We start from the raw sequence: 55,203 nt of genomic DNA, 5'->3' as shown, positions 1-55,203 counted from the left end.
GAGCGCCAAACCATCCTCAAACCGGCGCATAACCGCGAGGATCAAACCACGATGCGGCGTGAGTGGGCCAGCGGTATCGCAAACAGCCGCAAGGTATTTCAATCGATCGGGGCGACGTGAGGGAAAGCGGCCACGTATTCCTGCATAAGCTTCATGCTTTGAAGCCCGTATAGCCAACTCGGTGAGGATGGTCTCCACCGTCCCCATCGCAGCCACATAAGCGCCCCGGAGCTGCATCACTTCCGTCAACGTGTGGTCCAGCGTCCACGGGTTTACCTCTACCCGCAATGGTGAGCTTCGGTTCAACATCGCTTTCGCCCCTTGTGTTAGTTCGCATGCATTTTCCGCAACGTAGAACAACACAAACGTTCTGGCATAGCTCCCCTGCCACCGCACGAATCACCGGCGGGGGAGACACGACACACATGGGGAACACCGACAACGCCGCGACCATCACAGCGGCGGACGTGCTTGCACTGAACGCGATCGGCGATGCGATCTTCGCCGAATGGTATCCGAACCATCGCCCCGGCGATCCGGTGCCGGCGATGCCGCCCCTTCACATCATGCAGGAAGCCCGCGAACTGGCATTGCGACACCGCATGGTAGCTGCCCGCCGGCGGGGGCGGCAAGCGGCCTAGCGCAGCACCTTCCCGGCCCTACGGGGCCGGGAAGCAATCAGGTTACCTCCGCCGCAAAGCCGCGGTTCCTTCGGCGGTAGCCCAGGTCACTTTGCAAGTGACGCCTAATCCGATCGTATGAGACGACTTGCAAACGGTCGGACAAAGACTCGTTTACGTTTCCACGCATTGACGTCTGCCCCGGTGTTTCCTGCCGTGAATCACCGATCAGCAGCAGCACGCTCTTTGGTCGCACAATCTCTTTGACGCCTGTCATCGACCGAACTGTATCGACGTAGCGATCGAACTGGTTCAGGTAGCTCGTGCACTGCACAAGCGCCTTGTTAGCGGTTGGGCTGAAAGCGTCCGCCTTCATATTTGCAAACTGAACGTCGGCGCGTTTTAGCTCAATTATCCACCATGTATATCCATCCGAGTTCGCAGCAACTGCGAGAAAGTCGGGTATCTTTCCGGGCGATCCATTCGGCTGGTGCAACGCGATTTGCTGCTTTGGAAACAGCCAAATGCCGTGGTGCCCGGTGCTCGGGGTTATATACTGTGCAAGGTAAGGGCGCTGTTCGATGCAGCGCTGAATGGCCTCCTCATCTTTCGCGGCCAACGCCGCATCAAAGGCATCAAGCCAATCCAGGCGGATATGGCTTGGACTGCCGTAGAGGGCACCGGGAAACCGCTGCGCTTCTTTGGCCTCGTATTTGTCGAAGTCGGCGTCAGTCATTATCTTGAGAACGGGCACGGATTACTCCCGGCGTGATCTGATACTGAGTTGTGGTCTAACCCGGAGCGCGCAGCAAATCCGAAGCGATGGGGGCGCGGGCCGATTTGACACGATAATTGAGGTCCGCCCCTTGACACGGTTTCGCGCTAGCCGAGTCGTTCGCGGTTTCGATGTTGTGTGATTCGGCACAAGCCAACGCCGAACGCCATGAGCACGCCGCGCCCCGAAGCTCGCCGGGATCGCAGCGACGCCGTGGCAAGCTGGCGCGCATCAACGGATCGACGCGGGCGCGGCCCGCGCGACTTCCGCGCTGTTGGTGGATCGGATCGCCAGCCTCATGATAACGGGCACTGTGCGTGCGCTCCGGGGCTTACTGGTGTGCGGCGGCACCGAAACGGCTGATTACCTCGCCCGCCACCTGTCGGCGTTGTGTGAGGCTACGGGGACCGTTTCCGACGATATGATCGGCGTTCGTGCGCTCAATCGCCAAACGATCAGCCGATAAATCAAACTCAAAAGACTTGTATTCCTTGACGCTGATACCCCCCCCGGAGGGGGTGGGGTAGGTAGGGGGTGCCCCTATGCCGCGCAGTAGCGCGCTACTGTAGCCTTGCTGATACCGAAGTGCTCCATCGTCTGCCGCACCGTGGCAGCATTGTCCTTGCGCCATGCTGCCACGGTGGAGGCGTCATGCGCCTTCGGGCGCCCCATGCTCACCTTGCCACGGTGCGTGCGGCCTGTAGCTGCCAGCGCTGCCCGCGCTGCATCACGCCCCGCGTCACAGCGTTCCCGGATGCGCTGGCGCTCCATGTCTGCCATCTGTGCCAGCACAGCCACAATCAGCTCACCGACGCCGCGCCCGATCGGCCCCAGCCCGCGCACATCCAGCGTGACGCCGCGATCGAGCAAGCGCCGCACGGTTGCTTGAACGTCCAGCGCATCGCGCCCCAGCCGGTCCAGCGCATAGACATAGAGTGTATCGCCTTCCCGGACATAGGATAGCAGCGCGCCGAAGCCGGGGCGATCAGCGGCAGCGGTGGCACCGCTCACGCCTTCGTCGGAGAACTCGCGATCAAAGCCACCGCCAAGCGCGTGCCGCTGTGCGTCGATCGTCTGGTCGCCGGTGCTTACACGATAGTATGCGATGCGGCTCATTGCCCTGCCTCCGAGTCTCAAAAGATACCCTTGACTAACGCGACCGCATCACAAGTCAATATGGTATCTTTTGAGGCGCTATCTGACGGGTATTTGCCCCCTCTCGGAAGGTGTAACTTTTGAGACGGTGCGGCGGACCCGGTGAGGATGGGTGCGAGCTGGTGGGGCGGATTGCGGTGCGGCAGCGACCGGCAGCGCGTTTGCGTGGTGCAGCGATAGCCCACCGGGAACTCCGGGGGCGGTGTGGAGCGGCGGGCTATAGGTGGCGTGGTTGTATTCCGCTGCCTACACAGGAACCATGTTGACCAGCGTTTGCGCCTGTCCAGCGTTCACCGAGTCCACATAGCCGATTACGCCTTCAACCTGTGGCTCCGATCCCGTGAGCACAGCTTCCTCGAACTCCGCAAACCGCTTGTCGCTTACGCGCATTGTGTGGCTGCCGAAGACGATGTTGAACCCCTCTATCTCTGGCGCTGGACCTTGCTGCTTGGCTTCATTGAAGTGAAAGCCCGCTAGGTCCGCGCCGGAGTGCAACGTGTCCAGCGCAGAACGAACGTCTGCTTCATTGTCTGCCGATACGGTGATGTCATCGACATACACCGTCACCTCTACACCAACCTTTCTAAGCGATCGGATAGCGGCACCAAGGGCAGATTGCTCGATCGCTACGGACGCGAGCAAGGGCGATTGAACAAACCCGAAAGGCAGGGAGAACCGACGCGATCCCACGTCTTCCTCAACCGTGCTGTCGCTTGCCATTGTGAACGCTTCACCCTGATCGAAGCCAATGCGCCTCAATGCCCGGTGAACTCGGGTCCGTGTGACCTGATTGAAGAACCGGGCCAGGTCTACACTAGCAAGCCACGGCTTCGCATGATGAACTCGGACAGCGGCGACGTGACCACCCGATTGCAAGTGGTAGAAGAACGCCGGTGGTCGCCAGCGCTTTGCAACCTGCTTGACTATATCGTTGCCGATCGCAACGCCGTTGTCGGTAGGAACGAAGACTTGGGTGCCCTTAGGCAGCTTGAACTTGCTTGCGTAAAGGTTTCGCATAGTTGGCGGCCTCGATCCAAAGTTTGAAGGCATAATACGCGAACTTAATCGCGTCAGCTCCCCACTTTAGACCGAGGCCGAGGTAATCAGCTGCATTGCGCTTCTTCATACCGCGGGTCCTTTCACATACCCTCAGCTGCCTTGCACCTAAGTGCGAGCCACCAACCAAAGGACAGCTAAACAGTGTAAAACCGAAAAGCTGCCTCCATGCTACTCTATCAAGGTGTTAACCCGATAAGTCGCTGTGAAAGTCCCTTCCGCCGAGGGATCACCTTTATAGGTGCCCGGTGCGAGCCGATCAAGTCGGGCGATGCGCGTTCACCTCGATCAGCGCCGCGCCAAAATCATCCATGCCGGCGCTATCCCGCTTGGACACGTCGCGGCTCTTTTTCGCCAGCCCCAGCTTGATGAGGTTCGCGCCTAGCAGCGTCACGTTGCGGCGGTAGTTTTCTTGATCGACCGGCTTGCCTTCCAGTAGGTCGGCGGTTGCCTGTTCGCACAGCATCGCCAGCGTGGCAGCGTTCATGAGCAACAGGCGCTCCGATGGGGTCGGGTTGCGGCCTAGCTGGTCGGCGAGTTCAAGCCCGATCGACCGGAACCGCTTGGCTTCCATCGTGCGCCCGTCGATCTTGCGACCGGCGATGTTCATGTCGAACGCGATTGGCTCAGTGGACATTGTGGCGGTAACCTGTGGCTTCGATCGCGGCGAGCACGCGCACGCGGGTTCCCGGCGTGACGTTCGGGCGATCGTGGATGACGTTCGACACGGTGGTCGGCGACACGCCGGCATGGCGAGCAACATCGGGGATCGACACGTCGCGGTGGCGCGGGGGCATATTGGTCCGCTTTACCTTCACCAGCGCGGCGGGGTCGTGCTCCACGCGATCGACATAGGCGAGCACCCGCTTACGCACCTCGCCGGCTTCCAGCCCTGCCAGCTCGCATACGGTGCGGAAGTCGTCACCACCGTTGCTGAACCATGCGCGGGCGGACTCCTTAATGGTGCGGCGCTCATCGCCAATGCGGGGCACGCCAGCGGCTTCCTGTGCAGCGTTGACGATCACGCCGACGAATAGCCGCTGTTCGGGGCTGATGACGTTGGCGTTCATGCCGCGCGCCCCAGCGTTGCCTTGCACCGGCATCCGGCTTCCAGCGGTGGCGTGAAGCATGGCCCAAGCGGCGTTGCGAACGGCTGATTGAGGGGCACGCCGTTCCGGTTCATTCCCGGCACCTGTGCATGCGCGAGCCGCACCCGTTCGTCACGAGCGGTGCGCCAAAAGCGGCGTTGGTCGGCGGGCAGCGCGCCGAAGCGCTGTGCGATCTGCCAGCCGGTGAGCTTGGCGGTTTCGGCGATCTGGTGCGCGGCGTTGCCGGCGACAGCCTTGGTGCGAGCTTGCCGGAGTGCTTTGGCGTGGCGGTCCAGTAGCTTTTCGGCTTGCTCCGGGCTGGTGCCGACGCGGATCGCCTTGGCGAGCATCTGGCGCTGTGCGGCGGTGATGCTGCCCCGTGCGGCGACAAGAATGGACTCGGCACCGCGTGCAGGTTCGGCGGCATGGGCGATCAGGGCTTCGCGGATCGCGTGGAGTGACCGGGCTTGTGCGACCGACAGGCCAATAGCGCGGCGGATCTGGGCGGCGCGGCTGTCGGCGCTCCCGCGTGCGGTAAGCATGCGTTCGGCGGTGTCGCGGAGCGCCTTGGCGCTTTCGTGTAGGTAGGCGGCGCGGAATGAGCGGATCGCGTTGTCGCGGGCGGTCACGGCATCGGCAGCGTTCGTGTTCGCGACGTGGCGGGCCTGTGCGGCAGCAAGCGCCGCGACAGCCGCGAAGAACGATGCGAGGGCAGCTAGGCCGCTGGCAGCGTCCAGCGCGTCGGCGAGCTGCCCTTGTTCGGGATCGTCGGTGCTGGTGAGCGTGGCGAGCTGGTCGGCGTAGTGGTCGCGGGCTTCGGGGCCTTCATCATCGGCGTTCGCCATGAGCGCGGCGACAGCAAGCACGTCGAACAGCGCGATTGCGTCATCAAGCGCCGCGTCGATCGTCTCTTTCAGGTCCGCTTCCTGCCGCGCGGTGAGCTGGTCGATTAGGTCGATCACAGCGCCACCTCCGCGACGTTGGCGGACGATGCGAGCAAGTGCGGCTCGATTAGCCGGCGGACGTGCTTCGGCAGCTCATCGGCGATCGTCGGAAAATACATGGTCATGCTGTCGCCGAGCATCCGCTGCATAACGGGAGCGCTGGAAGGCGCGCCCTGTGTCAGCAGGTGGATGGCCAGCTCGACGCATGCCGTCACGATCGCGGGCGGCGTGGCAGCGGCAAGCGGATAGCCGTGCGGGCAGCGATCGGGCACGCGCGGCCATGCCAGCGGCTGTGTCGGTGCGAGGGCGCGGCCTTGCCAGCGCATGCGGTCCAGCAACGCCGTGGCGGTGATGAGGGCTTGCGATTGCGTCTGTTCGGTTGCGCCGTTCCATGCGGCAGCGAACAGGCGGGTTGCCGCGATGCCTTGCGCATCGGCGAGGCTGGCATAGGAGTTCACGCCGGCACGGATCGTCCAGGCGGGCACGGAATCGGTCACGTCAGATAAACCTTGTGGAGCACGCCACCGGGCAGCTTGCGGCGCTCAAGCCGCGCCACCTTGAGGGCAGCGGCGTCGGGCAGCTCGAAAGTGTCGCCGATGGCGATGGGGTGCGGGTGGTCGATCAGCCACACGGTTGCGGTGGCATCGGGCATGGCTTCGCGGGATGCTTGCCCCAGCGCCTTGCCGGGGCTGTAGGTCACACGCGCGCGGTGTTCGGTGCTGGTGCCTTCCTGAACCTTGCCGAACAGGTCACGCTTGCCCGCGTGAAGCTGGCGCACGGTATCGGTCATGAGGGGCAGTAGGTCGGCGAGCATCGGGCACCTTGGAATGAGGGTGCCAGCCGCGCGACCGGAGTAAGGGTCGCCGCTGGCAGTCGGGGTTTTGCATGCGCGGGCACTCGCCGACTTATCCCGCGCCGGGTGGTGGCACCCGGCTCCCTTCCCACTCCGATGCGCGCGGCGGGCAACCTTTCCAGCGCATCGGATTGTGTGGGTGGCTTCGATCGCCCGCCGGGGTGAGCTTATGCGGCCTTGATGCCCTTGAGGCGGGCAGCGGCCTTCGGGTGCTTGATGACGAAGCCCGAATACCATTCGGTGCGCGTGCGGAGCGCGGGCTTGTCGTCCACCTCGCCGAGGTCGCGCGCCTCGATCGGCTTCGTCTGGATGCCGTGGAGCGTGTCAGCGCCGAAGCGGACGGCGTAGATGCTGGTGGTCGCGTTCGCGGTGCCCTGCGTCTCATCGAACGCCAGAATGTCCGCGCCGGTCTCGTCTTCCTCGACCAGCCCGAACGGCACGCCGGCATAGCCTTCCAGCTCGCGGCCGAGCTGGTCGGTGGTGATGGTGAGCGCGTTCACGCTACGGGCCATCTGGCGGACGGTGCGGCGCATGGTCTTGTTCATGAGCAACAGCGAGGGCGTGCCGCGCACAGCGTCGACCAGCTCGTCCAGCATCTTGAACTCAAGCGCGCCGCCATTGGTGCCGGCGGTCAGCACCTGCTCGCCGGTGAGGCGGCGGTTCAAGCCGTCGAACTCCTTGGGGTTCTTGGACGTGTCACCATCGAAAAAAGTGCGCAGCCACGTCAGGGTCGCGGCCTTCGCCTTCATGCCATCGTGAATGGCGCGGGTGTCGTTGTCGCCGGTCTGCATGGCGATCTGCGCAACGTCGAAGTCGCTGTCGCCGCCAAGGATGGTCAGCGTTTCCGTCAGCGGGTTCACGACGCCGGTGGACTCCACGTAGCCTTCATTGAAGCCACGGAACGCCACGCCGGGAAGCGACTGCTCGCGGTTATAGGTGTAGGCGTTGCCGGCGATGTTGATGAACGGCAGCGCGGCGAGCACCGGGTTCTCGGTCGCGAAAATCTCGACAATGCCGGACGTAAGCCGATCGGGGTTCAGCTTCGCCCATTCCGAAATGGTCAGCACTTACAGGTTTCCTCTCTTGTTCTGTTACTTGCGATAGCCACCCGCCATCCGCGCGAAGACGGGCAGCGAAGCGGGGTCGGGGGTGGTCGGCGTGATTGCGGGCTTGCCGCTGTCAGTGGCGGGCACCACCGGCTTGCCGTCGAACACGCCGGTTGCCTTGGCGGTGTGAAACCATGCGAGCTGGTCGGCGGGCGACAGGCTGGCGGGGATCAGGCCGCGCAAATGCTCCGGCACGCCGGCAAGCACGGTAGTGGCGGTGTCGGCGAGCTGTGCCTTGAGGGCAGCAAGCTCCGCGACGGCGGGATCGGGCGTCGGGTTCTCGTTTTCCATGTCGGTTCCTACAGGGGCAGCGCGAGCGCGGCGGACTCGTCGCGGCGGGATTGGAGTTCGCGCATCGCGGCAGCGCGATCGGGGAAACCATCGGGGTTCAGCGCCATAAGGGCGTCAGCTGGCGACCAAAGCCCCAGGTCGATCTTGTCGCGGGTGTTGGCGAGCTGTTCGGCTTCGGTGAGGCTGTCTTGCAGCTCCGCGAAGTCCACGGCGATCGTCGCGTCGTCGGGGATGGTGCCGGGGCGATGCGTGTTCACGACAGCCTTGAGCACCGCGAACAAGCGGGCTTCGGCGATCCGCCATTGCGCGATGTCGTCTAGCCGTTCCTCACGAAGCTCGATGCGCCCCGCGTGCTTGGCGCTGCCGGACTCCGCTACCTTGGACAGGTCGAATACATCGCTACCAACGCCGTGCGTGGCGGCAGTCTGGCGCAACACGAACTCGATCGCCGACAGGATCGACGCAATCGGGGAGTTGGGGCTGGCGAAGCCGAACTGCCCGCCTTGGGGCAGCGCGATTGCGCGGTCAGGGCCGAACTGTAGCACCTCGTTGGCGCTAATGCCGGTCGCCCATGCCTGCCCGTGTGCCTGTGTCTCCACCGAGCGCCACAAGTTCGCCAGCGCGACATTCACGGCGTCTTGCGCCTCGATCAGGTCGTTACCGCCGGGAAGGAAAAACTGGTCGTCCGGGAGTCGGTCGAACAACGGCACGAACGGAAGCACGCCATAGGGATTGGCGTTGCCGGGGTTGCCGTCGATCCGGCGGGGCACACCGCGATAGTTCAGGTGCCGGAAGCTGGTGGCCGACCAATCGGAATAGGTCACGTCTTCGGCGCGGGCCGCGCCGTGCGTGATGATAACACGTTCCGGGTTTTCCGGGTCGCTATAGAGCACGTCCAGCACGTTCGGCGTGATGACGTTGAGCGTCGGCGTGCCGGTCGCGTCGTTGAAGCCGACTTGCAGCAGCCCCGTCTTGCACAGCTTCACATAGCGCGAAGCCTTCTTGAGCACGGCGTCGGCGTTCATCGCACGATAAAGCGCGTCCATCGTCGCTTGATCGACGCCGGTGAACACGCGCCGGGGCTGGATGCGGTAGGTGTTGGCGCGGCGGTTGGTGATCGCGCGCACGACATTGATGCTGAAAAGCCGGAACTGTTCAGGGCGCGACCAGCGACGGGCGATGAGCTTGAGCGTCTCTTGCGACTGCTCATCCCAATAATAGCGAAGACGACGCGCACAATCGTCCTTGCGGTCGCGCGACGCAGATGCTATCCGAACAGTGTCAGTTGCGAACAACACTTGACGCACTAAGCTCCAAACAGACGAAAGTGATAGCAGTATAGCTTAATACTGCTTGCGAGTCACGATCTTTATTCATCGTGGCACCGTATGTGCGCCAACATTTTTCAGCTTCGTTGTCGCGAAGACTTCAAAGCCAATCGGCTGGACAGGCTTGCGAGCACAGTAGGCGTCGAACAGGCGTGAGGCTTCGCGCATCGACCGGCACTCACGCGCGCACGGGGGCGTCATGCTGCCCCCGTTCAACACACACGCCGCGATGGCAGGACCGCGCCCGTGGCAATGGATGCCCTCAAGCTCATACGGGTTCAGGGAGACGTGCCGAAGCGAGTGCGCAGCCCATGCCAGCGCATGCACAAAGTCATCGTGTGCGCCGCGCGGGTGCGTGAACTTGGGAACGGCGGCTTCGCCATCGGTCGCCTTGCCGTCTGCATGCACCTCGAACACGGCGAGTTCGGCGAGTAGGTCTTTGAAGGCAGGGTGAATATGGAGGCGCTGTTCGGCGGCAGCTTGATACAGCCCCATGAAGGCCTGATACTTCGACTTGCGCGATGGGTGGATCACCTCAACGCCGGAGCTGTAGGGTTGGGTCGCGGCCCAATCCGCCACGTCCTGTGCGCCATAGGACTCCAGCGTAGCGCGGCTCATGCCGTAACCCCGATGGTAACCGTCCAGCCGGCTCTTGATGCCGCCAAGCCGGCCAAGGAACACGCTGTCGGCGTCCAGCACGAACAGGTGTTCCTCATCGTCCAGCACGATCTTTGCGACACAGGCGGTCACCGTGCGGTCGCCGTGGCGCGATCCACCGAACGCGCGGTCCAAACCCCCGCCGACGATGTAGGCGGACCCGGCGGCGAGCGCCTTCACGTCCAGTGGATATTCGTGCGTGCATGCTGCCAGCACATCGGCGGGGAACAAGGCGCTGGTCGCATCGCCCCAGCGGTTCAGGTGATACAGCGCGAACTCATGCGGGAGCATCTGGCGCGACAGCGACCGGAGCTTGCTTTCGCTAATCCAAGGCGGCGCGTTGCGGCATGCGTCGTCAAGGTCGGCGTAGGCGATGTGGCTGAACGCGATTGACGTGTCGGGGTCGGTCGGATGGTTCGCGGCCTGATACAGCTCAAAGAGCTTGTTCGACTTAGGGGAGACGGTGCTGTCGATCAGCATGAGGGAGCCGGCGGTGTCCAGTAGCGAACCGGCGAGCGCCGCGAACACCTCATCGCCGCGCGGCGCGGCGTGAAGCTCCGATACCTGGGCGCACGACAGCTTCTTGCCCCAAAGTGCAGCCGGGTTGGCGCTGAACGCCTGAATGGTGGAGCCGGCGGTCGGGAACTCGATGCGGTCGCCAAGCACGTTGATGGTGCCCGCCGCGACCAAACGCTTGAGCAAAGGGGTTTGCTCGAAAGCCTCACGGATCGACCGGAACGCCGTATCGACCACCTGCTTTTCGCTGTTCGCAACAACCGCGACGGTTTCGGTCTGACGAGTGAGGAACCGCCAAACGATAATCATGGCGGATGTGACGGACTTGCCGTGTCGGCGGGGCCAGCAGAACGCCGCGACAGACACGTCCTTGCCGTCCAGCGCCTTGGCGATCTCCGCGCTTTCGCGGGGGCCGGGAACGAACGAGGTGAACCCGCCGGTGCTCGACCGAACGCGCGGCTGCACGTCATCAAGAAACTGGAAAAAGCCCGCGCTGCCGGAACGCCATGAGGCGATCGACGCGGCGAGGCTGGACGTGGCAGACGTGGTGGACAAGCGGACGGACTCGGGAGCTGATTTGAACGCCGCGTGGTTCGCGGGATCAGCCAAACGACGCTCGGCTTGAGCGGCCCTTGTCCGGGCGTGGACCGCACGCGGTCCGATCGGGTTTGTGGTGCCTTGTGCCGCTTCGCGGCTAGTGGCTCGCCGTGTTCACCGTGAGCGCGCTAACGTGTTCGCCTCAAACGCCGTGAGATTGAGGCACCCCGGAAGCCAGTGGATATGACCCGATCCTCTAGCGGGGTTCTCGGGATCGCCGTGAACTCGGTGAGTATATCAAACCCGGAAGAAAAAGAGAACAGGAAAGTTGCTTGCACGCCGATCCCTGTTCATCCCCAAAGCTAAAGGAAAACAAGCGAGCCGTCACGGAGTGACGGCGAAGCTGGTCACCCGACCGAAGGGAGGGTGAACGTCTCATCCCTCACCTTGATCTTTAGAACGTCTGTCGTCCCGCCTTCGGCGTGACGACAAGCTGCGCCTCCGCTTCGCTTCGGCTTGCTTGGTTTCCTCGCTTCGCTCGGTGTTCAAAACACACGGTATGTGTCGTCAAAAGTTTCTAGCTAAAATCAGACGACACGTTTTTGAACGGGGTGGAAATGGCGGTTTTCCGTGGTTCCGTTTTTCAGGCATCCTCCAAAACCACCGATTCCACCCCGTTCAAAAATTGTCCGGGTGAACGGGGTGGATTGTGGCTTTCGGCACGATCAAACGCAGCCCACACCGGCGCGTCTGCCGGCTCACACTCAAGCCGGCCAATGCGCGCGATAGCCTCATTCACCCGCACACGAAGCGATGGTTCAGGAAACCCATGATCGCGGCCAAGCGCCAGCATGGCGCGCGCTACATCGCCACCAGTAACCTCGCCGGCATGTCGGCGCTCAATCGCTACCAGCACCTGCCAAACGTCACAGGTGAACGCGATCGTTCGATCGGGTAGGTTTCGCAGCCAGGTCGGTGCGCCCGCTGCCCGCGCTTGGCTCACAAGTGCTTCGTGGCGCTGGTCGCGCTCATCGTCCAGTGCTGCCAGCGCTGCCGGCGTGGCTGTCTTCGCCCGTTTGGCCTTCCGCTTGTCTTCGGCGCGCCCCTGCCGCTTGCGCTTCGCTTCTTCGGCACGCTGCGCAGACAGGTCGTCCTCATTGTCCGAGGTCCAGCCACGTTCATCACAGGCTGTCGCGAACTCGGTAAACGTGGCGTGCTCATATCGGGCCGTGCCCTCAAGGCCCTGTGTAGCGGCTTCCCACGCCAATCGCTTTGCGGCGATCCCCGCATCCATCTCAATACGCTGTTCGGCAAACTTGTTGCACGCGGGCTGCGATGGACAGCCCTTGCAGCCGCGCGGCGGTCCCTGCTCACCTTTGAATGTCGGGCGTGTATCGAACTCGCCGCGAAGATACTCAACGGGGTTCGCGAAACAGGCGAGCTTGCCGATAGGCTTGTGCTTGATATGGCCGTTGGCGTCGATTGAAACGTCACGTATAAACAGGCGCTCCTGCCGATTGCGGTAACGTTGAACGCGCGGAACATGCTTGCCGTCACGGCTGACATAAGCTATATTATTCGCGATCATTGGTTTTCTTCATCTAGTGATCTTTCCTAAAGGCTTACTCGCCCGCCGGTTTGTCCGGCGGGCTTTTTTCTGTCCTTTAGAATACGTCAGAATCACTCAAAAATCAACGACGCGGTTTTGAACGGGGTGGATTAGCTCGCCGACGTGATCGCCCCGAACTCCACGCCATCAAAGCGCACCTGCTCCATCACCGGCGCGAGGAACCGCACCGTGCCCTGTCGCACAGCGCCATAGCCGGCGGTGGTGCTTTTCTGGTCATGCCCCAGCGCGACGGCGATCTGGTCATCGACAAGTCCGACCTCCACCCGAAGCCGGTCTGCCAGCTCATGCCGGAAGCTATGCGCCCCCAAACCATCGGCCCCCGCCTTCACGCCGATGCGGGTGAGGTAGTCGCGCCAGAACGCCGAAGGCTCCGCGCCTAGCTGGTCACGATCGTTCGCCACCAACTCCGGGAACAGGCGGCTATCGCCACCAGCCGCGCGGCGTTCCTCCACGAACGCGACAAATCCAAGCTCCACCAGCTTGGCATGCGCGACCGATGCCCGCGACTGCCCTGCTTTCGTGGTCTGCCCCTTCTCCGGCGCGTGCTGAATGTCGATGATCCAAGCACCGCCTTCGTGCTGTGACACGTCTTCGGCGCGGAGTTGTGCCGCCTCGCCGACGCGCATGCCGGTGAACAGGCACAACAACGGAATCCAATACCGCCAATCGTTCGCACGAACCTTGCCGGGGCGGTGCTCCTTGCCGTCCGCCTCAAACCCGGTGAACAGGGGCGATGCTAGAACCTTGTTCAAGCGATCCGTGCCAAGCGGCGGACGCGGGTTCTTGCCACGCACCTTGTCGTGAAACAGGCCGGCGCACGGGTTCGACAAGTCCCACCGTTCCTTGATGAGCCACGCGAACAGCGGCGATATGGTGGAGAGGTGCTTGTTCACCGTCGTGAGCGCCGTGCGGGGCATATCGGCATCGCGGGCCTTCGCTGCCGCTTCTCGCATCGACAGGCCGCGCATATCGGCCCTGTCGCGCCATTTGGGCGGTAGCTGGCGCAAGGTGTCGCGGTATTCGCGGACGTGCTCCGGCTTGATCGACGCGACAGCGCGATCGACGCCGACGAACGCCGCGAACTGCTCGATGACCTTGCGGTCCTGCTTGAGCGTGTCGTCGCGCTTGCGGCCTTCGGCAAGGCGCTGTTCGGCGTAGCGGTCGAACAGGTCCAGCAACGCCTCACCGGGCTTGGCTTTGTCTTGCTCACGCTGGCGCACACGGGCTACCAGTGGGCTTGCGACAGAAGCCTCCAGGTCGCCACGGGCGCGGGCATGGCTGGTTTTCAGCGCCGCCATGCGAGCGGCGTTCAGGTCGGCGAGGAACTGCCGGTAAGCCGGTGTGTCGGGCTCAAGGTCTAGCCCCATGCCTTCGATAATCTCGCCCGCTATGCCCTCTACTAGCGAGTGATCGCCTGTCGCTGCCAGCGGCGTGAAGGCATCTAGCGCGGCTTCCGTGCGGTGCATGTGCCGACGCCAGCCACCGGGTTGCTGTCGGCGCATGTCGCTCTGCGCCAGCGCCTCGTCGTGCCCGAACTCGACTGCCAGCGCCTCTAACTCCGCTTGCGTTGGCTTCCGGCGTGCTGGCGCTGCCACGGGCATCGTCACGAACGTATCACCCCGAGCGATCGCCCATTCCCGCTTCCATTCGTCTAGCACCGCCAAGGCACGATCGGACGCGATCCGGCGATCGGTCGTGCGCATCGACATCGTTCGCTCTTTGGGTTTGCCGGGGCTGTGTAGTGCGCGCGGGATCGGCACGCGAAGCTGCCAAATGCCGCGATTACCGCGCTGAACAAGGTAGGTGGCGAGAGACATGGAAGACGGGTTCCCAGTGCAAGTGCTGTAGCAACTTGTAGCACGGGTGCTGTAGCAAGTAGAGTCCAAAAGCCGCAGAAAACCACGACTCGCGGTCAGTCCTGTGTCAAGACAGACCGTACATTCCCATCCTGTCTCCCCGACCAACTCACGCCGGCGCCGTTGCGATCGCGATCGAGGCGTATTCAGCCGTACTGACGGAGCCGCCCACCGAAGCCTATTCCTTGTCCGACGTGCCGGCCTCCAGGATCGACACGATCGAAAACAGGGTAAAGCAGACGGCGCCAAGCCCCGCCAGAACGCGCGCCGGGACGAAGAAGCCCGGGTTCGCGGTGGCCGCTTCTGCAAGGAAGGCGGAAAAGAACAGGCAGGCGAGGCAGGTCAGGACCGGAAGCAGCGGAATCCGGTTCGCCAGTGCGCATTCGCGCCGCCAGGTCAGCGCCAGCAACCACACCTTTGACACGATGCTGAAGCACACCATGCCCAGCCCGAGCAGGACGCACCCGGGGGCGATCCGATCTACCCGGTCATCTCCGAACAGGACGATCACTCCCCAACCAAATGCCGCTGCTCCCATCAACAGGACCCACAGCGTCCACGCCCATCTTTCTCCCTCGCCAAATTCGTTGCGCACCTGCCGCACCACCGTCGACACCAACGAGATAAGGCTTGCGCAAATGGCCGTGATGCCGAGCAGGACGTGGCCGGCGACATAATCAGGCGTCTCGGCGGCACGCGCCAGCAACATCGCCGCCCACAACGCACCAGCGACGGTAGCTATGACAGGCACGGCAATCAGCGCCGCGCCGGTCGCGCGGCTGTACGCCTCGGCGGGCGGACCGTCCTGCGCGCGGCCATGCGCATTTCTGGGGATCAGCGTGAAGGCACTTGATGCCGTCGCGACGGTGCTGACACACGCAGCAATCAACCCCACGCCGGCTATCACATGGCCGGCAACGAAGCTGGGCACGCTCCCCTGTTGAATGATCGCGAAGCCCCAGATCACGGTCGCACCCGCGGCGGAATAGCCGATCACGGGGAGGATGACCTTCCATGCCGGACTGAACGTGTGCGTTAGTTGCCGGATGATCATCGCGGCGGTCGTGAACAGGGCGATGCAGATGGCGGTCAGCGACACCAGAATGTGTCCGGCGACGAAATCATTGGCATCCGTGCCGTCCCGCAACACATACAGGCCAAGGCCGAGGCACACTGCCCCCATCGCCAGGGGAATGATCCGGAATAGGATGCTGATCCAATAGTTCACGGGCATCCTCCTGCTCGGCGGGGCAAGGGGCTGTACGCTCCGTCCGCCCCTGCGAACACGCCACGCCATCACATGGCCGGCCGCTGGGGCAGGATCCAATAGGCAAAGATACGATCGCGCCGGGATGCCGCCGGCGTTGGTTCGGCGTGTTTACCCTGCCGCTCAGGCTGCGTAGCTTGCCCGCCCGGCCACCCGCTCGTGCCAGGCGCGAACGTGGTCGCGCTCTGCCAGCGGCTCCATGCCGATCAGCTGGCCGAAATCGATGATCGTCACCGCCGCGATATCGGCCATCGAATAGTCATCTCCCGTGATGAACGCCCGCGCGTCCGACAGCTCGCGGTCGAACCAGCGCATGGCGCGATGCAGCAGGTCGCGGTTCGATGCGCCATAATCCGTGTACTGCGTCAGCAGCGCCGCCGTCGCCGGATGCGCATGGCGCCAGAACATCTTCACCGGCTCGCCGATCTGAAGCTCGACCCGGCGGATCCACATGTCGACCAGCGCCTGCTCGGTCGGCGTCTGCCCGAACAGCGACGGCGCGTCGGCCACGCTGTCGAGATAGCGGCAGATCGACACCGTCTCGGAAATCATCGTTCCGTCATCAAGCTCAAGCACCGGCACCTGGCCAAGCGGATTGCGTGCCAGATGGTCCGGCGCCTTGTGCTCTCCCCGCCGGAGATCGAGCATGACCTCCTCCAGCGTGATGTCCTTCTCGGCGGCGGCCATGCGGACGCGGCGGGGGTTCGGGGCCGGCGACGGCGCGCTGTACAATTTCATGCCGCCATCCTGACCCAGCCGCGCCCAAAACAAAAGCTGGCGCCGCAGCAGCACGGACCGCCCGACGCCAACGCGTAATTTGCCGCCTCCCCACGGAGATAAAGCCACGTTCGCGCATTTCCGGTAAGCCCATGACACTGCCCCAGAGCCTCTCCATCGCAACGCTCCTGGGGATGATGGCGCTCTTCATCTGGGGGCGGTTCCGCTATGACGTCACCGCGATCATCGCGCTGCTCGCCGCGTTGCTGCTCGGCATCGTGAAGCCGGAGGACGCGTTTCGCGGCTTTTCCGACGATATCGTCGTGATCGTCGGCTCCGCGCTGGTGATCTCGGGGGCGGTGCAACGCTCGGGCGTGCTCGAACGCGCGCTGCGCAAGGTGAGCCGCCACGTCACCCGGGTCCGCTCGCAACTGCTGGTGCTCACCGGGACGGTCGGGGTCGCGAGTGCGCTGGTGAAGAACATCGGCGCGCTTGCCATGCTGATGCCGGCCTCGTTCCAGATGGCGAAGCGCAACGATACCAGCCCGTCGGTCTTCCTGATGCCGATGTCCTTTGCCGCATTGCTCGGTGGGCTGATGACGCTCGTCGGCACCTCGCCGAACATCATCGTCAGCCGCGTGCGCGAACAGATGACGGGGCACCCGTTCGGCATGTTCGACTACACACCGGTCGGCCTCGGGCTGTTCGTCATCGGCCTGGTCTATCTGCGGTTCGCCTATCGCCTCGTCCCGCGCGACCGCCGCGCCGCCGCGACGATGGGTGAGGCACTGGATATCACCGGCTATGTCACCGAAGTAGTGCTTCCCGCCGGGTCGCCGGCAGTCGGGGAGACGGTGCAGGCGTTCCTTGATCGGCACGAGGGCGAGATCGTCCTCACCCAGATGCTGCGCGCCGGGCTGCGCAGCGCGCCCGGCATGGCGATGACGCTGGAGGAAGGTGACACGCTGATCCTCAGCGGCGCGCCCGACGCGTTGGAGCGGGCGATCGCCACCGATCGGCTCGCCTATGAGGGCGAGGGGCGCGAAGCGGCGCAGGAACAGCGCGACAAGGACAAGGGCAGCAGCACGGGCGAGATCGGCGTGATTGAGGCGGTGGTCAACATGGGCGGCATGCTGGAGGGGCAGACCGCCGGCCGCCTCAACCTCCAGCGGATGTTCGGCGTCAACCTGGTCGCGATCTCGCGCCGCGGCGAGCGGCTGTCCCGCCGCCTCGCCAACACGGTGCTGCGCGCCGGCGATGTCGTCGTGCTGCAAGGCCCGCTTGATACGATGCCCGAAAGATTGCGGCAGCTCGACTGCCTGCCGCTGGCGGAACGCGACCTGCGGTTGGGCTCGCGCCGCACCACCTGGTTGCCGATCCTTGTCCTAGGGGGCGCCATGTTCCTGACCGCAATGGGCTGGGTGCCGGTGGCCGTCGCCTTCTTCGCCGCGGCGGGCCTTGTCATGGCGACGGGCGCGATCAGCCCGCGGGAGGCCTATGACCATGTCGAATGGCCGATCCTCATCATGCTCGGCGCATTGATCCCGGTGTCGGATACGCTGCGAACGACGGGCGCGTCGGAGGTGATCGCGACCGGCCTTGCCCATGTCGCCACCACCCTGCCCGCCTGGGGCGCGGTCGCGCTGATCCTCGCCGCGACAATGGCGGTGACGCCGTTCCTGAACAACGCCGCGACAGTGCTGGTGATGGCGCCGATCGCCGCGCAATTCGCCGGCGATCTCGGCTATCGGCCGGAGGCGTTCCTGATGGCGACCGCGGTCGGCGCGGGGTGTGATTTCCTCACCCCGATCGGGCATCAGTGCAATACCCTGGTGATGGGCCCGGGCGGATACCGTTTTGCGGATTATGCGCGGCTGGGCGCGCCGCTCTCACTGTTGGTGCTGGTGCTGGGCACCCCGCTCATCCTGTTCTTCTGGCCGCTCGCCTGACCGCGGCTACAGATTGGCCTGCTCCTCCTCGGGCAGGTCGGCATCGGGCCCATAATAAAGCTCGGCACATTCCGCCGCGAGGCAGCCGCCCTCGATCTCGATATCGTCGCGATACGCGTCGGCAATGAACGCCAGCGTGTCGACATGCTTCGCCTCGAAATACATCGGGTGAACGTCATCACGCCCCGCGCCGAACACGACCCGCCCGACCTTCGACCAGATCGACGCCATGGTGCACATCCCGCACGGCTGCAGGGTGGAATAAAGCGTCGCGCCGCGCAGTTCGAGCTCACCGATCCCCTCGCACGCGCGGCGGATCGCCATCATCTCGGCATGGGCGGTCGCGTCGGGCAATTCGTGCGTCTGGTTGCGCTCCGCGGCAATGACCTTGCCGTCCAGGACGATCACGCATCCGAGCGGCGATGTCGAGGGATGCGACCCCTTCGACCGCGCCACCTCCAGCGCCAATCGCATCCACCGTTCATCATCGTCCTTGCGCATCAGCCAGCCCTTTCCCCCGCCCCAACGCGTCAGGCACCAATTGGCCGCGCTGGTTCTGGGTCAGTCCGCGTTCCCCCGCCGCGCGGCGGCGACCGCCTCGCGCAGCGTCGGCAGCTCGACCGCGCCGGGCAGCAGGTAGCGCCCGATCACCAGCGCCGGCGTGCCGGCCAGGCCGATCGCACGGGCGTAGCGGTGGGTACGTGCCAACGCCGCGTCGATCGCCTCGTCATGCTTGACGAGATCAGCCTGCAGCCGCGCCCAATCCAAGCCGGCCCGGTCCGCGGCGATACGGATCGACTGGCTGGTGATCCTGCCCTGCGTCTGCATCAGCGCATTGTTGAACGCCGCGTGCCGCCCCTGGTAATTGGCCGCGATCGCCGTCCGCGCCGCCTCGCGAGAGACCGCGCCGAACACCGGCCAGTCGCGATACACCACGCGCAGCTTCGGGTCCTCGCGCCGCAATTGCTCCAGCGCCGGGTGGACCTTGCGGCAATAGGGGCATTGATAATCGGAAAACACCACCATCGTCACATCCGCACCCGCCGGCGCGACTGTCGGGGCGACGCTGTCATTCTGGATCTGGCGATGCAGCGACGCGGCGTTGGAGGTGATGTTCTGCGCCGTCACCGCCGGTGAAACGGTCAGGGCCACAGCAAGCGCGGCCAGCGCCTGCACCATAAGAAAACGGCCAGTGACCATCAGCTTCCTTCCAGTTCGTCGATCGCGGCCATCAGGCTGGCGCGCGAGATTTCGCCCGTGTGGCGGCGGGTGATCCGGCCCGCCGCGTCGACGAACACGGTGGTGGGATAGCCCCCCGCCCGCGTGGCCGCAGCGACATGGCTCGTGGGATCGAGCACCACGGCGTCCCCCGCCAGCCGCTCCGCCGCCAGGAAGCGCCGCACGGCGGCCTCGCTCTCGCGCTGGTTGATCAGCAGCACCGGCGTGTCGGACGCTCGCGCCACATCGATGATCATCGGCATTTCGCGGCGGCACGGTCCGCACCAGGTGGCCCACAGGTTCAGCACGAACGGCTTGCCGCGCAGCGCATCGATCGCGACTGGCTTTCCGTCCAGATCATGCAGCGTCAGTCCGCGTGGCAGTGGCTGGGGCGCCGGGGCGAGGACCGCGCTCAGCGCCGCGTGGCCGAGTGACAGCACGGCCAGCACCGCGATCATCCACGCCGTCGCCCCGCGCCGTCCCAGCGCCAGCAGCAGGGTGAGCGCCGCCGCCATCACGCCGATCCACGGGGCAAAACCGCCCTGCCAGATGGCGATGACCGACCATGGCTCGACGCGAAACGCGTCCAGATGCTGCACGACGAAGCCAAGCCGCGCCGCCACGATCCCGACGACCAGCGCCACGCCCGCGGCGCGCTCGGCCGCCGCGCCCGTGCGCCGCGCCACCATCATGCCGGCCGCGAGGAACAGCCACATCGCCGCGATCGCCAGCGCACGATCGGCCGCGATCATCACTGGCCCGATCGTCCATATGCCGTCCATATCCGGTCGCCTCGTCGTCGTCAGGCGCGCCAGGGCACCGGTCATCGATGCGGCCGCGTGCCGCCCGCCGGTCACTATGGCGCGGGGCAGAACAGATCAACCGAGCCCGCACCCGCCCCCATGGTGTCGCACCCCCGCCGATCAAGCCACCTTTCAGCACCTTATTCTTTATTGTGCACTGCAACATCTTGGGTTGAGGCTGTGGCGCTTTCGCTGCATGGCAGCATTTCGTCACATGTGAGCAACAAAGCTTGGAACCAAAGCTTTGTTGGTTCGGTCCGCCGATAGATGCCCGCCACCGCCACCACGCCCTATGAATTCAAGCCGCACGAGCGGCCCTTCCTGCCCGGATCGCCGGCGACGCCCGACCATCCGATGGGGCGGCGGATCGCCTATGCCGCGATCGGCGTGCTGCTGGGCCTGACGGGTGGGCTCAGCAACGGCCTGCTGCTCGCCAATCTGCCGCAGATCCAGGGCTCGCTGGGGCTCAGCCCGGTGGAAGGCGGCTGGCTCAGCGCGATCTATTCGATGACCAGCGTGTGCATGAGCATGTTGCTCATCAAATTCCGCCAGCAATTCGGGCTGCAGCGCTTCAATCGCGTGTTCCTGACCGGCTTCCTCGCGGTCACCGTCCTGCAGGTGTTCGTCCACAGCTATGGCGTCGAACTGCTGACGCGCGCGGCGGCGGGGATCGTCGGCAGCGGCCTCTCCACGCTATGCTTCTTTTACATCATGCAGGCGATGCCTGCCCCGGCGCGCCTGTCGGGCATGATCATCGGCTTTGGCCTCGCACAACTTGGCCTGCCCCTCGCCCGGGTCATCTCCCCCTTCCTGCTCGCGGATGGCGACATCCAGAACCTGTTCGTGTTCGAACTCGGCCTGACGCTGCTGTGCCTCGGCTCGGTCGCGCTGCTGCGGCTGCCACCAAGCGAGCGGTTCCAGGCGTTCGAGAAGCTCGATTTCCTCACTTTCGCATTGTTCGCGCCGGGCATGGCGCTCCTGTGCGGGGTGCTGGTGCAGGGACGCATCGTCTGGTGGAGCACGGCCTGGCTCGGCTATGCGACCGCCGCCGCGATCATCCTGATCGGCGCGGCGATGCTGATCGAGCACAATCGCGCCAATCCGCTGCTCAACACGCGCTGGATGCGCACGCGCAACGTGCTGCGCTTCATCATCATCGTCGCCGCGATCCGGGTGCTCCTGTCCGAACAGACCTATGGCTCGACCGGGCTGCTGACCGCGCTGGGGATGGGCAATGACCAGCTCGTCACGCTGAACGTCATCATCCTCCTGGGCTCGATCGCCGGGATTGCCGCCGGGGTGCTGCTGCTGAATCCCAAGGATCTGCTGTGGCAGGTGGTCGCGTCGGCGATGATCATCGCCGTGGTGGCCTTCATGGATTCGGATGCGACCAACCTCACCCGCCCGGGCAATTTCTATCTCAGCCAGGGGCTGCTCGCCTTTGCCGCCCTGTTCTGGATGGGCCCCGTCACGATGGTCGGCATCCTGCGCGCCATTTCAAAGGGGCCAAGCCACATCGTCAGCTTCTCGGCCGTATTCGGCATTGCGCAGACGGTGGGCGGGCTCGCAGGCACGGCGTTCCTGGGCACCGTGCAGATCGTGCGAGAGCGGCTCCATTCGCAGGAGATCGTCCACGGCCTCGTCGCCGGCGACCCGCTCGTCACGCAGCGGCTTCAGCAGCTTGGCGGCGCCTATGCCCGCGTCGAGGGCGATCCGATGCTACGTCAGGCGGAGGGCGCCGTCCTCTTCGGCCAGCAAGTCACGCGAGAGGCGAACATCCTCGCCTTCAACGACGTATTCACCGGCGTCGGCATCCTCGCCGTGCTGGTGGTGCTGTGGCTTGGCGGGCGGTGGGTCTGGCTGAAGATACACGGGATCAATCCGTTGGCGGAGGAACTCGCGGCGATGCAGAAGATGCGGGAGAATGCGGCACAATGAATGACGCGACATCGCGCCGGGACCAGGCGGTGGCCGAGGAGCGGCTGGAGGATCCGGTCGAAACCACCGCGCCCGAGCCTGATCGTGGCCGCGGCTGGGCGCCGCCGCGCGGCGGCCTGCTCTCGACATTGTTCTTCGTCGGGCTGCTGATCGCCGGCGCGCTGATCGCGCTGTGGGCGTGGGACCTGCCGCCGTTCCGCCGTAGCCTGCAGACGACTGACAATGCCTATGTCCGCGGGCAGACGACGATCATCGCGCCGCAGGTGAACGGCTATGTCACCAGCGTGGAGGTGCGCGATTTCGAGACGGTGAAGGCGGGGCAGGTGCTCGCCCGGATCGATGATCGCATCTACCGCCAGCGGGTCGAACAGGCGCGCGCCGCGCTGGATACGCAGCGCGCGAATCTCGCCAACTCGCAACAAAGCGAACGCTCGCGCCGTGCCGCCGTGGGTGGGCAGGACGCCGCGATCGCCAGCGCCCGCGCGCAACTTGCCCGCGCTCAGGCGGACATGCGCCGCGTCGACGATCTGGTGGCGCAGGGGTCGGTATCGCTGCGGGAGCAGGATCAGACCCGCGCCGCGCTGGCGCAGGCGCAGGCGGCGGTCCGCCAGGCGGAGGCGCAGCGCACCATCGGCGAGCAGGAGGTCCGCTCCGTCACCGTCGGGCGCGGCGGCCTGGAGGCAGCGGTGGCGAACGCGCGCGCCGCGCTGCGCCTTGCCGAGATCGACCTTGCCAACACCATCATCCGCGCGCCCCAGGCGGGGAAGCTCGGCGAAGTCACCGTCCGCCTTGGCCAATATGTCACCGCTGGCACGCAATTGATGTTCCTCGTCCCGCCGACCGTCTGGGTCTCGGCCAACTTCAAGGAAGCGCAGACCGCGCGCATCTTCCCGGGCCAGCCCGCGGTGCTGCACGTCGATGCGCTGGGCGGCGCCGAGATCCGCGGCCGGGTCGAGCGGCTGTCGCCGGCGGCGGGCAGCGAATTCTCCGTCATCCGCCCGGACAATGCGACCGGCAATTTCGTGAAGGTGCCGCAGCGGCTCACCGTGCGCATCGCGCTGGATCAGCGTAGCCCGCTGTATCCACGGCTCAGCCCCGGCATGTCGGTCGAGGCGGCGGTCGATACTAGCGGCGCGCCCGCCCCGGCGACGAGGTAGGCGCCAGACGATGAGGACACGCTCTTCGCTCGCGCTCCTGCTTGCGCTTGCCGGCTGCGCCGCGCCCAACCCGCCCCGGCCCGAGGCGGCCGGCATCACCGCGCCACTGCAATGGCGCACCACCCTGCCCGCCGGCGCCGCGCTCGACGGCGACTGGTGGCGCCGCTTCGGCGATCCGGTGCTCGACACGCTGGTGGAACAAGCGCGCGCCAACAACCCCGACGTCGCGATCGCTGCGGCGCGTGTGCAGGAGGCGCGCGCCAACGAACGGCTCGCCCGCGCGCAGCTCTTCCCCTCACTCGACGCCGGGGTCGGCGTGACGGAGGCGCGCGCGCTCAACCCCTTGGGGGTCGCGGCCGAGAATACCGGTGTGCAGCCGCTGTTCCAGGCCGCCTATGAGGTCGATCTGTTCGGCCGCATCGGCAATCAGGTGGAGGCCGCGCGCCAGTCCACCGCCGCCACCGCCGCCGCGCGCGACGCGGCGCTCCTGTCGGTCACCGCCGCCACCGCCAGCGGCTACATCACGCTGCGCGCGCTCGACGCCCGCCGCGCCGTGGTAGAGGCGACGATCACCTCGCGTGCGGAGGCACTACGCTTTGCCAAGTCGCGCGCCGACGTCGGCTACACCTCGCAGCTCGAATTGCGCCAGGCGGAGGCGGAATATCGCGCCACGACGCAGATCCTGCCGCAGGTGCAACTGGCGATCACGCGGCAGGAGAACGCACTGAGCACCCTCACCGGCGTCACCCCGCGCGCGATCCCGCGCGGGCGGCCGCTGTCGGCGCTGGCCCCGCCCGGCGTGCCCGCCGGCCTGCCATCCGATCTGCTGCGCCGCCGGCCCGATATCGCCCAGGCCGAATACAGCCTTGCCGCGACCGACGCCTCGCTCGCCGCCGCTCGCGCGCAATTCCTCCCCTCGCTTCGGCTGACCGGATCGGCTGGCCTCACCTTGTCGACCGCGCTTGCCGATCCGGTGTCGATCTGGTCGATCGGCGCCAGCATCCTTGCGCCCTTGTTTCAGGGCGGGCGGCTCACCGCCAATGTAGAGGGGGCGGCGGCACGGCGCGACCAGGCGGCCTTCACCTATCAGCGCACCGCCCTCACCGCCTTCCGCGAGGTGGAGGATAATCTGGCCGCGGTCGACCGCCTCGCCGCGCAGCGGCGGGAGCTTGAGGCGCAGCGCACCGCCACGGCGGAGGCCCTGCGCCACGCCATTAACCGCTATCGTGCGGGCTATGCGACCTATCTGGAACAGCTCGATGCGCAGCGCACCTTGCTCAACGTCGATCTGACCCTGGTTCAGCTGCGCGCCGACCAGATCAACAGCGTGGTCGCGCTTTATCAGGCGATGGGCGGCGGCTGGTCGGCGGATCAACCCGCCGGCTGATCGTGCTGATCGCGCGCACCCGAAAACCCGCGGCCCGTCCCGCCCCCTGAGAGCCACCGTCGCTGCGCCGCAAGGGAGTACAACGCAGCCGGCAATACGGCCTCAGAGAGCGAGGGCCCAGGGAGGAGCGGCGCGTCGGGGGGGGAGGTAGGCGCGCACCGCTCAGGGAACTGGTCTCAGCTGGCGGACTGGGTGGCCGCCAGCTTGTCGAGATCGGCGATCAACGCGGCGCGATCCGCATCGGCCGCCTTGGCGAGGTAAGCGCGCGTGTCGCCGACCTTCTTTGCCACGTCCTGCTGGATCGCGCTGCGGCTGGCGTTGCACCAGCCCGGACGGCTGCCGTTCGCGACATTGTTCTCGACGAAGCTGCGCGAGGCCATCATGCCGCCAGCGCCGGTCGCGGTGCGGTTCACCTCCATATTGGCGGTCCATACGCAGCGCAGCGAGGACGGGCGGCCCGGCGGGGCGACTGCCCCCACCTGCTTCTGCTGGATCTTGATGTCACCGCGATAATCGGCCTGCACGGCGCCGGACGCATGTTCGACCGACAGGCTGTGGGTCGCCGCAGGGGCACCGGTCGCCGCGGCGGCGGCAGCTGCAAAAATGGCAAGAAAGGTCATGATCGTTCCTGAAAGGTAAAGGCGAGCGGCCGCCGACCGGGTCGGCGCGCGAACCGCATCGCGCGGCGTCGTCGCCGCCGCTCGTCAGTGGGAAAATTGGCGGATCAGGCCGCCTGTGGTTGCCAGGCCATGGCGTGAAGTCGGTCCTTCACCTGCAGCCGCAGCCACTTCAGACGCAGCAGGCGGAAGGCGTCCGGTGCGCGTCGCGTCAATTCGGTGCGGATCTGCTCATCCAGCCGCGCATGCAACTGGGTCAATTTATAACGAAGGAAACTCAACGCCTCTCTCCAATCAAAGATTGAACGATCGGGTCAGCGATGATGTTAAGAGGCAGACTCAGGCCTACATCGAGCTAACCCGATGCGGTCCGACATCACGTTCGTCCTGAGACGAGCGCCAGAGGGGCCCGGTCCGCACGGTTGAAATTAATTCCTGGGGCCAAAATATCAAGCGCCGGTAACATTACATTTTGTTGCACAAACCTCAGGACTTTGGTGCATTTGCGCGCACTTCGGGCCCATCCGACGGCGCCGTCCCGGCGGCGCCCTGCCCCTCGCCCAGCGAGCGCAGATATTCCTCATGATCGGCCGCCGTCCCGACGAAGCGCTTCATCCGCGCCAGCCGCTCGGCCGGGACGGACAATTCCGCCTTGGCCAGCTCATCGGCGATATAGGTCGCGTTGAAATCGGGTACGCCGGCGCGCTTCAGGTTGCTGGCATTGCGCATCGAATCACCGCTGCACAGCAGCAGCTGCCAGCCATAGTCGCCCATTTCGAACAGCGCCCGGCCGCCAAAGTCACCCTGTGTCCAATCGGCCAGCGCATGGTTGCCGCTCACCACAATCGGCCCGACGTCGATCGGTGCCAGCGGGCTGCCGAAATGCGCCTCTGTCGCCTCACGCACCCGGCGCTCCTCGACCACGGGGTTGGTGATCCCGCAGCCGGCGAGCAGCAGCGCCAGCGCCGGAAACACCCACCTAAGCACGGATCAGCTTTCGCAGCCGATCGAGCGCCCGGTCCTCAGGCTCGGCGGCATCCATCGTGGTGGCGAACTCGCCGTTGCGATCGAACAGCAGGATGCGCGCAGTATGATCGATCGTGTAATCGCCATTGGGCAGCGGCACGCGCTCGACATAGATCTTGTACGCTTCCTCCATCCGCTTCAGCTCGGCCGGCTCCCCGGTCAGGCCGATGACCGGCGCGTCGAACATCGACAGGAAGCCCGCGATATCCTCGCTCTTGTCATGCTCGGGATCGACCGAGACGAAGACGATGTTCATCTTGTCCCCGTCCGCGCCCAGTTTCTGGTGAAGCAACGCCATGCGGTTCATCGACGTGGGGCAAATGTCGGGGCAGCGCGTGAAGCCGAAGAAGATCGCGTAGGGCTTCCCCTTCAACGTCTGCTCGGTGACGGTCTTGCCGCTGGTATCCACCAGGCGAAAGGCGCCGCCCGGCGCGTTCTGCGCTGCCGCCTCGTCAGCCTTGACGGGCGCCGGCGACGAACAGGCCGCCGTCCCCAGCGCGAGCGCCGCGGCCAGCAACGCCGTGACATGCGTGGTGCGGATGCGAGGGCGGGTCATTGATGGCCTCCATGCGGATGCGCCGGCGCGGCGGCACCAGCGGCGCGGACGGTGAAGACCACCTTCACCTCTCCCGCCTTGGCAAAGCGCAGCGTCGCGGGCACGCGCTCACCCTGCTTCAGCGGCGCGGTCAGGCCCATGAACATGATGTGGTTACCGCCGGGCGCCAGCGCGATCGTCGCGCCGGGCGCCAGCGCAATGCCGCCGCTCAGCGGTCGCATCCGCATGATGCCATTCTCGGTCGTCATGCTGTGCAGTTCGACGCGCGCGGCCCGCGGCGTTGACACGCTGATCAGCCGGTCGGCCGTCTTTCCGCCATTGCGGATCTGGGCATAGCCTGCGCCGACGGTGGCGCGCGGCGCCGTGGCGCGCGACCATGGCTGGGAAATGGTGATGTCACCCTTGCGCACATCCTGCGCCGCCGCCGGCAGCGACAGGCTGGCGAAGGCCATGATCAGGGGCAGCGCAAATCGATGGGTCATTGCAACTCCTCGCGTCGGCGCGGCCGAGAGTGCCGGTGGCAGGGGTCCTGCCGTCCGCGGGCATGGCGTCGCCGATCCTTGTCACCCGGCTGCTAGCGACCCTGCCCGCCCCGGTCACTTGGACATTCTGTCCCAGACCGGCGATGCTGCCCGCGTGGTGCCGCATCGTCCGCCGCCGCGATCAGCTCGGTCAGGCTGACCGGCCGCACCTCCATCTGCTCCAGCAACGCGAGCATGTCGTCCCACCAGCCGTGGAAACGCGCCAGCCCTGCCGCGTCGCGCACATAGGGCGTGTTCCCCGGCACCAGGCTTGGCGAATGGAAGGAAAAGGTGAGCAGTCTTTCGCCGGCCGCCACCGCCTCGCGCACCGCGGCCGCTGCCTCGCCGAACGACACGCCCTCGGGCGACAGCGGCACGCGCGACAACAGCCCCGTTCGCGCCATCACGCCGCGGCCACGCGGTATTCTGCCTGCCAACCGGTGCAATGCTCCCCCGCCCCGGCGCAGCGCGCCGATATAGCGCGTCGTCAGCGGCACCTCGATCAACCCCTCGGGCGCCAGGCGAAAGGCAGCGCTGCCGATGGCGCTGAAATCCGGCCCGCCGGCGGCGCTATAGTCATGCAGCGCGCGCATCGATGTCTCGACGCGATAGCCGCGCGCCGCCAGCAGCGCGGGCATGCCGGGCCCCAGGCCGTAGCGCCCGGTGCGAAACGCCAGCGGCTGCGCCCCGAACGCGGCCGTTATCGCGGCGGTCAGTTGGTCGACCTTCGCCGCGACCAGCGCGGGATCGAGGTTGCCCGCAAAGGACGCCCAGCCGCTCGGCGCCTCGTCATGCGGCGGATTGACCCAGGGATGCAGCTGCGCGCCGATCGTGCTGCGCCCATCGGCGATCAGGCCGCGCAGCGTATCGATCGCCGCCGCGCTGGTCGCCACCGGATAATCGCACAGATAGCAGGGCGCGACCCCGTGGTCGGCAAGGCGACGGTGCATGTCGGGCAACGCCGTGATCGCCTCGACCGCAATGGCGTCGCGCCTGAACGGCGCCGACCAGTCGAATTCCTCCTCGGTATCGACGAACACCATGAACCGGCGGCCGAATGACGGGGGCCATGCAATGTAATCGGCTGGCGGCGGCGGCGGTACGCGCCAGCCTTTCGCGGCGCCGCTGCTCACCCCTTGTGGGTCGCCGCCTGCCCCAGCGTGCCGGCCGCCGCTGCGGGCAGCGACACCACCATCCGGTCGGCCGTGATCATCATCTGCCCGCCCAGGCTCGCCGCCAGATTGCGCACCAGCCGCAGCGCAAAGCCGGTGCCCAGCAGCGGCGCGCCGGGCAGTTCCGCCTCACGCTCCGCATCCAGCGTCAGCAGTTCGTCCTCGGACAGGTCGGCCAGCGCGCGGGGCAGCGTCACCGACACCAGGGAGGTATGAAGCCCCGAGGCGCCTGCCGTCACGGTGATCGCCTCGTCCGGCTGCGCCGCCGACACGATGGTCCCGATTAAGCGGCCCAGCAGCCGCTCCGTGGCGCGATCGTCGCATGCCACGGCGATCGCGGCGTCCATCGGCGCGATCGTCAGCGTGCAGCCGCGCATCGTCGCCAGCGATTGCAGGTCTGCCGCAATCCGTTCCAGCACCGGGGCAAGCACCACCGCCGCCGGGCGCAGCTGCAACGCATCGCCCTCGATTCGCGCGGCGAGATCCAGGTCCTCGATCGCCGCGATCAGGTCCGCCGCGAGGCTGCGGATCGCCGCCGCCCGCTCACGATACACCGGCGCGACCGGCCCCAGCAGCTGCGATTCGATCAGCTCGGAGAAACCGGCAATGGCATTGGTCGGGGTGCGCAGTTCGTGCACCAGCCGGCGCAGCCCCTCGACATTGCCTTCACCCTTGGATGGCGGCGCGCGCTCGTCCAGCCGCGGGCGACGCGCGCTGCCGCGATAGCCGGCAAAGCGACCCGTGCCGTGGTCGAATAGCGGCGTCGCCGACAATCGCCACTCACCCGCCAGCGCCGCCCCGCCCTCCAGCGACAACCGCGCATCGGTGAAACTGGTGCGCGCCCGGATCGCGCTGCTCACCACGCCATCGACCTGCGCCGTGCCGCTGCCCGGCAGCATCAACGACAGGCCGACCAGCGCGCCGCGCGGCATCGCGTCGGTCCAGCTGATGACCCCATCGGGCCCGGTTTCGAAGCGGAACGTGTCCACCACGCGCAGCCGCGGCGCCGGCTTCACCGGCCCGCGCGCGCGCTGGAAACTGGCGATCCGGTCAACGAGCTCGGAAATCTCGAAACCGCCGGTGTCGCGCGGCTCGGGCGGCGGGGGCAGATCCAGCACGACCTCGTTCAGCTCGGCCACCTCAGCGGCCCCGGCCGGCAAGGCCGCAACCGTCTCGTCCGCCGGGATCGCCGCGCCATCATATCCAAGCGAGAAATCGGTCGATCCGAATGCCTCCAGCGCGCGGACCACGCTCGCCGGCAGATCGTCGCGCCGGCGCAGCGCCGCCCGACCCACCGGCCCCAGCTGCGGGATCATCGCCAGCCATCCCTCGGCCGGCAACTGCGCCGCGCGCAGCGCCGCCGATGCAATCTCGGGCGCGTCGTCGGCAAAGAAGGCGACCAGTTCGGCCGGTGGCTGGCCCAGCGCAAGGCTGCGGGCCGCGGCCGCGCGCACGGCGGCCGGAACCAGGCCGCGCAATGCCCGCAAGCGGCCGATCGTCTCCGCTTCGGGCTGCACCCTGCCCCGGGCGATCAGGTCGGCAAGCTGGCGGAACGTCGCCTGCGCGCCGAACGCGGTGGAGGAATCCGCAGCCAACACAGTCTTGAGACTATCGTCGAACCGCACACACTTCCCCGTCTCGTCGCAGCGACCAACCGCCGCGTCACTTGCCTCCTACCCTACACGGTGATGATCGCAAGCAACAGAATCACACACTTGTCATACGGTGAGACAATTGCGTTCTCACGCAACTAAACTATAGGACCGGGCATGTTCTTGATAGAAAAGCTGCGTGCGGAAAGCGCGCATGGTGCTTGACCGGATCGATCGGCGGATCCTCGCACTGCTCCAGGAAGATGGCCGGATGACCAACGTTGACCTGGCGGAGAAGGTCGGGCTGACCGCCCCGCCATGCCTTCGTCGGGTGCGATCGCTGGAACAGGCGGGGGTGATCCGCGGCTATCACGCCAATTGCGAACCCGCGTTGCTCGGCTTCCCGATCACCGTCTTCGCGATGGTCAGTTTGCGCAGCCAGGCCGAACACGACCTGGCAGCCTTCGAACGGCACGTGGCGGGCATTCCCGAGGTACGCGAATGCCACATGCTGAACGGGGAGATCGACTTCATCCTGAAGATCGTCGCCTCGGACCTGGAATCCTTCCAGCGCATCCTGACGACGCATCTCACCGCGGCCCCCAACGTCGCCAGCGTGAAATCCTCGCTCACGATCCGCACGGCAAAGGCGCAGCCGGGCGTACCGATCGTGATCGAGGATGAGGTGGAGTAGCGCCCGACGCCAGCGAACCCACGCTTTCACCGGACCACACACGCAACAAAAAAGGGGCGGCCTCGGCCGCCCCTTTCCATATGGTCAATCCGCGCGGATCAGGCCGTCGGCGGGTTGTCCAGGTAGACCGACCACAGCGACGCAATGTCGGTGCGCGGCGCGGTCTTCACCTCGGCGAAGGCGGCCTTGGCGCCAGCCTTGTCGCCCGAGTTGGCGAGCGCGATGCCGATGTGGGTGTTCACCACGTCCGCGTCGACGCCACCCTTCTGCAGCGCGACGCGATACAGTTCGATCGCCTTGGCATAGTTGCCCATGCCCAGGTACGCGTCACCCGTGTTCAGCGCGATGCGGCCGTTGGCGCCCGCCTTGGCCTTTGCTTCGACCGGCGCGAGCGACCCTTCGCTGGCGATCGCCTGGTTGGCGACTCGCATCAGGTCGTTGGCCGACTGGCTGTTCGCCGGGATCTTGCCCGATGCCTTGCCTTCGTCGAGCACTGCCTTGGTCTCGTGCGGCAGGCCCAGGTCATAGGTCCACTGCGCATAGGTCTCATAGTCATACTGGTCGGCCAGCGCCTTGGCCGAACGCATCAGGCGATACAGGTCGACCTTCTGCCCCTTGTCCAGCGTGACCGCGCTCTGCTGCGTCATGCCATAGGTGACGATGCCGTCACGCCAGTTCTTGGCGCTCGGGTAAGCGACGACCCACTTCTTGATCCAGTTTGCCGTCTGCGGGCCCATGCGCTTCTTGTTGGTCTGCGCGATGGCATATTTGTACAGGTCCTCGCTCGGCTTCTGGCCGGCCGCGACCTGCGCGTCGATTGCCTTCTCCAGCTCCGCGGCGCCGCCGGCCACGTCGCCCGAATCCATCTTCAGCTTGACCATCTGCAGCGGCAGGTTGGGATCATTGTAGCCAAGCTGCTGCGCGCGCTGGAAATAGTTGATCGCGCCGGCATTGTCCTTGGCGTTCGCCGCCATGATGCCGAGCTGGTAATTGTACTTCGCCACGTCGACCGCCGGGGTCTTCGGGTTGGCGATCAGCGCTTCGAGCGGCGCCTTCAGGCCCGCTTCGTTGACCTGCTGGTTGGCGGCACGTGCGTCCTGGATCTTCACGGCCTCGCTCTGCAGCTGCAGCGCGGCGACGATATAGCGATCATCGTCGCTCTTCGCGGCAGCCTGCGCAGTGCTCAGCGCGGTCGCGGCGGCGGCAAAGTCCTTCGCGCCGATCGCGGTCTGCGCGGCGGCGGCGGCATTCTGCACGTCCTTGCTGAGCTTCAGCGACGGGCCGCCACCCTTCTGCTCATTCTTCTTCTGAGCGACGGCCGGGGTCGACACGGCAACGCCCGCTACACCGGCCATAAGCGCCGCCGCAAAGGCGACGCGGGAAATGCTCTTCATGAAAACTGCTCTCCTTTGAGGCGTGAACACTTGAATAGACGCTTAGTGCCCTCTCGTCGCTCCATCAAGAAAGCGCGCTGAACGGACATTGAACGTAATGATTTGCACGCCTAGCCGTTTCTTCATGAAAACGGCAATCATTGGCGCAAGCGGCGGCATCGGACGGGCGCTCGCAGACGCGCTGGAAGAAGAAGGCGCGGTCGTCCGCCGCTTTGCCCGGCCCGAGCTGGACCTGCTCGACGAGGCGACGGTTGCCGCTGCCGCCGCCGCGGCCGGCGCCCCAGAACTGGTGATCGTCGCCACCGGCATCCTGCACGATGGCGATGACGGCCCGGAAAAGTCGATCGCCGCGCTCGATCCCGCGTGGCTTGCGCGCCAATATGCGATCAACACCATTGGCCCCGCGCTGGTCGCCAAGCACTTCCTGCCGGTCATGCCAAAACAGGGGCGTTCGGTGCTCGCCTTCCTCTCGGCGCGGGTCGGCAGCATCTCGGACAATCGGCTGGGCGGCTGGTACGGCTATCGCGCCAGCAAGGCCGCGCTGAACCAGCTCATCCGCACGCTTGGGATCGAGGACAAGCGCCGCAACGACCGCGGCATCGTCGTTGGCCTCCACCCCGGCACCGTCGACACCCGGCTGTCCAAACCGTTCCAGCAGGCCGGACGCGACCTGTTCAAGCCGGATCGCGCGGCGGTGCAGTTGCTCGACGTGATCGACGGGCTGAAGCCGCAGGACAGCGGCCGGCTGTTCGCCTGGGACGGCGCGGAGATCGCGCCCTGACCGCATTCCGACGCGGCCTTTGCACCACCCCTGCGCGCCCGTACGCGCGCGTGACATTTCTGTTGCGCCGGCCTAGAGCGGGGGCACCAGAATTCCTAACCCGAAAGTAGCGTTTTGACCGACGAGACCGTCCTCGCCGACCCTTCGGATATCGCGCCGATCTCCATCGTCGAGGAAATGAAGACCAGCTACCTCGATTACGCGATGAGCGTGATCGTGGCACGCGCGCTCCCCGACGTTCGCGACGGGTTGAAGCCGGTGCACCGGCGCATCCTCTATTCGGCGAACGAAAGCGGCTTCACCTACAACCGGCCGTACCGCAAATCGGCCCGCATCGTCGGTGACGTGATCGGTAAATACCACCCGCACGGCGATACTGCGATCTATGACGCCTTGGCGCGCATGACGCAGGACTGGTCGATGCGCGCGCCGCTGATCGACGGCCAGGGCAACTTCGGCTCGATGGATCCCGATCCGCCCGCCGCGATGCGTTACACCGAGGCGCGCCTGTCGCGTGTCGCGGATTACCTGCTCGACGATCTCGACAAGGACACGGTCGATTTCCAGCCGAACTATGACGGCTCGGAAAGCGAACCCTCGGTTCTCCCGGCGCGGTTCCCCAACCTGCTCGTCAACGGCGCTGGCGGCATCGCGGTCGGCATGGCGACCAACATCCCGCCGCACAATCTGGGCGAAGTCGTCGACGCCTGCCTTGCCTATCTCGATCGCGCGATCAGCGGCGGAGAGCCGCTGACGACCGAGGAACTGATGGAGATCGTGCCCGGGCCGGATTTCCCGACCGGCGCCGTCATCCTCGGCCGCGCCGGCGCGCGCAGCGCCTATGAGACGGGCCGCGGCTCGATCATCGTCCGCTCGCGCTATGTCATCGAGGAAGGGCGCGGCGAGCGCCGCTCGATCGTCCTCACCGAGATTCCCTACCAGCAGGGCAAGAACGCGCTGGTCGAAAAGATCGCCGAGGCCGCGAAGGACAAGCGGATCGAGGGGATTGGCGACGTCCGCGACGAATCGAACCGCGACGGTGTTCGCGTCGTCATCGAACTGAAGCGCGATGCCACGCCCGAGGTGGTGCTGAACCAGCTGTGGCGTCACACGCCGGCACAGGGCAGCTTCCCCGCCAACATGCTTGCGATCCGCGGCGGCCGGCCGGAGATGCTGCCGCTGCGCGAGATTATCGCCGCCTTCATCCAGTTCCGCGAGCAGGTCATTACCCGCCGCTCGAAGTTCGAACTGGCGAAGGCGCGCGATCGGGCGCACATCTTGCTCGGCCTCGTCATTGCCGTGACGAACCTCGACGAGGTCGTCCGGATGATCCGCGGCTCTTCTTCGCCGGCAGAGGCGCGCGCTGCCCTGATGGCGCGCGACTGGCCGATTGCGGAGATCGCCGGCTACATCAAGCTGGTCGAGGCGGTCGAGACGGAGATCACCGGCGACACCTATCGCCTGTCGGAAATTCAGGTCCGCGCGATCCTCGACCTGCGCCTGCACCGTCTCACCGCGCTCGGCCGTGACGAGATCGGCGACGAGCTCAAGACGCTGGCCGAATCGATCGCCGAGCTGCTCGCGATCCTGGCCGACCGCGTGAAGCTCTATGCGGTGATGCGCGAGGAACTGACCGAAGTTCGCGCGCTCTTCGCCACCCCGCGCCGCACCGAAATCGCCGCTGCCGCCGACGGCATCGATGACGAGGATCTGATCGAGCGCGAGGACATGGTCGTCACCGTGACCATGCAGGGCTATATCAAGCGTACCCCGCTTGAGGCGTTCCGCGCCCAGGCGCGCGGCGGCAAGGGCCGCAGCGGCATGGCGACCAAGGACGAGGATGCCGTCACCAGCCTGTTCGTCACCTCGACGCACACGCCGGTATTGTTCTTCTCCACGCTCGGCCGCGTCTATCGCATGAAGGTGTGGCGCCTGCCCGAGGGCAGCGCAAACACCCGCGGCCGCCCGATGATCAACCTCCTGCCGCTGCAGCCGGGCGAGACGATCTCCACCGTCCTGCCGCTGCCGGAGGACGAGGCGGAATGGGGCAAGCTCCACGTCATGTTCGCAACGGCGCGCGGCAGCGTGCGCCGCAACGCGATGGACGCCTTCACCAACGTGCCCTCAAACGGCAAGATCGCGATGAAGTTCGAAGGCGACGACATCGACGATCGCCTGATCGGCGTCGCGCTGCTGGAGGAGAATGACGACGTCCTCCTCGCCACCCGTCAGGGCAAGGCGATCCGCTTCCCGGGCAGCGACGTTCGCGAATTCCAGAGCCGCAACTCCACCGGCGTGCGCGGCATGCGCCTCGCGCCCGGCGACGAGGTGATCTCGCTGTCGATCCTGCACCGCACCGGCGCCACGCAGGAGGAGCGAGAGGAATATCTGCGCTTCGCCCCCTGGAAGGCGACGGAGCGTGAGGGCGAGCCGCAGATCCCGATGGACCGGTTCGAATTCCTGCGCGCGCACGAACAGTTCATCCTCACCGTCTGCGCGAATGGCTATGGCAAGCTGTCCTCGGCGTTCGAATATCGCCGCACCGGTCGCGGTGGTCAGGGCATCACCAACATCGACAATATCGGTCGCAACGGCCCGGTCGTCGCCAGCTTCCCGGCGAGCAAGAACGACCAGCTGATGCTCGTCACCGATCAGGCCAAGCTGATCCGCATGCCGCTCGCCAGCCTGCGCGTGATCGGCCGCAACTCGGCCGGCGTGCGCCTGTTCAACGTCAGCGACAACGAACATGTCGTCGGCTGTGCGCGGATCGATGAGGAGCCGGAGCCCGAAAATGCCGCCGAGGAAGCGGTCGCGGCGGAACTCTCGCCGCCTGAAATCGCTCCCGATACCGGCGCGACGGTCGGCGATGATGCCGCCGCCGGCCCGGAGGATGGCCAGTGACAGACCCGACGGCAGCTCAGATCACGACCGCGTACAAGGTGCTGACTGCCGACCAGATGGCGGCGCTGGAGCATGAGGGCTCCTTCGCCGGCGCGCCGGTGGACCTGGCGGATGGCTACATCCACCTCTCCACCGCCGCGCAGCTGACCGAGACGGTGGACAAGCATTTCGCTGGCCAGCACGACCTGCACATTGCCGCCGTCGATCTCGAGGCGCTTGGCGACAAGATCCGCTGGGAGGAGAGCCGCGGCGGGCAGCTCTTCCCCCACCTCTACGCCCCGATGACGCTCGACACGGTCGTCGCCTACAGCCCGATGGAGCGCGATCACGACGGCGCGGTGCGCCTGCCCGTCACGGGCTGAGCGCCGCACCGATCACCCTGCTCTCGCGCCGGTTCAGGCGTACAAGTCGACCACCTTCTCGCCCCCACCCTCTTCCTGCAACAGGAGGGTGCGGTGGCAGTGGCAGGGATCACGCTCGTAACACAGCAGCGCGCTCGGCTTTTCCGCCGCCAGCGCCCGCATCTGCGCTGCCGCGGCCTGCGCCTCGGGCAGCGCCAGCTGATCGTCATAGACCTCGCGCAGCGTCGCGACGTCGCCCTTCTTGGCCGCGTCGCGCCCGCGCTTTGGCGTCCCCAGCGCCTTCAGATGGACATAGTCGATCCCGGCCGCCTGCAGCGATGCCGCCAGCGTCGACTTGGAAAAACCGGGCCGGCGCGACAGCGGCAGGGCACGCACGTCGATCACCCGCTCCACCCCCGCCTTGTGCAGGGCGGCGATGAACTCATCCATCGTCACCCCTTCATAACCGATGGTGAAGATGGTCATGCGCGCTCCTCTGATGCGCGGACGGTGCCGCTCAGGAACTGTGGTCGGCGATGATCCGCCAGCCGTCCTTGCGCCGTTCGAACAACAAGGTGGTGAGGCCGGTCTGCGCCGTGCCGCTCGCCGGGGTCAGCGTCCATCGCGCCACCAGCAGCATGTGGACGTTGCTGATCGTCCGCCACGCGGCGGGCTGAAACGACAGCCGCCCACGCGCATTGCCGCCCTCGGCAAAACTGCCCGCGTAGCGCTTGGCGATTGCGGCCTTGCCCCGCACCATGTCCTTGCCGGAGGAATAGACGGCATCATCGGCATAGACCGACATGAACCGATCGAGCGAGCTGCTGTTCCACCCGGCCGCGCTGGCGGCCAGTTCCGTTTCGATCGCTGCCTGCGGACTGGCGGTTGCCGCGGCGGCGGCGACAGCCTGCGCGATGGCGAATGCGACGATGGTCATATGCTCTCCCCTCCGATCAGCCGCGCAAGCGTCATTTCGTCGACCGGCCCCGCCCGCAGAAATCCCTGATAGAGGTCGCAGCCTTCGGAGGCGAGCAGGTCGCGTTCGGCGACGCTCTCCACCCCCTCGGCAATCGTGCGCAGCCCCAGCCCGGCGGCGATTGCGATCACGCCGCTGACCACCACCCGCGCGCGCGGCCCGCCCATGATGTCCTGCGTGATGCTGCGATCGATCTTCAGGTAATCGAGCGGCAGCGCCTTCAGGTACGCAAGGCTCGAATAGCCGGTACCGAAATCGTCGATCGCCACCTTCAGCCCCGCGCCGCGAAGCTGCTGCAACCGCTCCGCCGCGAGCGGCAGGTCGGTCACCATGCCGCTTTCGGTCACCTCCACCGTCACGCGCTGCGGCGCAATGCCGGCCTGATCGACCATTGCCATGAAATGCGCGGCGAAATCGGCACGCGCGAGATCGGTTGCGGTGACGTTGACCGCCACGCGCAGCTCGGCCAGCGCCCCGCTCCACGCTCCCGCGCGGCGCAGCGCCAGCGACTGGATATGCTCGGACAGTGGCAGGCCCAGCCCGGCACGCGCCGCGGCGGCAAACAGCGTGCTCGCGCCCAATACCCCGTGCCGCGGATGCTCCCAGCGTGCCAGCGCCTCCACCCCGACGATCCGGTCGCTGGCAATCTCCACCTGCGGCTGGAACAGGATGTCGATCTCGCCGCGGTCCATCGCACGATGCAGGTCGGCCGCCAGGTCGATCCCGTTGCCCGCCAGCGGCTGCCCGGCGATCCGCACGGCCGCCCCCTCGCCCGTCGACGCCAGCGCCAGCGCGTCGCGGGCACGCCGCACGAGTGATGCGACCGATTCCCCCGGCCAGCGATGCGCCAGCCCGATCCGCACGCCGACGCTTGCTTCCTCCTCGCCCAGGGAAAAACGCCGCCCCAGCGCAATCTCCATCGCCGCGATACGTGCTGACGTCCCCGCGGCATCCTCACGCAGCGCGATGATGAACCCTGCGCCATTGTCACGCTCGATCACCGCCGCCGCTGGCAGCGTCAGGGCGATCCGGGCGCCGGCTTGGCGAAGCAGGCTGTCACCGGCCGCGCGGCCATAAGCGACGTTGACCGTGTCGAATCGGGTGATGGAGATGACTGCGACGGCGACCGGCTCGTCCGTTGGCAGCGTCTCGACGAACCGCTCGACGCCGCCCTCGCCCGGCTCGCCCGCGCGGCGGAACTGCCCGGCACCCCGCAGACGGCGGGCATGCCGCGCCGCCAGCCGCAAGGTAACGCACAGCACGTCGGGGGCCGCACCCGCCAAGCAGACATGCGTCGCGCCCGCCTCATACGCCGCCGCCGCATTCTCTTCACGCGCCAGCAACACGACCAGCGCGGCCCGTGCGCGGGCTGCGGCCACCCCTTCTGCCGCCACTGCTTCAGGCCCGGCTGCCGCACAGATCACCCGCACATCGGCGGTATCGCCGCCGGCCTGCCACCCCAGCGATCGAACAAGATCGGTCAGCGGCTCGCAACCGCTGCCCAGCGCCACTTCGGTCATATCGCCCGTTTTTGTGCTCACCATTGCGGCCGTATGGGGCGCCGCGCGTTGCAGCAACCATGCACCAGCCCTTGTTCCCCCGCCCAACAGTCCTTAGCTGTTCCGATATGGGAGAAATGCCGGCCGCCACCGCGTTGATCGACGGCTTTGGCCGGTCGATCCGCTACCTGCGCATTTCGGTGACGGATCGCTGCGATCTCCGCTGCCGCTATTGCATGGCGGAGAAGATGACCTTCCTGCCGCGCAATCGGCTGCTGGCGCTCGAGGAAATCGCCGTCATCGCCGAACGCTTCATCGCCTTTGGCGTGCGCAAGATCCGCCTCTCCGGCGGGGAGCCGCTGGTGCGCCGCGACGTGGTGGAACTGGCGCATCGGCTCGGCGGCCATGTCGACCGCGGCCTCGACGAACTCACCATGACGACCAACGCGACGCGGCTGGCTGAACATGCCGAGGCGCTGGTCGCCGCCGGGATGCGCCGCGTCAACGTCAGCCTCGACAGCCGCGATCCGGCGCTGTTCCGGCATATCACGCGCCACGGAGACGTCGCGCAGGTGCTCGACGGGATCGCCGCCGGTCACCGCGCCGGGCTCGCGATCAAGATCAACATGGTCGCGCTGAAGGGGCTGAACGAGGATGAGATCGCCCCTATGCTCGAATGGTGCATGGCGCAGGGCCATGATCTGACGCTCATCGAAACCATGCCGCTCGGCGCGATTGATGAGGATCGCACTGACCGGTTCCTGCCGCTGACGGCCGTGTTCGATCGCTTGTCGAGCCGCTTCGCGCTGACCCGCGACACCAATGGCACCGGCGGGCCTGCCCGCTACTGGCGTGTCGACGGCACGGCGACCCGGCTGGGGCTGATCTCCCCGCTCACCGCCAATTTCTGTGACGGGTGCAACCGCGTGCGGTTGACGACGGAGGGCCGACTCTATTCATGCCTGGGGCATGAGGATCAGGTGGATCTCAAACATGCCTTGCGCACCGGGGGCGTCGCCGCGCTCGACGATGCCATCCGGCTCGGAATCGCAGGCAAGCCCGCGCGGCACGATTTCCGTATCGAACGCGGGGCAGCGCCCGCCGTGGCGCGGCATATGAGCGTGACCGGCGGATGACGCTTTACCCCCGGCGGGCTTTGCTCGCCTCGCCGACCGCGTCAGCCCAGGCGGCGCGGGCCGCGCTCGCCGACGCGTGGGACTGGTGCCACATCGACGAAGCCGATCTGGTGATCGCGCTAGGCGGCGACGGCTTCATGCTGCAGGTACTCCACTCGCTGCTCGACGCGCGCCGCTCCAGCGTGCCGGTGTTCGGGATGAACCTCGGCACCGTCGGCTTCCTGATGAACGAATGGCGCCAGCACGATCTGGAGGAACGCCTCGCAAGCGCCCGCGCGGTGAAGGTGACGCCGCTCTTGATGACCGCGACCGGGGCGGACGGCCGCATCCACACCGTTCCCGCGATCAACGAAGTGTCGCTGCTGCGCGAAACCCGCCAGACGGCGAAGCTTGAGGTGTCGGTCAACGACCGCGTCGTGCTGGAGGAACTGGCCTGTGACGGCATCCTCGTCGCGACGCCGGCCGGCTCGACCGCCTACAACCTCTCCGCGCACGGTCCGATCCTGCCGCTCGGCTCCGCGCTGATCGCGCTCACCCCGATCAGCGCCTTTCGCCCGCGGCGCTGGCGCGGCGCGATCCTGCCTGACAAGACCCGAATCAAGTTGCGCGTGCTCGACCAGAACAAGCGCCCCGTCTCCGCCGTGGCCGACCAGCGCGAGATCCGCGAGGTTAGCGAGGTCGACATTGCGATCGATCGCGCACGCGAATTGACGCTGTTGTTCGACCCCGGCCACGCGCTGGATGACCGGATTACGATGGAACAGTTCATCGTCTGAGAAAAATCCGGCAATCGGGGGGTTGCAAGCCGCCAGAATCCGGCTAAAGACGCGCCTCCCGCAGCGTTCCCTGATAGCTCAGCGGTAGAGCTCTCGACTGTTAATCGAGCGGCCGTAGGTTCGAATCCTACTCAGGGAGCCAGCGGGGCCGGTCGCCCCGCATCATGCGCCAGCGATCCTTCCCACCATCATGTTGCTGCAACGGTCGCCGCCTTGTCCGGGCACGAACGTCGCAATTGGCGGGCCGCGAGCGTCGCACGTTCGATCATGCACCCGGCACCCGCCGCCAGCCTTGCTCACCCTGCCGTGAAGCTGCGCTCACTTGGTCTTCAGATAATTGGCCACCGCCCGGAACGCCGGCATCGACACCGGATCATTATAGGCGTTGCTTGCCCACGGCATCGAGGCGAAGCGCGCGATCACCATTTGCGCTTCGAAGTCGACGTAGATCGCCTGCCCATGCACGCCGCGCGCGGCTACGACCTTGCCGTCCCAGGGATAGATCCACCACAATCCGGTGTAGCTGCCGCCTTTCAGCGCCGGATAGGCATCGCCGAACTTCCTCGGGTCTCCGCCCCGGCGCAGCGCCTGCACCGCAGCGGCCGGGAACAGGCGATTGCCGTTGATCACCCCCTCGTTCATGACCAGCAGCCCCAGCCGCGCGATATCGCGCAGCCCTGCGCTGAGGCCGCCGCCGGCAAAGGGCACGCCATTGCCGTCCACCGTCATATAGGCGCTCTGCTCTGCCCCCATGGGGCGCCACAGCCGCTCGGACGCCAGGTCGGCGACCGAGCGGTTGCTCGCCCGCGTGACGATCCAGCCCACCATGTCCGCATTGGGCGTCTTGTAGTGGAACGCCTCGCCGTTGCGCCCCTCCGGCTTGATCTGCGCCAGATATTCCCAATAGCCGTTGGGGCCCTTGTAATCCGCCGGCTTGGGCAGCGGGCTGGCAGCCTCGGCATATTTCCACACGCCCGCGTTCGGATCGGTGTAATCCTCCGAATAATCGAGGCCCGTGGTCATGTTCATGACGTCGCGGACCGTGGCGGTACCGAACGCGCTGTTCTTCACTTCCGGCACATATTTGGTCACCGGTGCATTCGGATCGATCTTCCCTTCCGCGACCAGGATTTCGGCGAGCAGCCCGGTCAGCGACTTCGTCATCGACATCGCCGCATGGACGCCCTCGGCGGTCAGGCACCCGTTATATTGCTCGTAGATCACTTGCCCCCGGTGCATGATCAGCATGCCATCGGTGTAATTGGCCGCCAGCGATTGCTCCCATGTCATCGGCGTGTTCGAGTTGAGCGGGGTGAAGGTCAGCGCGTTGATCTCGCTGGTGCGCCGCCGCACCATCGGCGCTTCGGCATAGGCCAGCGGCACCGGGTCGCCGATCCCGCGACTGATGCGCACCGTCGGCAGGAACTGGCGCAGGTGGCACACTGACCAGCGCAGCTTCGGGAAGCTGAAATAGTCGGACTGCGGCTGCCGGATGATCTTGTCCGGCGGCGGCGGGAACCCCTGCATCCATCCCATCACTCGCGGGTCGGACGCCTGCGCCGACAGGGGCGGCGGCTGCGTGCTGCTGCTGCTGGCCTTGGTTCCCTCCTGCGCGCCCGCGCTGGAGATCGCCACCGCGGCGAGCGACGCCGAGCATACCGCCGCAAGCGCGGCGGCCTTAGTAATTGACCACGACATTGACGAACGCTCCTGACCAGATGGGGGGGCTTTTGTCGGGAAAGGCCGCCTTGATCCCGGCGCCGGGGAAGGACGCGCTCACACCCGCGGTGAGGAACACGTTCTGTGAAAAGACGTGGTTGTACTCGAGGAAGATATCGTCCGAGAGGTGCGGCTTGGTCACCCCGGCGATCAGGTTGAACCCGCTGGGCGTCGACACCAGCCGGGTTGCCTGGCCAAACTGGATCGGGCTCGCGAGCTTGTCCACGTTGATATAGGCATAGCGCAGCGTCAGCGCGTCCTTCTTGGACGGCTGCACCGCCAGCGCCAGTTCCAGCGCCCTCAGGTTGGAATTGATGAACACCATCGACGATTTGGAGCCAGTGGCCCAGGCACCCGGCGATCCCTCGTAATAGAGCGGGTCGAACCGCTCCAGCTTGGGCGTGGTGGGATCGTCGCCGGAGAATATCTTGAACGTATAGCTGAGCGTCGGCGTCCACGGCAGGTCAGCGAAATTATGGCCGATCTGCGCCCGCGCGGCCCAGGCGGACATGTTGATCCGGTTGTTCCATTCATAGGCCAGGTCGCCAGTGACGAACCAGTTGCGCACCGCCCCGCTGTGCCCGGTGGCGTTGAAATACAGGTTGATCGCATTCAGATGGTCGCGCCCGTCGGGGATGATCGTCGGCTCCCCCAGCCCGCCCGCCGCAGCGCGGATGTAGGGGGAGCTGGATCGCAGGACGTTGACGTAGGTGAAGCCGACGAAGTCGCCCTCGGGCGTATCATAGCGCACGTCACTGCCCGCCAGCTGGTTGTTGCCATCGTTGGAGGGAAGCTCATTGGGTTCGATGAAATAGCCGGTGATCGTCTGCCGGCCGTTCTTGACCCGCGCGATCGCCGCCTGCTTCCACGCCTTGCGCGGCCCGAATTTCAGCGCGCCGCGATCGAACCCGCTGGTGCCGCCATTGGCGATCAGCATGCCGCTGCCCAGCTGCAATTCCCGCGGCCCCAGCGACACGTCAAAGGTGGTCGGCTGGTTCGTCGTGCGAAAGCCGAGATATGCCTCTTCCAGCGTCACGGCGCCCTTGTTGCGCGCATCGAACGCGTCCGTGCCCCAGGTGCGCGATGCCACGCCGGACAGCTTGCCGTAAAAGACGTTGCCGTCGGCGAAGGTCTTGTCGAACCCGATGCCCGGTTTGACGTACCCCTCCAGCCACGTCTGGTCGGAATTGAACTTCGCGTCCGGCGCGTAGACCGACGCGAAGTCCCAGAACAGGTTCGTCTCGCTGACCAGGTTCAGCCCGCCCTGGAAGTACCAGCGCAGCTTCCACCCGTCCTTGTCGTACAGCGACGTGACATCATGCGCGGGCGCGTACCTGCTGGGCAGCTGGTCGGATTGCAGCGCCGAGGGGCCGCCTTCCGGAAGGCTCGACTGCCCCGCGCGGCGAATCTCATCTTCCGCCTGCGCGTCGGCGGGTCGCTCGGCGCGGACAGCGCAATCGGGACGACCACGGCAATCCTCCACCAGCTCGACGATGACGATCTGCGGCGCGCCCATGTCGGCGATCATCGCGCGCCCGTCCTCTCCGCCCGCGGGCGGTCCGTCGGCAGCGAAGCGGAAGTATGATCGAGAGCAGCCGGCGCCGGAAGCGATGAACTGATCCGATACGGTGAATACCCGGCCCACATGACGGAAAAGGATATGCCTATGCCCGATGCCGGACATTGGATGTTCTACGTAAATCGGCGTGCTCGCCGCCGTGCCCACAAACAAGAAAAGCGGGCGGACCCGGTCAGGTCCACCCGCTTCCCTGCCCGATCAATGACCGGATAGCTGCTGGTCAGGCGGCGTCGAAACGACGGCCGACTTCTTCCCAGTTCACCACGTCCCACCACGCCTTCAGATAGCCGGGGCGATCGTTCTTGTAGGTGAGGTAATAAGCGTGTTCCCACACGTCATTGCCCAGGATCGGCGTGCCCTTGTCCTTGGCATCGTCCATCAGCGGATTGTCCTGGTTCGGCGTCGACACGACCTTCAGCGCGCCGGACGAATCCTTGATGACCCACGCCCAGCCCGAGCCGAACTGCGCCGCGCCCTTGCCGTTGAAGTCTTCCTTCAGCTTGTCGAGGCCGCCATAGGCATCGATCGCATCCTTCAGCGCGCCGGTCGGCTGGCCGCTCTTGGACGGGCTGGTCATGATCTTCCAGAAGAAGTCGTGGTTCCAATAGCCACCGCCATTGTTGCGCACGAGCGGCGGCAACGACGAGATCATGCCGAGGATTTCCTCGATCGACTTGCCTTCCAGCTTCGGATCGGCGGCGACGCCCTCGTTCAGCTTGGCGGTATAGGCTGCGTGATGCTTGTCGTGGTGGTAGGTCATCGTCTCCTTGGAGATGACCGGCTCCAGCGCGTCATAGTCGTACGGCAGCGGCGGCAGTTCGAATGCCATGAAATTCCTCCTTCTGGGGTTCGCGCTATCGAACGCGACGCCACCCAAATGGCTCCCGCATGCTCGTTACGCAACCGCTCCGATTCAACGATCGCGCATCGCCGCTTGCAGTGGGCCTCAGCCGCCCGCCCCGATCAGGTCGTGGCGGCGCAACGCATGGCGCAGCTGGTCATAGGTCAGCCCCAGCGAATCAGCCGTCGCGCGCTGGTTGAACCGGTTCTCGGCCAACGCGCGCGACAGCAATTCGCGCTCGAACAAGGCGACGCGGCTCTTGAAGTCCGATGGGCCGACGTCGCACGCCGCCACCTCGTCCCCCTCGGTCATCGCGCCGGGCTGCTGTGACGGCTGCGACGCCATGGGCGGTGTCGGCATGGCGAGCATCGACGGTGCCGGCCGGGCGCCGCCATCGCCGCTTCCGGCGCCGGGCCGATAGGGCGACTGGAACGGATCGAACTCGATCGTCTCGATCGGCCCCTCGTGCATCCAGCGATAGACGGCGCGCTCCACCACGTTGCGCAATTCGCGCACATTGCCGGGCCAGCGATACTCGCGCAGCGCCTCCTGCGCCGCCGGGGCGAAGCCGGGCCACCGCTCCCACCCCATTTCCGCCGCCATGCGCCGTCCGAAATGGTCCGCCAGCACGATGATGTCGCTCTTGCGCGCACGCAGCGGCGGCAGCGTCACCACCTCGAAGGACAGACGGTCGAGCAGGTCGGCGCGAAACTCGTTGCGCTCCACCTTGTCGGGCAGATGTTCGTTGGTCGCCGCGACGATGCGCACGTCGACGCGGATCGGGCGCGACGCGCCGATGCGGGTCACTTCGCCATATTCCACCGCCCGCAGCAGCCGCTCCTGCGCCCCCATCGACAAGGTGCCGAGTTCGTCGAGAAACAAGGTACCGCCATCGGCCTCCTCGAACCGCCCGACTCGCGCCTTGGTCGCGCCGGTGAACGCGCCCGCCTCATGGCCGAACAATTCCGCCTCGATCAGCGTCTCGGGCAGCGCGGCGCAGTTCATGATGACCAGCGGCTGGTCCCACCGCCCGCTCAGGCGATGGAGCCGCTCGGCGACCAGCTCCTTGCCGGTGCCGCGCTCGCCGATGACCAGAACCGGCCGGTCAAGCGCCGCTGCACGGCTGGCGCGCTCCAGCGCGTCGAGGAACGCGCCCGACTGACCGATCACTTGAGTCGCCCGTTCGACCATGTCGCTCCACCCTGCCCCGCCCAAGCCTTGGCGCATTTTCCCAATGCTTGGCAATATGTGTTTGAGCGCAGCAAATCACGCGGGCGGCGGCATCCGGCTGGTGCCCACCAGATCTATATCGCTGTTTTTGCGCGTATTTTGGTCGTTGCGGGAAAAAGTTGAAGCTCGGCGAAACTGCGCCAAGTGAAATTGGCACGTCCCCTGCAAAGCACTTCGGCATACCCGCAACGTCGGGTCTGACAGATCAGGTAGGGAGATACACCATGACCAACTTCGCTTCGCTCGGCCGCACTCTCGCCGCCATCGCCTGCACCATCGTCTTCAGCACCACCATGGTGGTCGGCGCGGTCGGGCCGGCACAGGCGGGCTCGGCCGCTACCCCCCTCGTTCGCGTGATCGCGTGAACGGCGCCGCCGGGGCGGGTCTTTCCCTCGCTTCGCCCCGGCGGCAAGCCTATAAAAGGGCATCACCAGGAGTTTCGTTGATGGGCATCTTTTCCCGTACCCGCGACATCGTCGCCGCCAATATGGCGGAACTGCTCGAGAAGGCAGAAGACCCGGCCAAGATGATCCGCATGATCATCCTGGAGATGGAGGAGACGCTGGTCGAGGTGCGTGCGTCGGCGGCACGGACGATCGCCGATATCAAGGAGATGCGCCGCCACATGGCCAAGCTTTCCGATATCGAGTCGAACTGGACCGAAAAGGCGGAGCTTGCGCTGTCGAAGGATCGCGAGGACCTTGCCAAGGCGGCGCTGATTGAGCGCCAGAAGGCGTCCGACATGATCGAGCAGCTTCGCGCCGAGGTTGCCGTCCTCGACGACACGCTCCGCTCCTCCGAGGAAGACATCGCCAAGCTGCAGAACAAGCTGCGCGAGGCGCGGACCCGGCAGAACAACATCGCCACCCGGCTGGAAAGCGCCAACAACCGCTCCCGCCTGCGCGAAATGTGGAACGGGCCGCGCACGCACGATGCCTTCAGCCGGTTCGAGATGCTCGAACGCAAGGTCGATGAGGCGGAGGGCCGCGCCGATGCGATGGGCCTGGGCGCGCTGCCCAAGAGCCTCGACGAGGAAATCGCCGAGCTCAAGGCCTCGGACAAGATCGACGCCGAACTCGCCGCGCTCAAGGCGCGCCTGAAGAAGGACAATTGATGATGGAAGAGGTGCTCGTACCGGTTTTCGTCGTGGGCATGCTCTTCATCGGGCTGCCCTGGCTGATCATGCACTATGTCACCAAGTGGAAGCAGTCGCCCGGCGGCATGACCACCGAGGATGAGGCGCTGCTCGACGAACTCCACTCGCTGGCGAAGCGGCTCGAGGATCGGGTGAATACGGTGGAGCGCATCGTCGCTGCCGACAATCCCGATTTCCGCCCCGGCATCGCCGACTACCGCTCTGAACCCGACTACCGGCTCGAAGACCGGAACCTGCGGAGGAACTGATGGCCGACAACAGCCGCACCAAATTTTACCTCAACCGGCAGGAACGCAAGTGGAAGGGCGTGTGCGCCGGGATCGCCGACTATACCGGAATCGAGGTTCTGTGGGTCCGCATCGGGCTGATCCTGCTCACCCTCGCCGGGGGCTTCCCCTGGACGCTGATCGCCTATCTGCTGATCGGTTGGATGGCGAGCGACCGGCCTGCGAACCTCTACGGATCGCCGGAGGATGCGAAATTCTGGCAGGGCGTGCGCTCGAACCCGAAGCGCACCACGGCGGAGGTCCGCTCCAAGTTCCGCGAGCTGGACCGTCGCCTCGCCGACATCGAGACGCACTACACCAGCCGCAACACCCAGCTCGCCGAAGAGATCGAGCGCCTGCGCTGATTGCCGCGCCAATATGAAAGGGAGAGGCCATGACCGCCGCCGAAAAGATCCAGCTCTTCTCCGCCCTTGCCCCCGTGATCGCCACGGTCGGTGTCGCCGCCATGCTCGGCTGGGTCGCGACGACCTGGATGCGCATCCGCAACGGCTATCCGCTCGACGGCCAATGGGGTCAGGCGCTCTATCCCAAGCGCGACGATGAAACGATCGAGCGGGTGAAGCTGCTGACGCAGGAAAACGGCCAGCTTCGCGCCGAACTCGGCTCGATGAAGGATCGCCTGCAGAACGTCGAACGGATCGTCACCGACAGCGGCCACCTGCTCAGCCAGGAGATCGAGCAGCTGCGCGACCGCGCCAACTGAGGATCGGGACCATGGAAAAGTACAGCTTTGTTCTACTGTTCTTCATGATCGTGGTGGGGCTGCCGGTGATCCTCGGCGTGGGCGGGGACTCCTTCCGCCGCTGGCTTCGGCACAAGGAGAAAATGGCCGAGGCGCTCAATGCCCAGACCGCGGAGAAGGCGGCGCAATATGCCGCCCATACCGAACGGCTGGAACAGCGGGTGCGCGTGCTGGAACGGATCGTCACCGACCGCGGCGTGGTCCTGGCCGACGAGATCGAGCAGCTGCGCGAGACGCCGCCGCGCATCGAACGTCCCAACTGAACAAGAAAATATCCCCTCTTCAAGGAGTTGATCGATGCCATGGTCTGTCGCCTTCATGGTCATCGCGATCGTGTTGATCACGGCCGTTACCCGGATGCAGCGCGAGAAGTACCGCGGGCTGCGAGACGCCGATGATCATGCGTTACCCGCCGACGCGATCGCCAGCCGCGAGGAAATCCGCCAGCTCAAGGAGCGGATCGCGGTCCTGGAACGCGTCATCACCGACAATCACGGCAGCGCCGATCTGAGCCGTCAGATCGAAGAGCTGCGCGACCGCTGAGTTCGAGGAGGAGCAACGTCATGCCTGACCCCGGCTTCTATATGATCATGGCAACCGCTGCGCTCGCCGGCCTTGCCATGCTGGTTTCGGCCGGCCTCGCCGGCTGGCGCGGCTGGCTGCGGCTGAAGGAGCAGCAATTGCGCCAGGAGGCCGATGCCCGCGCGCCCCATGCGGCGACCAGCGCCCGCATCGAGATTGCCGACCTGCGCGAACGCATCCGCAAGCTGGAGGCGATCGCCGCCGGGGTGGACCTTTGATCCACCCCCTCTGCCCGGCGCGGGCGTGACCCGCCCGGTTGCCGCTGTTCCGGCAAGCCGCTAGTCCCCGCGCGATGTCAGACGCCGCGCCCGAACTTGCCGATCTTCGCGATGAATATGAATTCCTCGATGCCGACGATCGCTATCGCCTGCTGATCGATCTCGGCCGCGCGCTCGAGCCGATGCCCGATGCGCTGAAGACCGATGCGACCTTGGTGCGCGGCTGCTCCGCCGCGGTGTGGGTCTATCCCACCCGCAACGACGACGGCACGCTGCACTTCCTCGCCGACAGCAACGCCGCGATCACCAAGGGGATCATCGCGCTGGTGCTGAAGACCGTGCAGGACGCGACACCGCAGGCGATCGCCGCCACCGATATCGAGGGCGCGCTGGCCCCGTTCGATCTGCGCAACCAGCTCAGCTCCAACCGGACGCAGGGCATTCCCAACATGATCGCGCTGATCCGCGAAACCGCCGCGCGCTACCTCTAGGATCATCGACGGTTCGCCGCCCTCCGCGCGTCGCGAAGGGCGGCGCGCCGGTTCAGGCCGCCTCGGCCTTGTAGGCCGGATAATCGATATAGCCCTCGGGGCCCTTCGAATACCACGTCTTGGGGTTGTCCTGCGCCAGCGGCAGGCCCTCACGCAGCCGGTCAACCAGATCAGGGTTACCGATGAACGCGCGGCCGAAGGCGATCGCATCGGCCAGCCCCGAATCCAGATCGGCCTGCGCCTTCTCCAGCGTGTAATCCTGGTTCAGCACCAGCGGGCGAGTGAACACCTTGCGGATTTGCGGGCTCAGCTTGGGCACGCTCGACGCGCCAAAGGTGCCGTCAGGCGATTGCTCGCGCAGCTCAAGGAACGCGATGCCCAGCTCGTCGAGCACCTTGGCCGCCGGGATGAAGACCGCTTCGGGGTTGCTGTCGTCGGCACCCTGCGTCTCGCCATTGGGCGACAGCCGGATCGACGTCCGCTCCGCGCCCGCGGCCGCGATCACCGCCTGCACCGCTTCCTTCATGAACCGGATGCGGTTTTCCGGCGAGCCGCCGTAATCATCATCGCGAAGGTTGGTGTTGTCGCGCAGGAACTGGTCGATCAGATAGCCATTGGCGCCGTGCAGCTGAACGCCGTCGAACCCGGCCTTCAGCGCGTTGCGCGCGGCCTGGGCATATTGCTCGATCGCTTCCTTGATCTCGTCCAGCGTGGCGGCACGCGCTTCGCCATAAGGGTTCTTTTCCGGGATCGGATAGGGCGCACGGGTGGCGGACGCCGACAGCGGCTGCAGCTTGTTCACGTCGGGACGCGCCAGCCGGCCCTGGTGCCACAATTGCGCGACGATCTTGCCGCCCTCCTTGTGCACCGCCTCGGTGATCGGCTTCCACGCCTCGACCTGCGCGTCGTTCCAGATGCCCGGCGCATTGGGCCAGCCCAGGCCCTGCGGGCTGATTCCGGTCGCTTCGGAGATGATCACCCCGGCGCCGGCGCGCTGGCGATAATATTCGATCATCATCTCGGTCGGCACGTGGTTGGCGTCGGCGCGGGTGCGCGTCAGCGGCGCCATCAGCACGCGATTGGCGGCGCGGATCGCCCCAAGTTCGATCGGGTCAAACAAGCTCGGCATTCAATCTCCCTTCCGTTTCATTTTGCCACGGGACTCCCCCGATCTAGGGGGTTAGGGGGCAACATGCACGAGGGTCCGACCACAAGAAAAGCTGTATCGCGCGAAAGCGGCAACGCGGTCGCATTTGCCGCACTGATGGTGGGCAACGTGGCGCTCGCCTTCGGTCCGTGGTTCGTCCGGCTGACTGATGTCGGCCCGGTGGCCGCGGCCTTCTGGCGAATCAGCCTGGCGACTCCGGTGCTCCTCGTGCTGGCGGCGGCCACTGGCGGCCGGCTGCTCTCCAGCGTCCGTGGGCTCGGCTGGATATTGATCGGCTCGGGCGTGTTGTTCGCCGGCGATCTCGCGGCCTGGCACCTCGGAATCCATCATACGAAGCTTGCGAACGCGACCCTGTTCGGCAACGCGGCGACCTTTGTGTTTCCGCTCTACGGCTTCCTCGTCGCCCGTGCCTGGCCCACGCGGACGCAGGGGCTGGCGCTGGCCCTCGCCGCGATCGGCGCCGCCTTGCTGATGGGCCGCTCCTATCAGCTTGCGCCGCAGAACTTCATTGGTGACCTCCTCTGCCTGCTCGCCGGCCTTCTCTACGCCGGCTATTTCATCCTCATGTCGCGCGCGCGGCAGACCATGGCCCCCCTCCCCGCGCTGGGCTTCTCCTCGGCGGCAGCGATCCTGCCGCTGCTCGTGTCGGCGTTGGTGCTGGGCGAAAAGATCATGCCGGCGAACTGGACCCCGCTGATCTCGCTCGCGTTGCTCAGCCAGGTGCTTGGTCAGGGCTTGATGATCTATGCGCTCGGCCGGCTCAGCCCGCTGGTCATCGGCCTCGCACTGCTCACCCAGCCGATCGTCGCGGCCCTGGTCGGCTGGCTTTATTATGGCGAGACGCTGGGCGTCGCCGATTTCGTCGGTGCCGCACTCGTGGCGATCGCGCTGGTGCTGGTGCGCATCGCGCCGCCCCGACCCCTGCCCTTGCCTCCCGTGTCCGGCGCCTGAGCGCATGCGTCGCACAAGAGAATGGTACCCCGCGGCCGATTGCGGCGTATAAGCATTGCATGACTGATCCCGCAGACCTCACCCTCGACGAGATCCGCCTGCGTCTCGCGCCTGCCATCGCGGAAAATGCGGCCTTTGACGGCTGGTCGGACACCGCGCGTGATTATGCCGCGGATGGCGAGAACATCGATCGCGATGTCGCCGCGCTCGCCTTTGAGGGCGGCCCGGTGGCGATGATCGACGCATGGTTCGAAACGATCGATCTGGACATGCTCGCCGCTTTGCCGCCGGAAACGCTCGCCGCGATGAAGATCCGCCAGCGCATCACCGCGCTGGTCGAGGCGCGCCTTGCCGCCACCGCTCCCCATCGGGAGGCGCTGCGCCGCGCGCTCGCGATCCTCGCCATGCCGCAGAACCTCGCCACCGCCACCCGCCTCGGCTGGCGCAGCGTCGACGCCATGTGGCGCGCCGCCGGCGACAAGGCGACCGACTATAATCATTATACCAAGCGCGGGATGCTGCTGGCGGTCTACGGCGCCACCATCACCGTCTTCCTCGATGACGACAGCGAGGATTATGCCGAGACACGCGCCTTCCTCGGCCGCCGGATCGACGGCATCATGCGCTTCGAAAAGGCGAAGGCCGGCATCGTCCGCCGCGCCCGCCACCGGCCCAGCCTCAGCCGCTTCGTCGGCCGCCTGCGCTACCCGGTGGTCTGACTCGCCAGCCCGGCCCTGCGCCTGTTCGCGGGCGCATCCGGGTTCGACCGCAGCCGCTATCGGAATTGATAATCGTTCGCATCTCCGATACAGCGGCGCCGTGCTTGCTTCCTCTCCCCTCCCGCTCGAATCGCTCCCTGTTCGCCGTCCGGCAACGGTAACCGCCATTGCCTGGGACCGGCTCGCCACGCCCGAGGCGCGCCGCCTGCGCGAATTCGGCTTTGAGGAGGGCGTCCATGTCGAGGTGATGCACCGCGCGACATTGTTCCGCGGCCCCGTCGCCTGCCGCATCGGCCGCATGACCGTGGCCCTGCGGCGCAACGTCGCCGCCGCCATCACGGTGACGGCCGACTGACATGAGCAATCTTCCGCTGATCGCGCTCGTCGGCAATCCCAATGCCGGCAAATCCGCCCTGTTCAACGCGCTGACCGGCGCCCGGCAGAAAGTCGGCAACTACCCCGGCGTCACCGTGGAGCGGCACTCCGGCCGCTTGGCACTCGACGACGGCCGCCCGATCGAGCTCGTCGACCTTCCCGGCACTTACAGCCTCGATCCTTCCTCGCCTGACGAACAGGTCACCCGCGACGTATTGTTCGGCAAGCAGGCGGGGGAGCGTCGCCCCGACGCGCTGATCGTCGTGGTCGATGCCGCCAATCTCGATCTTCACCTGCGCTTTGCGTTGCAACTGATCGCGCTCGGCCTGCCGGTGGTGATCGCGCTCAACATGGTCGACCTGGCCGAGCGTGATGGCCTCACCCTTTCCGCAGAGGCGCTGGCGACGGAGCTGGGCGTACCCGTCATCCCGACGGTGGCGGTGCGCAAGCGCGGCCTCGACACGCTGCGCGCCGCGCTCACCCAGATGGTGGACGGCGGCGCTTCCGCCGACCGTCCCGCCGCGCCGCGCGATCTCACCGCCGATCAACCGATCGCAACCTTCCAGCGCCGCGCACGCGAACTCTCCCGCCTCGCCACGGTCAGCGAGACGCCCACCCGCCGCTGGAACCATGCGCTCGATTCGATCGCGCTCCACCCGGTGTTCGGCCCGATCCTGCTGCTCGCGCTCATGTTCGTCATGTTCCAGGCGGTGTTCAGCTGGTCGGAAGCGCCGATCGGCTGGATCGAGGATGGCATGGCCTGGCTCGACGGGGTTGTCCGCGCCGGCGTGCCGGAAGGGTTGTTCCAGTCGCTGCTCACCGACGGCCTCATCGCCGGCGTCGGCGCGGTCGTCGTCTTCCTGCCGCAGATCCTGATCCTGTTCGCCTTCATCCTCGTGCTGGAGGCATCGGGCTACATGGTCCGCGCAGCCTTCCTGATGGATCGGCTGATGGCCGGCGTCGGCCTGTCGGGGCGCGCGTTCATCCCCCTGCTCTCCAGCTTCGCGTGTGCCGTCCCCGGCATCATGGCGACCCGAACGATCAGCGATGAAAAGGACCGACTGACCACCATCCTCATCGCGCCCCTGATGACCTGTTCGGCGCGCCTGCCGGTGTACACGATCATCATCGGCGCCTTCATCCCCAACTCTCAGGTGCTGCCTGGCGTCGGCCTGCAGGGGCTGGTGCTGCTCGGCCTCTATATCGCGGGCATCCTCGGCGCGTTCGTCGCCGCGCTGGTGCTTCGCCGGACGGTGACGAGCGGCGAGTCCTCCGGTTTCATGATGGAGATGCCGAAATATCAGGTACCGCGCCTCAGCGACATCGCGATCGGCCTGTGGAGCCGCGCGATGCTCTTCCTGAAGCGCGCCGGCACGATCATCGCCGCCACCACCGTTATCCTGTGGCTGCTGCTCAGCTTCCCCAAGGCGCCCGACGGGCAGAGCCAGGTCGATTATTCGATCGCCGGCCGCATCGCCTCGGGGATCGAGGTCGTGGTCAAGCCGATCGGCTTCAATCACGAAATCGCGCTGGCGCTCATCCCCGCGATGGCCGCACGCGAAGTGGCGGTCGCCGCGATCGGCACCGTCTATGCGGTCGATGATCCGGAGGATGCGGAAGGGGCGCGGACGATCGTCGAGAACCTCCAGCGCCGCTGGTCGCTGCCGACCGCGCTCGCCTTCCTGATGTGGTTCGTCTTCGCGCCGCAATGCGTGTCCACCATCGCGATCACCCGACGCGAGACAAATGGGTGGAAGTGGCCGCTGTTCATGGTTGGCTATCTGTTCGCCGCCGCTTACATCATGGCCGGAATCACATACTGGCTCGCGGTCGCCGCGGGTCTCTGAGGAACTTCATGGCAGGCAGCGTCAACAAGGTCATTCTCGTCGGCAACCTCGGTCGCGATCCCGAGTCGCGCTCGTTCCAGAACGGCGGCAAGGTGGTGAACCTGCGCATCGCGACCAGCGAAAGCTGGAAGGATCGCAACACCGGCGAGCGCAAGGAAAAGACCGAATGGCATTCGGTGGCGATCTTCAACGAAGGTCTCGCCAACGTCGCCGAACGCTTCCTGCGCAAGGGGTCGAAGGTCTACATCGAGGGCCAGTTGCAGACCCGCAAGTGGCAGGACCAGCAGGGCCAGGACCGCTACTCGACCGAAATCGTGCTGCAGGGCTTCAACAGCGTGCTGACCATGCTCGACGGACCCGGCGGCAATGCCGGCGGCGGCGGCGGTGGCCCGCGTGATGACTTCGGCGGCGGCGATGATTTCGGTGGTGGCGGCTTCGGCGGCGGTCGTGGCGGCGGCGGCGGCGGCG

General features: G+C 66.1%; 61 protein-coding genes and 1 tRNA gene (1 of these 62 only partly in view). 26 read left to right on the top strand and 36 right to left on the bottom strand.

All coding sequences use genetic code 11. From position 1 onward, the window contains the following. Positions 1–360 carry the 5' portion of a hypothetical protein gene (locus XM50_RS20075; RefSeq protein WP_156167209.1) on the bottom strand. The gene continues 255 nt to the left of window position 1, outside the view, so only the first 360 of its 615 coding nucleotides appear in the window; it begins with the start codon at positions 358–360; its stop codon lies beyond the left edge, outside the window. Positions 361–425: 65 nt separating this feature from the next. Here XM50_RS20075 and XM50_RS08440 point away from each other — a divergent pair, with 65 nt between their 5' ends. Next, positions 426–641, top strand: coding sequence for a hypothetical protein (locus XM50_RS08440; protein WP_046408871.1), 216 nt, complete (start codon positions 426–428; stop codon positions 639–641). 37 nt (positions 642–678) lie between these two features. On the opposite strand, the gene XM50_RS08435 is transcribed toward XM50_RS08440, so the two are convergent. The 16 genes from XM50_RS08435 to XM50_RS08355 all read right to left on the bottom strand — a co-directional run bounded on the left by XM50_RS08435 (position 679) and on the right by XM50_RS08355 (position 16,417). After that, positions 679–1,356: a Shedu anti-phage system protein SduA domain-containing protein gene (locus XM50_RS08435; protein WP_156167208.1), complete on the bottom strand. Its 678-nt coding sequence runs from the start codon at positions 1,354–1,356 to the stop codon at positions 679–681. A gap of 579 nt (positions 1,357–1,935) precedes the next feature. Continuing rightward, on the bottom strand, positions 1,936–2,511 hold the full coding sequence (locus XM50_RS08425; protein ID WP_046408868.1) for a recombinase family protein: 576 nt from the start codon (positions 2,509–2,511) through the stop codon (positions 1,936–1,938). Between the two features lie 285 nt (positions 2,512–2,796). Next, on the bottom strand, positions 2,797–3,567 hold the full coding sequence (locus XM50_RS19200) for a reverse transcriptase domain-containing protein (RefSeq protein ID WP_052742506.1): 771 nt from the start codon (positions 3,565–3,567) through the stop codon (positions 2,797–2,799). A 298-nt stretch (positions 3,568–3,865) separates the two neighbouring features. After that, positions 3,866–4,243, bottom strand: coding sequence for a hypothetical protein (locus tag XM50_RS08415; protein WP_046408867.1), 378 nt, complete (start codon positions 4,241–4,243; stop codon positions 3,866–3,868). After that, positions 4,233–4,676 (bottom strand): LacI family DNA-binding transcriptional regulator, encoded by a 444-nt coding sequence (locus XM50_RS20830; RefSeq protein WP_231621905.1) that lies wholly within the window; start codon positions 4,674–4,676, stop codon positions 4,233–4,235. The genes XM50_RS08415 and XM50_RS20830 overlap by 11 nt, the downstream gene beginning before the upstream one ends. Next, positions 4,673–5,656: a hypothetical protein gene (locus tag XM50_RS08405; protein ID WP_046408865.1), complete on the bottom strand. Its 984-nt coding sequence runs from the start codon at positions 5,654–5,656 to the stop codon at positions 4,673–4,675. The genes XM50_RS20830 and XM50_RS08405 overlap by 4 nt, the downstream gene beginning before the upstream one ends. Then, entirely contained in the window at positions 5,653–6,135 is a 483-nt protein-coding gene (locus tag XM50_RS19195) for a DnaT-like ssDNA-binding protein (RefSeq protein WP_052742505.1), read from the bottom strand. The genes XM50_RS08405 and XM50_RS19195 overlap by 4 nt, the downstream gene beginning before the upstream one ends. Then, positions 6,132–6,452, bottom strand: coding sequence for a hypothetical protein (locus tag XM50_RS08395; protein ID WP_046408863.1), 321 nt, complete (start codon positions 6,450–6,452; stop codon positions 6,132–6,134). The genes XM50_RS19195 and XM50_RS08395 overlap by 4 nt, the downstream gene beginning before the upstream one ends. A 206-nt stretch (positions 6,453–6,658) precedes the next feature. Continuing rightward, positions 6,659–7,558 (bottom strand): major capsid protein, encoded by a 900-nt coding sequence (locus XM50_RS08390; RefSeq protein ID WP_046408862.1) that lies wholly within the window; start codon positions 7,556–7,558, stop codon positions 6,659–6,661. Between the two features lie 24 nt (positions 7,559–7,582). Then, the gene (locus tag XM50_RS08385) at positions 7,583–7,888 is read right to left on the bottom strand and encodes a hypothetical protein (protein WP_046408860.1); all 306 of its coding nucleotides are present in this window, start codon (positions 7,886–7,888) and stop codon (positions 7,583–7,585) included. Between the two features lie 8 nt (positions 7,889–7,896). Continuing rightward, entirely contained in the window at positions 7,897–9,015 is a 1,119-nt protein-coding gene (locus tag XM50_RS08380) for a hypothetical protein (protein ID WP_197075473.1), read from the bottom strand. A gap of 246 nt (positions 9,016–9,261) precedes the next feature. Then, positions 9,262–10,998, bottom strand: coding sequence for a terminase large subunit domain-containing protein (locus XM50_RS08375; RefSeq protein WP_197075472.1), 1,737 nt, complete (start codon positions 10,996–10,998; stop codon positions 9,262–9,264). 571 nt (positions 10,999–11,569) lie between these two features. After that, entirely contained in the window at positions 11,570–12,514 is a 945-nt protein-coding gene (locus XM50_RS08370) for a hypothetical protein (RefSeq protein ID WP_046408858.1), read from the bottom strand. 131 nt (positions 12,515–12,645) lie between these two features. Beyond that, on the bottom strand, positions 12,646–14,373 hold the full coding sequence (locus tag XM50_RS08365) for a tyrosine-type recombinase/integrase (RefSeq protein ID WP_082102887.1): 1,728 nt from the start codon (positions 14,371–14,373) through the stop codon (positions 12,646–12,648). A gap of 217 nt (positions 14,374–14,590) precedes the next feature. After that, on the bottom strand, positions 14,591–15,640 hold the full coding sequence (locus XM50_RS08360; RefSeq protein WP_046408856.1) for a DUF2776 family protein: 1,050 nt from the start codon (positions 15,638–15,640) through the stop codon (positions 14,591–14,593). A 162-nt stretch (positions 15,641–15,802) separates the two neighbouring features. After that, the gene (locus tag XM50_RS08355) at positions 15,803–16,417 is read right to left on the bottom strand and encodes a glutathione S-transferase family protein (protein ID WP_046408957.1); all 615 of its coding nucleotides are present in this window, start codon (positions 16,415–16,417) and stop codon (positions 15,803–15,805) included. A gap of 131 nt (positions 16,418–16,548) precedes the next feature. Here XM50_RS08355 and XM50_RS08350 point away from each other — a divergent pair, with 131 nt between their 5' ends. Beyond that, positions 16,549–18,345, top strand: coding sequence for an SLC13 family permease (locus tag XM50_RS08350; protein WP_046408855.1), 1,797 nt, complete (start codon positions 16,549–16,551; stop codon positions 18,343–18,345). A 6-nt stretch (positions 18,346–18,351) separates the two neighbouring features. Here the strand turns inward: XM50_RS08350 and XM50_RS08345 are convergent, their stop codons facing one another. From XM50_RS08345 to XM50_RS20070, 3 genes are read right to left on the bottom strand one after another with little or no spacing between them, the layout of a single operon-like run. After that, the gene (locus XM50_RS08345; protein WP_046408854.1) at positions 18,352–18,846 is read right to left on the bottom strand and encodes a nucleoside deaminase; all 495 of its coding nucleotides are present in this window, start codon (positions 18,844–18,846) and stop codon (positions 18,352–18,354) included. A 60-nt stretch (positions 18,847–18,906) separates the two neighbouring features. Beyond that, entirely contained in the window at positions 18,907–19,545 is a 639-nt protein-coding gene (locus XM50_RS08340; RefSeq protein ID WP_046408853.1) for a DsbA family protein, read from the bottom strand. After that, positions 19,545–20,345 carry a TlpA family protein disulfide reductase gene (locus tag XM50_RS20070; protein ID WP_197075468.1) on the bottom strand — a complete coding sequence of 267 codons (801 nt, stop codon included), beginning with the start codon at positions 20,343–20,345 and terminating at the stop codon, positions 19,545–19,547. The genes XM50_RS08340 and XM50_RS20070 overlap by 1 nt, the downstream gene beginning before the upstream one ends. A 288-nt stretch (positions 20,346–20,633) precedes the next feature. Here XM50_RS20070 and XM50_RS08330 point away from each other — a divergent pair, with 288 nt between their 5' ends. Genes XM50_RS08330 through XM50_RS08320 form a run of 3 tightly spaced genes read left to right on the top strand, consistent with a single transcriptional unit; the run spans position 20,634 to position 24,848 of the window. After that, a complete protein-coding gene (locus XM50_RS08330; RefSeq protein WP_046408852.1) occupies positions 20,634–22,304 on the top strand; it encodes an MFS transporter in 1,671 nt (556 codons plus the stop codon). Continuing rightward, positions 22,301–23,461, top strand: a complete 1,161-nt coding sequence (locus XM50_RS08325; RefSeq protein ID WP_082102882.1) for an HlyD family secretion protein — start codon at positions 22,301–22,303, stop codon at positions 23,459–23,461. Before XM50_RS08330 ends, XM50_RS08325 begins: the two co-directional genes overlap by 4 nt. A gap of 10 nt (positions 23,462–23,471) precedes the next feature. Continuing rightward, complete coding sequence (locus XM50_RS08320; protein WP_046408850.1) at positions 23,472–24,848, top strand: efflux transporter outer membrane subunit; 1,377 nt, start codon at positions 23,472–23,474, stop codon at positions 24,846–24,848. 176 nt (positions 24,849–25,024) lie between these two features. Here the strand turns inward: XM50_RS08320 and XM50_RS08315 are convergent, their stop codons facing one another. The 7 genes from XM50_RS08315 to XM50_RS08290 all read right to left on the bottom strand — a co-directional run bounded on the left by XM50_RS08315 (position 25,025) and on the right by XM50_RS08290 (position 30,338). Then, positions 25,025–25,468, bottom strand: coding sequence for a hypothetical protein (locus XM50_RS08315; RefSeq protein ID WP_046408849.1), 444 nt, complete (start codon positions 25,466–25,468; stop codon positions 25,025–25,027). A gap of 104 nt (positions 25,469–25,572) precedes the next feature. Next, a complete protein-coding gene (locus XM50_RS19630) occupies positions 25,573–25,746 on the bottom strand; it encodes a DUF465 domain-containing protein (protein ID WP_082102880.1) in 174 nt (57 codons plus the stop codon). Between the two features lie 205 nt (positions 25,747–25,951). Then, a complete protein-coding gene (locus tag XM50_RS08310) occupies positions 25,952–26,452 on the bottom strand; it encodes a copper uptake system-associated protein (protein WP_156167205.1) in 501 nt (166 codons plus the stop codon). Then, the gene (locus XM50_RS08305) at positions 26,445–27,047 is read right to left on the bottom strand and encodes an SCO family protein (RefSeq protein ID WP_046408848.1); all 603 of its coding nucleotides are present in this window, start codon (positions 27,045–27,047) and stop codon (positions 26,445–26,447) included. The genes XM50_RS08310 and XM50_RS08305 overlap by 8 nt, the downstream gene beginning before the upstream one ends. Beyond that, a complete protein-coding gene (locus XM50_RS08300; RefSeq protein ID WP_046408847.1) occupies positions 27,044–27,529 on the bottom strand; it encodes a copper chaperone PCu(A)C in 486 nt (161 codons plus the stop codon). Before XM50_RS08300 ends, XM50_RS08305 begins: the two co-directional genes overlap by 4 nt. Before the next feature lie 92 nt (positions 27,530–27,621). Beyond that, a complete protein-coding gene (locus tag XM50_RS08295; protein ID WP_231621904.1) occupies positions 27,622–28,701 on the bottom strand; it encodes a polysaccharide deacetylase family protein in 1,080 nt (359 codons plus the stop codon). Then, positions 28,698–30,338 carry a sensor histidine kinase gene (locus XM50_RS08290; RefSeq protein ID WP_231621910.1) on the bottom strand — a complete coding sequence of 547 codons (1,641 nt, stop codon included), beginning with the start codon at positions 30,336–30,338 and terminating at the stop codon, positions 28,698–28,700. The genes XM50_RS08295 and XM50_RS08290 overlap by 4 nt, the downstream gene beginning before the upstream one ends. Positions 30,339–30,546: 208 nt before the next feature. Here XM50_RS08290 and XM50_RS08285 point away from each other — a divergent pair, with 208 nt between their 5' ends. Continuing rightward, complete coding sequence (locus XM50_RS08285) at positions 30,547–31,026, top strand: Lrp/AsnC family transcriptional regulator (protein WP_046408844.1); 480 nt, start codon at positions 30,547–30,549, stop codon at positions 31,024–31,026. 98 nt (positions 31,027–31,124) lie between these two features. On the opposite strand, the gene XM50_RS08280 is transcribed toward XM50_RS08285, so the two are convergent. Next, positions 31,125–32,420, bottom strand: a complete 1,296-nt coding sequence (locus XM50_RS08280) for a tetratricopeptide repeat family protein (RefSeq protein WP_046408843.1) — start codon at positions 32,418–32,420, stop codon at positions 31,125–31,127. 124 nt (positions 32,421–32,544) lie between these two features. On the opposite strand from XM50_RS08280, the gene XM50_RS08275 reads away from it, so the two are divergent. From XM50_RS08275 to XM50_RS08265, 3 genes are all read left to right on the top strand, one after another. Further along, positions 32,545–33,201 (top strand): SDR family NAD(P)-dependent oxidoreductase, encoded by a 657-nt coding sequence (locus XM50_RS08275; protein ID WP_046408842.1) that lies wholly within the window; start codon positions 32,545–32,547, stop codon positions 33,199–33,201. Positions 33,202–33,315: 114 nt separating this feature from the next. Continuing rightward, positions 33,316–36,102, top strand: coding sequence for a DNA gyrase subunit A (gene gyrA / locus XM50_RS08270; protein WP_046408841.1), 2,787 nt, complete (start codon positions 33,316–33,318; stop codon positions 36,100–36,102). Continuing rightward, on the top strand, positions 36,099–36,464 hold the full coding sequence (locus XM50_RS08265; RefSeq protein ID WP_331386564.1) for a DUF952 domain-containing protein: 366 nt from the start codon (positions 36,099–36,101) through the stop codon (positions 36,462–36,464). The genes gyrA and XM50_RS08265 overlap by 4 nt, the downstream gene beginning before the upstream one ends. Before the next feature lie 33 nt (positions 36,465–36,497). Here the strand turns inward: XM50_RS08265 and XM50_RS08260 are convergent, their stop codons facing one another. Genes XM50_RS08260 through XM50_RS08250 form a run of 3 tightly spaced genes read right to left on the bottom strand, consistent with a single transcriptional unit; the run spans position 36,498 to position 38,939 of the window. After that, positions 36,498–36,929 carry a DUF488 domain-containing protein gene (locus tag XM50_RS08260; RefSeq protein ID WP_046408839.1) on the bottom strand — a complete coding sequence of 144 codons (432 nt, stop codon included), beginning with the start codon at positions 36,927–36,929 and terminating at the stop codon, positions 36,498–36,500. A 31-nt stretch (positions 36,930–36,960) separates the two neighbouring features. Continuing rightward, a complete protein-coding gene (locus XM50_RS08255; protein ID WP_046408838.1) occupies positions 36,961–37,380 on the bottom strand; it encodes a YybH family protein in 420 nt (139 codons plus the stop codon). Further along, the gene (locus XM50_RS08250; RefSeq protein WP_046408949.1) at positions 37,377–38,939 is read right to left on the bottom strand and encodes a GGDEF domain-containing phosphodiesterase; all 1,563 of its coding nucleotides are present in this window, start codon (positions 38,937–38,939) and stop codon (positions 37,377–37,379) included. The genes XM50_RS08255 and XM50_RS08250 overlap by 4 nt, the downstream gene beginning before the upstream one ends. Before the next feature lie 116 nt (positions 38,940–39,055). Between XM50_RS08250 and moaA the strand changes: the two genes are divergently transcribed. The 3 genes from moaA (at position 39,056) to XM50_RS08235 (ending at position 40,972) form a co-directional block, all read left to right on the top strand. Continuing rightward, complete coding sequence (moaA, locus tag XM50_RS08245) at positions 39,056–40,054, top strand: GTP 3',8-cyclase MoaA (protein WP_443024647.1); 999 nt, start codon at positions 39,056–39,058, stop codon at positions 40,052–40,054. Next, positions 40,051–40,830 carry an NAD kinase gene (locus XM50_RS08240; protein ID WP_046408834.1) on the top strand — a complete coding sequence of 260 codons (780 nt, stop codon included), beginning with the start codon at positions 40,051–40,053 and terminating at the stop codon, positions 40,828–40,830. Before moaA ends, XM50_RS08240 begins: the two co-directional genes overlap by 4 nt. Positions 40,831–40,897: 67 nt before the next feature. After that, positions 40,898–40,972, top strand: a tRNA-Asn gene (locus tag XM50_RS08235). Between the two features lie 176 nt (positions 40,973–41,148). Here XM50_RS08235 and XM50_RS08230 read toward each other — a convergent pair. The 4 genes from XM50_RS08230 to pspF all read right to left on the bottom strand — a co-directional run bounded on the left by XM50_RS08230 (position 41,149) and on the right by pspF (position 46,196). Next, the gene (locus tag XM50_RS08230) at positions 41,149–42,528 is read right to left on the bottom strand and encodes a serine hydrolase domain-containing protein (RefSeq protein WP_082102878.1); all 1,380 of its coding nucleotides are present in this window, start codon (positions 42,526–42,528) and stop codon (positions 41,149–41,151) included. Beyond that, entirely contained in the window at positions 42,509–44,077 is a 1,569-nt protein-coding gene (locus tag XM50_RS08225) for an alginate export family protein (RefSeq protein WP_197075466.1), read from the bottom strand. Before XM50_RS08225 ends, XM50_RS08230 begins: the two co-directional genes overlap by 20 nt. Positions 44,078–44,348: 271 nt before the next feature. Further along, complete coding sequence (locus XM50_RS08220; protein WP_046408833.1) at positions 44,349–44,957, bottom strand: superoxide dismutase; 609 nt, start codon at positions 44,955–44,957, stop codon at positions 44,349–44,351. A gap of 117 nt (positions 44,958–45,074) precedes the next feature. Beyond that, positions 45,075–46,196, bottom strand: coding sequence for a phage shock protein operon transcriptional activator (gene pspF, locus XM50_RS08215; protein WP_231621903.1), 1,122 nt, complete (start codon positions 46,194–46,196; stop codon positions 45,075–45,077). Between the two features lie 227 nt (positions 46,197–46,423). Here pspF and XM50_RS20490 point away from each other — a divergent pair, with 227 nt between their 5' ends. From XM50_RS20490 to XM50_RS08175, 9 genes are all read left to right on the top strand, one after another. Next, positions 46,424–46,564, top strand: a complete 141-nt coding sequence (locus XM50_RS20490) for a hypothetical protein (protein WP_164518968.1) — start codon at positions 46,424–46,426, stop codon at positions 46,562–46,564. A gap of 80 nt (positions 46,565–46,644) precedes the next feature. Next, on the top strand, positions 46,645–47,313 hold the full coding sequence (gene pspA / locus XM50_RS08210) for a phage shock protein PspA (protein WP_046408830.1): 669 nt from the start codon (positions 46,645–46,647) through the stop codon (positions 47,311–47,313). 2 nt (positions 47,314–47,315) lie between these two features. Then, positions 47,316–47,603 carry an envelope stress response membrane protein PspB gene (gene pspB, locus XM50_RS08205; RefSeq protein WP_046408829.1) on the top strand — a complete coding sequence of 96 codons (288 nt, stop codon included), beginning with the start codon at positions 47,316–47,318 and terminating at the stop codon, positions 47,601–47,603. Further along, positions 47,603–47,986, top strand: a complete 384-nt coding sequence (pspC, locus tag XM50_RS08200) for an envelope stress response membrane protein PspC (RefSeq protein ID WP_046408828.1) — start codon at positions 47,603–47,605, stop codon at positions 47,984–47,986. Before pspB ends, pspC begins: the two co-directional genes overlap by 1 nt. A 29-nt stretch (positions 47,987–48,015) precedes the next feature. Then, positions 48,016–48,345 (top strand): hypothetical protein, encoded by a 330-nt coding sequence (locus XM50_RS08195; RefSeq protein ID WP_046408827.1) that lies wholly within the window; start codon positions 48,016–48,018, stop codon positions 48,343–48,345. A gap of 11 nt (positions 48,346–48,356) precedes the next feature. After that, positions 48,357–48,647 (top strand): hypothetical protein, encoded by a 291-nt coding sequence (locus XM50_RS08190; protein ID WP_046408825.1) that lies wholly within the window; start codon positions 48,357–48,359, stop codon positions 48,645–48,647. 55 nt (positions 48,648–48,702) lie between these two features. Then, positions 48,703–48,927, top strand: a complete 225-nt coding sequence (locus XM50_RS08185; protein ID WP_046408824.1) for a hypothetical protein — start codon at positions 48,703–48,705, stop codon at positions 48,925–48,927. 20 nt (positions 48,928–48,947) lie between these two features. Then, on the top strand, positions 48,948–49,184 hold the full coding sequence (locus tag XM50_RS08180; RefSeq protein WP_046408823.1) for a hypothetical protein: 237 nt from the start codon (positions 48,948–48,950) through the stop codon (positions 49,182–49,184). Positions 49,185–49,258: 74 nt separating this feature from the next. Further along, positions 49,259–49,675 (top strand): SufE family protein, encoded by a 417-nt coding sequence (locus XM50_RS08175; RefSeq protein WP_046408822.1) that lies wholly within the window; start codon positions 49,259–49,261, stop codon positions 49,673–49,675. A 52-nt stretch (positions 49,676–49,727) separates the two neighbouring features. Here the strand turns inward: XM50_RS08175 and XM50_RS08170 are convergent, their stop codons facing one another. Beyond that, complete coding sequence (locus XM50_RS08170) at positions 49,728–50,804, bottom strand: alkene reductase (protein ID WP_046408821.1); 1,077 nt, start codon at positions 50,802–50,804, stop codon at positions 49,728–49,730. 63 nt (positions 50,805–50,867) lie between these two features. On the opposite strand from XM50_RS08170, the gene XM50_RS08165 reads away from it, so the two are divergent. The 5 genes from XM50_RS08165 to ssb form a co-directional block, all read left to right on the top strand. Continuing rightward, the gene (locus tag XM50_RS08165; protein ID WP_046408820.1) at positions 50,868–51,794 is read left to right on the top strand and encodes a DMT family transporter; all 927 of its coding nucleotides are present in this window, start codon (positions 50,868–50,870) and stop codon (positions 51,792–51,794) included. A 59-nt stretch (positions 51,795–51,853) separates the two neighbouring features. Next, positions 51,854–52,513, top strand: coding sequence for a COQ9 family protein (locus XM50_RS08160; RefSeq protein ID WP_046408819.1), 660 nt, complete (start codon positions 51,854–51,856; stop codon positions 52,511–52,513). A 100-nt stretch (positions 52,514–52,613) separates the two neighbouring features. Further along, complete coding sequence (locus XM50_RS08155; RefSeq protein WP_046408818.1) at positions 52,614–52,868, top strand: FeoA family protein; 255 nt, start codon at positions 52,614–52,616, stop codon at positions 52,866–52,868. Between the two features lies 1 nt (position 52,869). Further along, entirely contained in the window at positions 52,870–54,735 is a 1,866-nt protein-coding gene (gene feoB, locus XM50_RS08150; RefSeq protein WP_197075464.1) for a ferrous iron transporter B, read from the top strand. 8 nt (positions 54,736–54,743) lie between these two features. Continuing rightward, on the top strand, positions 54,744–55,203 hold a 460-nt coding region (ssb, locus tag XM50_RS08145), incomplete at its 3' end, for a single-stranded DNA-binding protein (RefSeq protein WP_046408817.1).

The organism is Sphingomonas sp. Ag1, assembly GCF_000980895.1.
In the GTDB taxonomy this organism is placed as follows: domain Bacteria; phylum Pseudomonadota; class Alphaproteobacteria; order Sphingomonadales; family Sphingomonadaceae; genus Sphingomonas; species Sphingomonas panaciterrae.
Note: the sequence above shows the minus strand (reverse complement) of the source record. Positions and strands in the feature narration are given on the sequence as shown.

What these genes read in the sequence shown, in the direction of transcription:
- XM50_RS08440 (WP_046408871.1), top strand. Translation starts at nt 426, where the DNA reads ATGGGGAACACCGACAACGCCGCGACCATCACAGCGGCGGACGTGCTT.
- XM50_RS08435 (WP_156167208.1), bottom strand. Translation starts at nt 1,356, where the DNA reads ATGACTGACGCCGACTTCGACAAATACGAGGCCAAAGAAGCGCAGCGG.
- XM50_RS08425 (WP_046408868.1), bottom strand. Translation starts at nt 2,511, where the DNA reads ATGAGCCGCATCGCATACTATCGTGTAAGCACCGGCGACCAGACGATC.
- XM50_RS19200 (WP_052742506.1), bottom strand. Translation starts at nt 3,567, where the DNA reads ATGCGAAACCTTTACGCAAGCAAGTTCAAGCTGCCTAAGGGCACCCAA.
- XM50_RS08415 (WP_046408867.1), bottom strand. Translation starts at nt 4,243, where the DNA reads ATGTCCACTGAGCCAATCGCGTTCGACATGAACATCGCCGGTCGCAAG.
- XM50_RS20830 (WP_231621905.1), bottom strand. Translation starts at nt 4,676, where the DNA reads ATGAACGCCAACGTCATCAGCCCCGAACAGCGGCTATTCGTCGGCGTG.
- XM50_RS08395 (WP_046408863.1), bottom strand. Translation starts at nt 6,452, where the DNA reads ATGCTCGCCGACCTACTGCCCCTCATGACCGATACCGTGCGCCAGCTT.
- XM50_RS08385 (WP_046408860.1), bottom strand. Translation starts at nt 7,888, where the DNA reads ATGGAAAACGAGAACCCGACGCCCGATCCCGCCGTCGCGGAGCTTGCT.
- XM50_RS08370 (WP_046408858.1), bottom strand. Translation starts at nt 12,514, where the DNA reads ATGATCGCGAATAATATAGCTTATGTCAGCCGTGACGGCAAGCATGTT.
- XM50_RS08365 (WP_082102887.1), bottom strand. Translation starts at nt 14,373, where the DNA reads ATGTCTCTCGCCACCTACCTTGTTCAGCGCGGTAATCGCGGCATTTGG.
- XM50_RS08355 (WP_046408957.1), bottom strand. Translation starts at nt 16,417, where the DNA reads ATGAAATTGTACAGCGCGCCGTCGCCGGCCCCGAACCCCCGCCGCGTC.
- XM50_RS08350 (WP_046408855.1), top strand. Translation starts at nt 16,549, where the DNA reads ATGACACTGCCCCAGAGCCTCTCCATCGCAACGCTCCTGGGGATGATG.
- XM50_RS08345 (WP_046408854.1), bottom strand. Translation starts at nt 18,846, where the DNA reads ATGCGCAAGGACGATGATGAACGGTGGATGCGATTGGCGCTGGAGGTG.
- XM50_RS08340 (WP_046408853.1), bottom strand. Translation starts at nt 19,545, where the DNA reads ATGGTCACTGGCCGTTTTCTTATGGTGCAGGCGCTGGCCGCGCTTGCT.
- XM50_RS20070 (WP_197075468.1), bottom strand. Translation starts at nt 20,345, where the DNA reads ATGGACGGCATATGGACGATCGGGCCAGTGATGATCGCGGCCGATCGT.
- XM50_RS08330 (WP_046408852.1), top strand. Translation starts at nt 20,634, where the DNA reads ATGCCCGCCACCGCCACCACGCCCTATGAATTCAAGCCGCACGAGCGG.
- XM50_RS08325 (WP_082102882.1), top strand. Translation starts at nt 22,301, where the DNA reads ATGAATGACGCGACATCGCGCCGGGACCAGGCGGTGGCCGAGGAGCGG.
- XM50_RS08320 (WP_046408850.1), top strand. Translation starts at nt 23,472, where the DNA reads ATGAGGACACGCTCTTCGCTCGCGCTCCTGCTTGCGCTTGCCGGCTGC.
- XM50_RS08315 (WP_046408849.1), bottom strand. Translation starts at nt 25,468, where the DNA reads ATGACCTTTCTTGCCATTTTTGCAGCTGCCGCCGCCGCGGCGACCGGT.
- XM50_RS08305 (WP_046408848.1), bottom strand. Translation starts at nt 27,047, where the DNA reads ATGACCCGCCCTCGCATCCGCACCACGCATGTCACGGCGTTGCTGGCC.
- XM50_RS08300 (WP_046408847.1), bottom strand. Translation starts at nt 27,529, where the DNA reads ATGACCCATCGATTTGCGCTGCCCCTGATCATGGCCTTCGCCAGCCTG.
- XM50_RS08285 (WP_046408844.1), top strand. Translation starts at nt 30,547, where the DNA reads ATGGTGCTTGACCGGATCGATCGGCGGATCCTCGCACTGCTCCAGGAA.
- XM50_RS08280 (WP_046408843.1), bottom strand. Translation starts at nt 32,420, where the DNA reads ATGAAGAGCATTTCCCGCGTCGCCTTTGCGGCGGCGCTTATGGCCGGT.
- XM50_RS08275 (WP_046408842.1), top strand. Translation starts at nt 32,545, where the DNA reads ATGAAAACGGCAATCATTGGCGCAAGCGGCGGCATCGGACGGGCGCTC.
- XM50_RS08260 (WP_046408839.1), bottom strand. Translation starts at nt 36,929, where the DNA reads ATGACCATCTTCACCATCGGTTATGAAGGGGTGACGATGGATGAGTTC.
- XM50_RS08255 (WP_046408838.1), bottom strand. Translation starts at nt 37,380, where the DNA reads ATGACCATCGTCGCATTCGCCATCGCGCAGGCTGTCGCCGCCGCCGCG.
- XM50_RS08250 (WP_046408949.1), bottom strand. Translation starts at nt 38,939, where the DNA reads ATGACCGAAGTGGCGCTGGGCAGCGGTTGCGAGCCGCTGACCGATCTT.
- moaA (WP_443024647.1), top strand. Translation starts at nt 39,056, where the DNA reads ATGCCGGCCGCCACCGCGTTGATCGACGGCTTTGGCCGGTCGATCCGC.
- XM50_RS08240 (WP_046408834.1), top strand. Translation starts at nt 40,051, where the DNA reads ATGACGCTTTACCCCCGGCGGGCTTTGCTCGCCTCGCCGACCGCGTCA.
- XM50_RS08230 (WP_082102878.1), bottom strand. Translation starts at nt 42,528, where the DNA reads ATGTCGTGGTCAATTACTAAGGCCGCCGCGCTTGCGGCGGTATGCTCG.
- XM50_RS08225 (WP_197075466.1), bottom strand. Translation starts at nt 44,077, where the DNA reads ATGATCGCCGACATGGGCGCGCCGCAGATCGTCATCGTCGAGCTGGTG.
- XM50_RS08220 (WP_046408833.1), bottom strand. Translation starts at nt 44,957, where the DNA reads ATGGCATTCGAACTGCCGCCGCTGCCGTACGACTATGACGCGCTGGAG.
- pspF (WP_231621903.1), bottom strand. Translation starts at nt 46,196, where the DNA reads ATGCGCCAAGGCTTGGGCGGGGCAGGGTGGAGCGACATGGTCGAACGG.
- XM50_RS20490 (WP_164518968.1), top strand. Translation starts at nt 46,424, where the DNA reads ATGACCAACTTCGCTTCGCTCGGCCGCACTCTCGCCGCCATCGCCTGC.
- pspA (WP_046408830.1), top strand. Translation starts at nt 46,645, where the DNA reads ATGGGCATCTTTTCCCGTACCCGCGACATCGTCGCCGCCAATATGGCG.
- pspB (WP_046408829.1), top strand. Translation starts at nt 47,316, where the DNA reads ATGGAAGAGGTGCTCGTACCGGTTTTCGTCGTGGGCATGCTCTTCATC.
- pspC (WP_046408828.1), top strand. Translation starts at nt 47,603, where the DNA reads ATGGCCGACAACAGCCGCACCAAATTTTACCTCAACCGGCAGGAACGC.
- XM50_RS08195 (WP_046408827.1), top strand. Translation starts at nt 48,016, where the DNA reads ATGACCGCCGCCGAAAAGATCCAGCTCTTCTCCGCCCTTGCCCCCGTG.
- XM50_RS08190 (WP_046408825.1), top strand. Translation starts at nt 48,357, where the DNA reads ATGGAAAAGTACAGCTTTGTTCTACTGTTCTTCATGATCGTGGTGGGG.
- XM50_RS08185 (WP_046408824.1), top strand. Translation starts at nt 48,703, where the DNA reads ATGGTCATCGCGATCGTGTTGATCACGGCCGTTACCCGGATGCAGCGC.
- XM50_RS08180 (WP_046408823.1), top strand. Translation starts at nt 48,948, where the DNA reads ATGCCTGACCCCGGCTTCTATATGATCATGGCAACCGCTGCGCTCGCC.
- XM50_RS08175 (WP_046408822.1), top strand. Translation starts at nt 49,259, where the DNA reads ATGTCAGACGCCGCGCCCGAACTTGCCGATCTTCGCGATGAATATGAA.
- XM50_RS08170 (WP_046408821.1), bottom strand. Translation starts at nt 50,804, where the DNA reads ATGCCGAGCTTGTTTGACCCGATCGAACTTGGGGCGATCCGCGCCGCC.
- XM50_RS08165 (WP_046408820.1), top strand. Translation starts at nt 50,868, where the DNA reads ATGCACGAGGGTCCGACCACAAGAAAAGCTGTATCGCGCGAAAGCGGC.
- XM50_RS08160 (WP_046408819.1), top strand. Translation starts at nt 51,854, where the DNA reads ATGACTGATCCCGCAGACCTCACCCTCGACGAGATCCGCCTGCGTCTC.
- feoB (WP_197075464.1), top strand. Translation starts at nt 52,870, where the DNA reads ATGAGCAATCTTCCGCTGATCGCGCTCGTCGGCAATCCCAATGCCGGC.